General features: G+C 68.8%; 55 protein-coding genes and 3 riboswitches (1 of these 58 only partly in view). Of the genes, 23 read left to right on the top strand and 32 right to left on the bottom strand.

Features of this window, described 5'->3' with window-relative positions; genetic code table 11:
- The first annotated feature begins 133 nt into the window (after positions 1 to 133).
- A complete protein-coding gene (locus ACO2Q5_RS14650) occupies positions 134 to 1,441 on the top strand; it encodes a thiamine pyrophosphate-requiring protein (RefSeq protein WP_423292317.1) in 1,308 nt (435 codons plus the stop codon).
- Positions 1,442 to 1,494: 53 nt separating this feature from the next.
- Here the strand turns inward: ACO2Q5_RS14650 and ACO2Q5_RS14655 are convergent, their stop codons facing one another.
- Positions 1,495 to 3,048, bottom strand: a complete 1,554-nt coding sequence (locus tag ACO2Q5_RS14655; RefSeq protein ID WP_423292319.1) for an FAD-dependent oxidoreductase — start codon at positions 3,046 to 3,048, stop codon at positions 1,495 to 1,497.
- A 427-nt stretch (positions 3,049 to 3,475) separates the two neighbouring features.
- Here ACO2Q5_RS14655 and ACO2Q5_RS14660 point away from each other — a divergent pair, with 427 nt between their 5' ends.
- The 13 genes from ACO2Q5_RS14660 (at position 3,476) to ACO2Q5_RS14720 (ending at position 14,380) form a co-directional block, all read left to right on the top strand.
- Positions 3,476 to 4,456 carry a Bug family tripartite tricarboxylate transporter substrate binding protein gene (locus tag ACO2Q5_RS14660; RefSeq protein WP_423292321.1) on the top strand — a complete coding sequence of 327 codons (981 nt, stop codon included), beginning with the start codon at positions 3,476 to 3,478 and terminating at the stop codon, positions 4,454 to 4,456.
- A gap of 73 nt (positions 4,457 to 4,529) precedes the next feature.
- The gene (locus tag ACO2Q5_RS14665) at positions 4,530 to 4,991 is read left to right on the top strand and encodes a tripartite tricarboxylate transporter TctB family protein (protein ID WP_423292323.1); all 462 of its coding nucleotides are present in this window, start codon (positions 4,530 to 4,532) and stop codon (positions 4,989 to 4,991) included.
- Between the two features lie 9 nt (positions 4,992 to 5,000).
- The gene (locus tag ACO2Q5_RS14670) at positions 5,001 to 6,500 is read left to right on the top strand and encodes a tripartite tricarboxylate transporter permease (RefSeq protein ID WP_423292325.1); all 1,500 of its coding nucleotides are present in this window, start codon (positions 5,001 to 5,003) and stop codon (positions 6,498 to 6,500) included.
- A gap of 323 nt (positions 6,501 to 6,823) precedes the next feature.
- A riboswitch (TPP riboswitch) is annotated at positions 6,824 to 6,928 on the top strand.
- Positions 6,929 to 7,005: 77 nt separating this feature from the next.
- The gene (gene thiD / locus ACO2Q5_RS14675) at positions 7,006 to 7,809 is read left to right on the top strand and encodes a bifunctional hydroxymethylpyrimidine kinase/phosphomethylpyrimidine kinase (RefSeq protein WP_423292327.1); all 804 of its coding nucleotides are present in this window, start codon (positions 7,006 to 7,008) and stop codon (positions 7,807 to 7,809) included.
- Entirely contained in the window at positions 7,806 to 8,786 is a 981-nt protein-coding gene (locus ACO2Q5_RS14680; protein WP_423292329.1) for an FAD-dependent oxidoreductase, read from the top strand. Before thiD ends, ACO2Q5_RS14680 begins: the two co-directional genes overlap by 4 nt.
- The gene (gene thiS / locus ACO2Q5_RS14685; protein ID WP_423292330.1) at positions 8,783 to 8,977 is read left to right on the top strand and encodes a sulfur carrier protein ThiS; all 195 of its coding nucleotides are present in this window, start codon (positions 8,783 to 8,785) and stop codon (positions 8,975 to 8,977) included. The genes ACO2Q5_RS14680 and thiS overlap by 4 nt, the downstream gene beginning before the upstream one ends.
- 3 nt (positions 8,978 to 8,980) lie before the next feature.
- The gene (locus ACO2Q5_RS14690) at positions 8,981 to 9,745 is read left to right on the top strand and encodes a thiazole synthase (protein ID WP_423292332.1); all 765 of its coding nucleotides are present in this window, start codon (positions 8,981 to 8,983) and stop codon (positions 9,743 to 9,745) included.
- The gene (locus ACO2Q5_RS14695; protein ID WP_423292334.1) at positions 9,742 to 10,338 is read left to right on the top strand and encodes a thiamine phosphate synthase; all 597 of its coding nucleotides are present in this window, start codon (positions 9,742 to 9,744) and stop codon (positions 10,336 to 10,338) included. Before ACO2Q5_RS14690 ends, ACO2Q5_RS14695 begins: the two co-directional genes overlap by 4 nt.
- Positions 10,335 to 11,306, top strand: a complete 972-nt coding sequence (locus ACO2Q5_RS14700; protein ID WP_423292336.1) for a ThiF family adenylyltransferase — start codon at positions 10,335 to 10,337, stop codon at positions 11,304 to 11,306. Before ACO2Q5_RS14695 ends, ACO2Q5_RS14700 begins: the two co-directional genes overlap by 4 nt.
- Positions 11,306 to 12,259 carry an ABC transporter substrate-binding protein gene (locus ACO2Q5_RS14705; RefSeq protein WP_423292589.1) on the top strand — a complete coding sequence of 318 codons (954 nt, stop codon included), beginning with the start codon at positions 11,306 to 11,308 and terminating at the stop codon, positions 12,257 to 12,259. Before ACO2Q5_RS14700 ends, ACO2Q5_RS14705 begins: the two co-directional genes overlap by 1 nt.
- On the top strand, positions 12,256 to 12,930 hold the full coding sequence (locus tag ACO2Q5_RS14710; protein ID WP_423292338.1) for a TenA family protein: 675 nt from the start codon (positions 12,256 to 12,258) through the stop codon (positions 12,928 to 12,930). The genes ACO2Q5_RS14705 and ACO2Q5_RS14710 overlap by 4 nt, the downstream gene beginning before the upstream one ends.
- Positions 12,927 to 13,631: an ABC transporter ATP-binding protein gene (locus tag ACO2Q5_RS14715; RefSeq protein WP_423292340.1), complete on the top strand. Its 705-nt coding sequence runs from the start codon at positions 12,927 to 12,929 to the stop codon at positions 13,629 to 13,631. Before ACO2Q5_RS14710 ends, ACO2Q5_RS14715 begins: the two co-directional genes overlap by 4 nt.
- 5 nt (positions 13,632 to 13,636) lie before the next feature.
- Positions 13,637 to 14,380: an ABC transporter permease gene (locus ACO2Q5_RS14720; protein WP_423292591.1), complete on the top strand. Its 744-nt coding sequence runs from the start codon at positions 13,637 to 13,639 to the stop codon at positions 14,378 to 14,380.
- Between the two features lie 24 nt (positions 14,381 to 14,404).
- On the opposite strand, the gene bhcD is transcribed toward ACO2Q5_RS14720, so the two are convergent.
- From bhcD to bhcA, 4 genes are read right to left on the bottom strand one after another with little or no spacing between them, the layout of a single operon-like run.
- Positions 14,405 to 15,364, bottom strand: coding sequence for an iminosuccinate reductase BhcD (gene bhcD, locus ACO2Q5_RS14725; protein WP_423292342.1), 960 nt, complete (start codon positions 15,362 to 15,364; stop codon positions 14,405 to 14,407).
- 49 nt (positions 15,365 to 15,413) lie between these two features.
- Entirely contained in the window at positions 15,414 to 16,577 is a 1,164-nt protein-coding gene (gene bhcC, locus ACO2Q5_RS14730) for a 3-hydroxy-D-aspartate aldolase BhcC (protein WP_423292344.1), read from the bottom strand.
- A gap of 12 nt (positions 16,578 to 16,589) precedes the next feature.
- Positions 16,590 to 17,552 carry a beta-hydroxyaspartate dehydratase BhcB gene (bhcB, locus tag ACO2Q5_RS14735; RefSeq protein ID WP_423292346.1) on the bottom strand — a complete coding sequence of 321 codons (963 nt, stop codon included), beginning with the start codon at positions 17,550 to 17,552 and terminating at the stop codon, positions 16,590 to 16,592.
- A gap of 40 nt (positions 17,553 to 17,592) precedes the next feature.
- Positions 17,593 to 18,777 carry an L-aspartate--glyoxylate aminotransferase BhcA gene (gene bhcA, locus ACO2Q5_RS14740; protein ID WP_423292348.1) on the bottom strand — a complete coding sequence of 395 codons (1,185 nt, stop codon included), beginning with the start codon at positions 18,775 to 18,777 and terminating at the stop codon, positions 17,593 to 17,595.
- A 194-nt stretch (positions 18,778 to 18,971) separates the two neighbouring features.
- On the opposite strand from bhcA, the gene bhcR reads away from it, so the two are divergent.
- On the top strand, positions 18,972 to 19,799 hold the full coding sequence (gene bhcR / locus ACO2Q5_RS14745; protein WP_423292350.1) for an HTH-type transcriptional regulator BhcR: 828 nt from the start codon (positions 18,972 to 18,974) through the stop codon (positions 19,797 to 19,799).
- Here the strand turns inward: bhcR and ACO2Q5_RS14750 are convergent.
- The gene (locus ACO2Q5_RS14750; protein WP_423292352.1) at positions 19,796 to 20,581 is read right to left on the bottom strand and encodes an IclR family transcriptional regulator; all 786 of its coding nucleotides are present in this window, start codon (positions 20,579 to 20,581) and stop codon (positions 19,796 to 19,798) included. The two genes, bhcR and ACO2Q5_RS14750, sit on opposite strands and share 4 nt — an antisense overlap.
- A gap of 93 nt (positions 20,582 to 20,674) precedes the next feature.
- Between ACO2Q5_RS14750 and ACO2Q5_RS14755 the strand changes: the two genes are divergently transcribed.
- Together ACO2Q5_RS14755 and ACO2Q5_RS14760 are read left to right on the top strand one after the other, a co-directional pair.
- Positions 20,675 to 22,822, top strand: a complete 2,148-nt coding sequence (locus tag ACO2Q5_RS14755) for a malate synthase G (RefSeq protein ID WP_423292354.1) — start codon at positions 20,675 to 20,677, stop codon at positions 22,820 to 22,822.
- A 10-nt stretch (positions 22,823 to 22,832) separates the two neighbouring features.
- Positions 22,833 to 23,255 (top strand): GlcG/HbpS family heme-binding protein, encoded by a 423-nt coding sequence (locus ACO2Q5_RS14760; protein WP_423292356.1) that lies wholly within the window; start codon positions 22,833 to 22,835, stop codon positions 23,253 to 23,255.
- A 220-nt stretch (positions 23,256 to 23,475) separates the two neighbouring features.
- Here ACO2Q5_RS14760 and ACO2Q5_RS14765 read toward each other — a convergent pair whose 3' ends face one another.
- Positions 23,476 to 24,042 (bottom strand): histidine phosphatase family protein, encoded by a 567-nt coding sequence (locus tag ACO2Q5_RS14765; RefSeq protein WP_423292358.1) that lies wholly within the window; start codon positions 24,040 to 24,042, stop codon positions 23,476 to 23,478.
- 20 nt (positions 24,043 to 24,062) lie between these two features.
- Positions 24,063 to 24,194: riboswitch (cobalamin riboswitch) on the top strand.
- Positions 24,195 to 24,224: 30 nt separating this feature from the next.
- On the opposite strand from ACO2Q5_RS14765, the gene ACO2Q5_RS14770 reads away from it, so the two are divergent.
- Genes ACO2Q5_RS14770 through ACO2Q5_RS14780 form a run of 3 tightly spaced genes read left to right on the top strand, consistent with a single transcriptional unit; the run spans position 24,225 to position 25,836 of the window.
- Positions 24,225 to 24,431, top strand: a complete 207-nt coding sequence (locus tag ACO2Q5_RS14770) for a CbtB domain-containing protein (RefSeq protein WP_423292360.1) — start codon at positions 24,225 to 24,227, stop codon at positions 24,429 to 24,431.
- A 10-nt stretch (positions 24,432 to 24,441) separates the two neighbouring features.
- Positions 24,442 to 25,194 carry a CbtA family protein gene (locus ACO2Q5_RS14775; RefSeq protein ID WP_423292362.1) on the top strand — a complete coding sequence of 251 codons (753 nt, stop codon included), beginning with the start codon at positions 24,442 to 24,444 and terminating at the stop codon, positions 25,192 to 25,194.
- A gap of 9 nt (positions 25,195 to 25,203) precedes the next feature.
- Positions 25,204 to 25,836, top strand: a complete 633-nt coding sequence (locus ACO2Q5_RS14780) for a hypothetical protein (RefSeq protein WP_423292364.1) — start codon at positions 25,204 to 25,206, stop codon at positions 25,834 to 25,836.
- Here ACO2Q5_RS14780 and cobF read toward each other — a convergent pair.
- The 6 genes from cobF to cbiE are packed head-to-tail and all read right to left on the bottom strand — an operon-like array spanning position 25,833 to position 30,908.
- A complete protein-coding gene (cobF, locus tag ACO2Q5_RS14785; RefSeq protein WP_423292366.1) occupies positions 25,833 to 26,573 on the bottom strand; it encodes a precorrin-6A synthase (deacetylating) in 741 nt (246 codons plus the stop codon). The genes ACO2Q5_RS14780 and cobF overlap by 4 nt on opposite strands.
- Positions 26,566 to 27,300, bottom strand: coding sequence for a uroporphyrinogen-III C-methyltransferase (cobA, locus tag ACO2Q5_RS14790; RefSeq protein ID WP_423292368.1), 735 nt, complete (start codon positions 27,298 to 27,300; stop codon positions 26,566 to 26,568). The genes cobF and cobA overlap by 8 nt, the downstream gene beginning before the upstream one ends.
- Complete coding sequence (locus tag ACO2Q5_RS14795) at positions 27,297 to 28,613, bottom strand: cobyrinate a,c-diamide synthase (protein WP_423292370.1); 1,317 nt, start codon at positions 28,611 to 28,613, stop codon at positions 27,297 to 27,299. The genes cobA and ACO2Q5_RS14795 overlap by 4 nt, the downstream gene beginning before the upstream one ends.
- On the bottom strand, positions 28,610 to 29,392 hold the full coding sequence (gene cobM / locus ACO2Q5_RS14800) for a precorrin-4 C(11)-methyltransferase (RefSeq protein ID WP_423292372.1): 783 nt from the start codon (positions 29,390 to 29,392) through the stop codon (positions 28,610 to 28,612). Before cobM ends, ACO2Q5_RS14795 begins: the two co-directional genes overlap by 4 nt.
- The gene (locus ACO2Q5_RS14805) at positions 29,389 to 29,742 is read right to left on the bottom strand and encodes a cobalamin biosynthesis protein (protein ID WP_423292374.1); all 354 of its coding nucleotides are present in this window, start codon (positions 29,740 to 29,742) and stop codon (positions 29,389 to 29,391) included. Before ACO2Q5_RS14805 ends, cobM begins: the two co-directional genes overlap by 4 nt.
- The gene (gene cbiE / locus ACO2Q5_RS14810) at positions 29,733 to 30,908 is read right to left on the bottom strand and encodes a precorrin-6y C5,15-methyltransferase (decarboxylating) subunit CbiE (protein WP_423292376.1); all 1,176 of its coding nucleotides are present in this window, start codon (positions 30,906 to 30,908) and stop codon (positions 29,733 to 29,735) included. The genes ACO2Q5_RS14805 and cbiE overlap by 10 nt, the downstream gene beginning before the upstream one ends.
- Here cbiE and ACO2Q5_RS14815 point away from each other — a divergent pair.
- Complete coding sequence (locus ACO2Q5_RS14815) at positions 30,907 to 31,653, top strand: cobalt-precorrin-6A reductase (protein WP_423292378.1); 747 nt, start codon at positions 30,907 to 30,909, stop codon at positions 31,651 to 31,653. The genes cbiE and ACO2Q5_RS14815 overlap by 2 nt on opposite strands.
- Here the strand turns inward: ACO2Q5_RS14815 and cobJ are convergent.
- The 7 genes from cobJ to ACO2Q5_RS14850 are packed head-to-tail and all read right to left on the bottom strand — an operon-like array spanning position 31,629 to position 39,517.
- Positions 31,629 to 32,363 carry a precorrin-3B C(17)-methyltransferase gene (gene cobJ / locus ACO2Q5_RS14820; protein WP_423292380.1) on the bottom strand — a complete coding sequence of 245 codons (735 nt, stop codon included), beginning with the start codon at positions 32,361 to 32,363 and terminating at the stop codon, positions 31,629 to 31,631. The genes ACO2Q5_RS14815 and cobJ overlap by 25 nt on opposite strands.
- Positions 32,360 to 33,106 carry a precorrin-2 C(20)-methyltransferase gene (locus ACO2Q5_RS14825; protein WP_423292382.1) on the bottom strand — a complete coding sequence of 249 codons (747 nt, stop codon included), beginning with the start codon at positions 33,104 to 33,106 and terminating at the stop codon, positions 32,360 to 32,362. The genes cobJ and ACO2Q5_RS14825 overlap by 4 nt, the downstream gene beginning before the upstream one ends.
- A gap of 2 nt (positions 33,107 to 33,108) precedes the next feature.
- Positions 33,109 to 33,738, bottom strand: coding sequence for a precorrin-8X methylmutase (locus tag ACO2Q5_RS14830; protein ID WP_423292384.1), 630 nt, complete (start codon positions 33,736 to 33,738; stop codon positions 33,109 to 33,111).
- A complete protein-coding gene (cobG, locus tag ACO2Q5_RS14835; RefSeq protein ID WP_423292386.1) occupies positions 33,739 to 34,872 on the bottom strand; it encodes a precorrin-3B synthase in 1,134 nt (377 codons plus the stop codon).
- Positions 34,869 to 38,105, bottom strand: coding sequence for a cobaltochelatase subunit CobN (gene cobN / locus ACO2Q5_RS14840; RefSeq protein WP_423292388.1), 3,237 nt, complete (start codon positions 38,103 to 38,105; stop codon positions 34,869 to 34,871). The genes cobG and cobN overlap by 4 nt, the downstream gene beginning before the upstream one ends.
- Positions 38,106 to 38,114: 9 nt before the next feature.
- Positions 38,115 to 39,158 (bottom strand): cobalamin biosynthesis protein CobW, encoded by a 1,044-nt coding sequence (gene cobW, locus ACO2Q5_RS14845; RefSeq protein ID WP_423292390.1) that lies wholly within the window; start codon positions 39,156 to 39,158, stop codon positions 38,115 to 38,117.
- Positions 39,155 to 39,517, bottom strand: coding sequence for a DUF1636 family protein (locus tag ACO2Q5_RS14850; RefSeq protein WP_423292392.1), 363 nt, complete (start codon positions 39,515 to 39,517; stop codon positions 39,155 to 39,157). Before ACO2Q5_RS14850 ends, cobW begins: the two co-directional genes overlap by 4 nt.
- Positions 39,518 to 39,623: 106 nt before the next feature.
- Positions 39,624 to 39,831: riboswitch (cobalamin riboswitch) on the bottom strand.
- Between the two features lie 36 nt (positions 39,832 to 39,867).
- On the opposite strand from ACO2Q5_RS14850, the gene cobO reads away from it, so the two are divergent.
- Positions 39,868 to 40,500 (top strand): cob(I)yrinic acid a,c-diamide adenosyltransferase, encoded by a 633-nt coding sequence (cobO, locus tag ACO2Q5_RS14855; protein ID WP_423292394.1) that lies wholly within the window; start codon positions 39,868 to 39,870, stop codon positions 40,498 to 40,500.
- Between the two features lie 277 nt (positions 40,501 to 40,777).
- Positions 40,778 to 42,223, top strand: a complete 1,446-nt coding sequence (locus tag ACO2Q5_RS14860) for a cobyric acid synthase (RefSeq protein ID WP_423292396.1) — start codon at positions 40,778 to 40,780, stop codon at positions 42,221 to 42,223.
- Here ACO2Q5_RS14860 and cobD read toward each other — a convergent pair.
- From cobD to ACO2Q5_RS14920, 12 genes are all read right to left on the bottom strand, one after another.
- Entirely contained in the window at positions 42,220 to 43,194 is a 975-nt protein-coding gene (cobD, locus tag ACO2Q5_RS14865; RefSeq protein ID WP_423292398.1) for a threonine-phosphate decarboxylase CobD, read from the bottom strand. The two genes, ACO2Q5_RS14860 and cobD, sit on opposite strands and share 4 nt — an antisense overlap.
- A gap of 2 nt (positions 43,195 to 43,196) precedes the next feature.
- Positions 43,197 to 44,000 carry a propanediol utilization protein gene (locus tag ACO2Q5_RS14870; RefSeq protein ID WP_423292400.1) on the bottom strand — a complete coding sequence of 268 codons (804 nt, stop codon included), beginning with the start codon at positions 43,998 to 44,000 and terminating at the stop codon, positions 43,197 to 43,199.
- A 95-nt stretch (positions 44,001 to 44,095) separates the two neighbouring features.
- A complete protein-coding gene (locus ACO2Q5_RS14875; protein WP_423292402.1) occupies positions 44,096 to 45,013 on the bottom strand; it encodes a 2-hydroxyacid dehydrogenase in 918 nt (305 codons plus the stop codon).
- Positions 45,010 to 45,351 carry a RidA family protein gene (locus ACO2Q5_RS14880; RefSeq protein ID WP_423292404.1) on the bottom strand — a complete coding sequence of 114 codons (342 nt, stop codon included), beginning with the start codon at positions 45,349 to 45,351 and terminating at the stop codon, positions 45,010 to 45,012. Before ACO2Q5_RS14880 ends, ACO2Q5_RS14875 begins: the two co-directional genes overlap by 4 nt.
- Positions 45,351 to 47,705 (bottom strand): molybdopterin-dependent oxidoreductase, encoded by a 2,355-nt coding sequence (locus tag ACO2Q5_RS14885; protein ID WP_423292406.1) that lies wholly within the window; start codon positions 47,703 to 47,705, stop codon positions 45,351 to 45,353. Before ACO2Q5_RS14885 ends, ACO2Q5_RS14880 begins: the two co-directional genes overlap by 1 nt.
- A 15-nt stretch (positions 47,706 to 47,720) precedes the next feature.
- Positions 47,721 to 48,416 (bottom strand): GntR family transcriptional regulator, encoded by a 696-nt coding sequence (locus ACO2Q5_RS14890; RefSeq protein WP_423292408.1) that lies wholly within the window; start codon positions 48,414 to 48,416, stop codon positions 47,721 to 47,723.
- A complete protein-coding gene (locus ACO2Q5_RS14895) occupies positions 48,413 to 49,810 on the bottom strand; it encodes an NAD(P)/FAD-dependent oxidoreductase (RefSeq protein WP_423292410.1) in 1,398 nt (465 codons plus the stop codon). Before ACO2Q5_RS14895 ends, ACO2Q5_RS14890 begins: the two co-directional genes overlap by 4 nt.
- Positions 49,807 to 50,109, bottom strand: a complete 303-nt coding sequence (locus tag ACO2Q5_RS14900; RefSeq protein ID WP_423292412.1) for a 2Fe-2S iron-sulfur cluster-binding protein — start codon at positions 50,107 to 50,109, stop codon at positions 49,807 to 49,809. Before ACO2Q5_RS14900 ends, ACO2Q5_RS14895 begins: the two co-directional genes overlap by 4 nt.
- Positions 50,093 to 51,196 carry an NAD(P)/FAD-dependent oxidoreductase gene (locus ACO2Q5_RS14905; RefSeq protein WP_423292414.1) on the bottom strand — a complete coding sequence of 368 codons (1,104 nt, stop codon included), beginning with the start codon at positions 51,194 to 51,196 and terminating at the stop codon, positions 50,093 to 50,095. The genes ACO2Q5_RS14900 and ACO2Q5_RS14905 overlap by 17 nt, the downstream gene beginning before the upstream one ends.
- Positions 51,197 to 51,200: 4 nt before the next feature.
- A complete protein-coding gene (locus ACO2Q5_RS14910) occupies positions 51,201 to 51,917 on the bottom strand; it encodes an aspartate/glutamate racemase family protein (RefSeq protein ID WP_423292416.1) in 717 nt (238 codons plus the stop codon).
- 63 nt (positions 51,918 to 51,980) lie between these two features.
- The gene (locus ACO2Q5_RS14915) at positions 51,981 to 53,885 is read right to left on the bottom strand and encodes a TRAP transporter permease (protein WP_423292418.1); all 1,905 of its coding nucleotides are present in this window, start codon (positions 53,883 to 53,885) and stop codon (positions 51,981 to 51,983) included.
- Positions 53,886 to 53,942: 57 nt separating this feature from the next.
- On the bottom strand, positions 53,943 to 54,336 hold the final stretch of the coding sequence (locus ACO2Q5_RS14920; protein ID WP_423292420.1) for a TAXI family TRAP transporter solute-binding subunit. 593 nt of this gene lie beyond the right edge of the window; 394 of the gene's 987 nt are visible here — the last part of the coding sequence; the start codon falls outside the window, past its right edge; the stop codon is at positions 53,943 to 53,945.

The following is a 54,336-nucleotide window of genomic DNA, read 5'->3' on the forward strand; positions in this document are numbered from 1 at the left end:
GATCCAGATCCGCATCGCCATCATGAACAGATACAACGCCCTCGGCACCGCCGAGATCACAGCCGTTCGCTGAACGCAGAGCGGGAAAGGGTCACCTTGGCCTCCATCCGATTAACGCAACAACGCCACCAGCATGAAATCCGTCACCAAATCGGCCGAGCCGATCACCCGCGGCAGCGAGGTGCCGGCGATCATGCGCCGCGCCTTCTCGCGGCTGCGCAACGGCCGCGGCGGGCCGGTTCTGGTCGAGATCCCGAAAGACATCTGGCAGGAGGAAGTGCCCGAGCCGCTGGATTACGTGCCGGCCAAGATTGCCCGGGCCGTGGCCGATCCGGCCTTGATCGACGATGCGGTCGAAATGCTGCTCTCGGCCAAGCGTCCGGTGATCTATGCGGGTCAGGGGGTGCATTACGCCAAGGCCTGGGACGAGCTGGCCGAACTGGTCGAATTGCTGGGCGCGCCGATCTGCACCAGCCTTGAGGGCAAAAGCGCCTTCCCCGAAACGCATGAGCTTTCGCTGGGCTCCGGCGGGGCAGCCATACCGCGGGCCGTCCGGCATTTTCTGGACAAGTCGGATGTCATCTTCGGCATCGGCTGCAGCTTTACCGAAACCTCTTTCGGCGTGGCCATGCCCAAGGGCAAGAAGGTGATCCATGCCACGGTGGACCCGAACCATCTGGCCAAGGACCTGCCGATCGAAATCGGCCTGCAGGGCGATGCGAAGCTGGTCCTTCGCGCGATGATCGACCTGCTGAAGGACCGGATCACCGCGCCGCGCGACCGTTCCGCCGCGGTCAAGGAGATTGCCGAAGTCCATGCCGCATGGCTGGCCGAATGGATGCCGAAGCTGACCTCTGACGAGGCGCCGCTTTCGCCCTACCGCGTGTTGTGGGACCTGCAGCACACGGTCGATATTGCGAATACGGTCATCACTCATGATGCGGGCAGCCCGCGTGACCAGCTGTCCCCGTTCTGGAAATGCGTGACGCCGATGTCCTACATCGGCTGGGGCAAGACCACGCAGCTGGGATATGGCCTTGGCCTTGCCATGGGCGCCAAGCTGGCCTGCCCCGACAAGCTGTGCATCAACGTCTGGGGCGATGCGGCCATCGGTTTCACCGGGATGGATTTTGAAACCTGCGTGCGCGAGCGCATTCCGATCATGTCCATCCTGCTGAACAACTACTGCATGGCGCTGGAGCTGGATGTGATGCCGGTCTCGACCCAGAAATACCGCTCCACCGACATCAGCGGCAATTATGCCGATATGGCCGTGGCCTTCGGCGGCTATGGCGAGCGGGTGACCCGCCCGGAAGACATCGTGCCGGCGATCCGCCGCGGGATCGAGAAGACGCAACAGGGCATCCCGGTGCTGCTGGAGTTCATCACCTCGAAGGAAACGGTGGTCTCACGCTACAAGCTGGAACAGCTGACCATGTAACAGGGTGAATGGCCCCGGTCTCCCGGCCGGGGCCTTTGGCCGTGCTGTCCCGATCACGCCGGCTGCACGGCGGCCGACCGCCCGGCGATCCGGCCGAACAGCAGCGACCGGCCCAGCCCGTGCTGGGGAAAGCCGCCCTGACATTCCCCGGCGCAGTACAGCCCCGGCAGCGGCTGGCCCGCAATGTCCAGAACGCGGGCCTCTTCGTCGATGCGCAGCCCGGCAAGGCTGTCATGGATCATGGGTGTCGCCCAGGCGGCGAAGAACGGGCCGCGGCAAATGCCATGGCGCGGCTGCGGGCGGCCGAAATCCGCATCCCTGCCGGCCGCAACGAAACCGTTGTAGCGCGCCACGGTCGCCGCCAGACGCGCGCCGTCCATCGGCTGTTTCTGATAGGGATTGGCGATGGCGGCGGCCAGGTCTTCCAGCGTCTCTCCACAGGCGAAAAAGGCCGGATCGACATGCGGCGGCGCGGTCACCCAGCCTTCGCGGGCCACGGCATCGGCATCGAAGATCGCCCAGATCGGCCCGCCGCCATCGGGATCGCCGCTGCGGTCGCAATAGGCCATGGCGGCATCGAAGAAGGGCTGCTCCTCATCCTCTTCGTTCCAGAACCGGTCCCCGGCCTGATTGACCAGAATGACATTCTGCCAGTCCGAAACCGTCAGCCCGCTGGCCCCGGCCTGTGCAAAGGCGGGGCTGTCGGGGCGGAACTTCAGCCGCGGATAGCCGTAGCGGCATCCGATATGACTGGTGCGGCTCATCACCAGATAGGTGCCCGCGGTCTGGGCCGCGGTGCCCCAAAGCGCAGCCCCCAGCTTCATCGCGGCAATTTCGCCATCGGCGGTCTGCATCGCGACGGGCGCGCCAACCTGCTGGTATTCCTCGGTCAGCCTTGGATCGAATATCCGCCGGAAGGCAACATTTCCGGTGCTGCCGCCTGTTGCCAGAACAATACCGCAATGCGCGCTGACCCTGAACGGCCCCCGGGGTCCCTGCCCTGTCAGTGTGTCGATCCGCCCGGCCTGCCCGCGGGAAAGCCCGGTCATGCGATGGCCGGTCATGATCCTGACGCCCAACCTGCGCGCGCTGGCCTCCAGCGCCCGCGTCAGGCCCGAGCCGTTGCGGCCGCTGTCGCGAAGGATCACCCCGGCCGGATCCGGCCATTCCTCGCAGCGGAAGACCCGCGGTACGCTTTGCGGCCCGACCGATTTCACATCGACATTCAGCGCAACCGGAGCATCGGGAAAACGCACCCCGTGCCGGATCAGAAAATCGAAGGTCGCGACGCTTTCCCCGGCATAGACCCGCACCAGACGCCGGTCGCAGAACCGGGATTCGGGCGTGTCGTGACGAACCCAGTCCTGAAACACCGCCTCGGGCGAATCCTCGATCCCCAAGGCCTGTTGCAGCGCATGCCCGCCGCCCAGATGGATGTTGCCGCCGCTGACGATGGCCCGCCCCCCGACATCATCGTTCATTTCCAGCAACAGCACCCTGGCCCCTGCCTCGGCCGCCGCAATCGCCGCGGCCAGACCCGCCGGACCAGACCCCACGACCGCCACATCGGCCTCATGCACCTGTGCCGTTGAATCAAACTCGGTCATCCCGGCCTTCCCCCCTGTCATTTTGGCACCGCAACCGTCCCGCCATCATTGCCGATGCAGAGATTCGGGGACCTCGGGTTGCCGCGACGCAGCCTTTCGCCCCGCGGCGGCGAAGTAAAATACACGCTCCGTCTTGATCCATATATCCGGGCTTGCCCTTGTGCCGCACCGACGCCCCGGACCGCGGTTTACCCGGCGAATGGATATGCGGCAGATATAGATGTATCTTCCATTCCTATTTTACAGTCGTTGTATGTTTGGTGCAGCTTGCATCTGGAAGGACGGCACCGGATCGGCAATCGTGACGGCGTCCGCGCTTCGCAGCGATGGCGGCCGCGATGAGGAGAAGCGGCGGCCGGGGGGAACAAGAGGTCAAGACCGGCAGCGCAGCGATCGCATCGCCGGAACGCCCATAGGGAGGGTTCAAATGAAACTTGGATTTCTGAAGGTGGCGGCACTTGCTGCCGCTGTCTTCGTGCCGGGCCTGTCCGCAGCCGAAGACTGGCCCACGCGGCCCGTGACCGTGATCGTGCCTGCAACCGCCGGCGGCTCTGCCGACACTTTGGCGCGCGCGGTGTTTCAATATGTCAGCGAAGATCTGGGCCAGCAGTTCGTAATCGACAACCGCGGCGGGGCCGGCGGCAGCATCGGCGCCAGCGCGGCGGCCAAGGCGCCGAACGACGGCTATACCTTCCTGTTCACACCGATCGGCGTCGCGGTCATCAACAAGCTGGTCTATGACGATCTTGATTTCGACTTCGACACCGCCTTCACCCCGGTGATCCAGATGACCGACACCTCGGTCATCATCGTCAGCAACCCCGGCTTCGAAGCCAAGACGATGGATGACCTCGTGGCGCTGGCACGGGCCGAACCGGGGCAGCTGAACGTCGGTATCCCGGGGATCGGCAGCATGCCGCATATCGTTCTGGCCGAGATCATGCGCCGCACCGGCATCGAGATGAACATAATTCCCTACAAGGGCGGCGGCCCGCTGGCGAACGACCTTGTCGCCGGTCAGATCATGGTGGGTGTCGACGGAACGGCGGGCTACACCGGCCACATCCGCGACGGCAGCCTGCATGGAATTGCCGTCGCCTTCGGCAACCGGGTCGCGGCCCTGCCGGACGTGCCTGCGGTGAACGAATCCGCCGCACCCGAGCTGGCGGATTTCGGCGCCTCCGGCTGGCAGGCGATCTGGGCGCCCGCCGGCACCTCCCCTGAAATCGTGGCCAAGCTGAATGCCTCGATCAACGCCTATCTTGCCAGCGATGCCGGCAAGGAATTCCTGGCCTCGCTTTCGCTCGACCCGGTCGGCGGCGCGCCGGAAGTGCTGGGCGAAGCTGCCCGCTCGGCCACCGAGCTCTGCCGCCCCGTGATCGAATCGGGCGCGGTCAAACTGGACTGACGCCAAGGGCTGACCGGGTGCGGCTGCCCTCGGAAAGGGGGCAGCCAGCCTGTTCCAGGCGATGGAGGAAAGAATGAAAACCGTACGACTTAACAAGGCGGCGATGACGGGCGCGCTGCTGATCGTGGTGGCCGCCAGCTTCGTGTTCGGCGCGCTGCAACTGAAACTCGGCACAGCCCAGAAGATGGGACCCGGCTACTTTCCCCTCGTGCTTGGGTGCGGTCTGGCCATGCTCGGGCTGGGCATACTTGTCTCGGGGCTGCGCAGGCCGCAGATGGGCAACATCGTCATTCCGACACGCGCGATCCTTTGCATCGGAGCGGGCATCCTCTTCTTCGCGATCACGGTCCGCGGTCTGGGCCTTGGGCCTTCGATGCTGGGGGCGGTCTTCATCGTCGCCATGGCGGACCGCCGGAACACAGTGCTTTCGGCCTTTCTGACCGGGCTTTTCATGGCGGTGTTCAGCTGGCTGGTCTTCAAGGTCGGCCTTGGCATCGTCCTTCCGCTCTTCGGCCCCTGGGTCGGCGGCTATTGAGGCAAGGGCATGGAATTCTTTCAACATCTCGAACTTGGCCTCAGCGTCGCGATGACGCTGCAGAACCTGCTTTACTGCTTTATCGGTGTCCTGCTGGGCACCCTGATCGGTGTGCTGCCGGGCATCGGCCCGGTCGCCACGATCGCGCTGCTGCTGCCCATCACCTTTGGCGTGCCGCCGGTCGCGGCCATGACGATGCTGGCCGGGATCTACTATGGCGCGCAATACGGGGGATCGACCACCGCCATCCTGCTCAGCCTGCCGGGTGAATCCTCGGCCGCGGTGACGGTGCTGGACGGCTACCAGATGGCCCAGCAGGGCCGGGCGGGCAAGGCGCTTGCCACGGCGGCCATCGGATCTTTCGTCGCCGGCACCATCGCCACGCTGGTGATCGCCGTCGCCTCGCCCCCGCTGACCCGTCTCGCGATGAGCTTCGGATCGGCCGAGTATTTCTCACTGATGGTGCTTGGTCTGGTCGGATCGGTGGCACTTGCCTCCGGCTCGGTGCTCAAGGCGGTTGCGATGATCGTCCTTGGCATTCTTCTCGGGCTGATCGGGCAGGACGGCTATACCGGCACCTCGCGCATGACGATGGGCTTTCCCCAGCTTGCGGACGGCATTGCCTTTTCCGCGATGGCCATGGGCATCTTTGGTCTGGGTGAGGTGGTGCGCAATCTGCGCAATCCCGAAGACCGCACCGTCACGCGGCAGACCATCGGCAGGCTGATGCTCAGCTGGCAAGAGATCAAGCAGATCACCCTGCCTGTCCTGCGCGGCACGGGGATTGGCACCGTTCTGGGCGTTCTGCCCGGCGGCGGGGCGCTGCTGTCGTCCTTTGTCGCCTATACGGCCGAGAAGAAGCTGGCCAAGGACCCCTCGCGCTTTGGCCGCGGTGCGATTGAAGGTGTGGCCGGCCCCGAAAGCGCGAACAATGCCGGGGCGCAGACCTCGTTCATCCCGATGCTGACGCTGGGCATTCCGTCGAACCCGGTGATGGCCATGATGATCGGCGCGCTGATCATTCAGGGCATCACGCCGGGACCGAATGTGGTGACAGAGCGGCCCGAGCTGTTCTGGGGCCTGATCGCCAGCATGTGGATCGGTAACCTGATGCTGGTCGTGCTGAACCTGCCGATGGTGGGCATCTGGGTCAGGCTGTTGACCGTGCCCTACCGGATCCTGTTTCCGGCCATTGTCGGCTTCTGCTGCATCGGGGTGTTCAGCATTGCCAACAGCCCGTTCGACCTGTTCGTTCTGGTGGTGTCCTGCCTTGCGGGTTTCATCCTGTGGGAACTGGATTGCGAACCTGCCCCCCTGCTGCTGGGTTTCCTGCTGGGACCGATGCTGGAGGACCATTTCCGCCGGGCGATGCTGATGTCGCACGGGGACCTTGGCACCTTTGTCGAACGTCCGATTTCGGCCGGGATCCTGCTTGTTGCGGCGCTGCTGCTGGTCGTCATCGTGATGCCGTCGATCCGGAAATCCCGCGACGAGGTCTTCATCGACTGACCGCAAGGGCAGAGCCCTGGGCCGGCACATCCCCGGCCAAAGGCGCAGTTTCCACAGAATGCACGGGGCCGGTCGCAGGATCGGCCCCGTCTTTCATCCGGCCAGACCCGCATCTGGCAGGTGAAGGCGGCGCGGATCTGTCCCATCGCCGCCTGTGACCCCGACAGAGACCGAACCCGGGCCACCGGATCGGACACAGTCCTCCCGGTTTGCCGCACCACATTCTCTGGGATCATCGTGCCGGACCACTGGCAGATCGGCGCAGGGGCCTGACCGCAATCCTGCGGCTTGTGTCGCCGCTGCACCGTCGCTAGGATCACCGCACTTACTCGTTGGGGTGTCCCGGGCAACCGGGGCTGAGAGGCGAAAGCCAACCCATCGAACCTGATCCGGTTCATACCGGCGGAGGGAACGGGTAGTCTGATCCACGGGAAGACAGGGCCATTGGCCCGCCATGCCCCGTCAGCCCCCGGTCGCCCTTCTCCGGTCGATATATGGGGGCGACATGGCGGTGATTGCGGTCACGATTGCAGGGTCCGACAGCGGCGGCGGCGCGGGCATTCAGGCTGACCTGAAGACATTCTCGGCGCTTGGCGTCTATGGCGCCAGTGTGCTGGCCGCCGTCACTGCGCAGAATACCCGGACGGTCACCGCCGTGGCCGGCCTGCCGCCCGCGCTGGTGCGCGCGCAGATCGAGGCGGTGTTCGACGATCTGGCGGTGGCCGGGGTCAAGATCGGCATGCTGGGCGCCCCAGAGATCATTCGCGTGGTGGCGGAAGGGTTGCGCGGGCGCGGCCTGCCAGTGGTCCTTGACCCGGTGATGGTGGCCAAATCGGGCGACCGTCTGCTGGAAGCCGAATCCGTCGCCGCATTGCGGGAGGAACTTCTGCCCGTTGCCACGGTGCTGACCCCGAACCTGCCCGAGGCGGCAGAGCTTCTGGCCTGCGGCCCGGCCCGGTCGGATGAAGCGCACGAGGCGCAGGCACGGGCCCTGCGGGCCGCGGGTGTGGACTGGGTGCTGATGAAGGGCGGCCATGCGGAAGGTCCGGTCTGCACGGACCTGCTGGTCGGCACCGAAACCCTGCGTCTGACCGCGCCGCGGATTCCGACACGGAACACCCATGGTACGGGCTGCACCCTGTCCGCCGCGATTGCCGCCGGTCTGGCGCAGGGCCTGACCGTGCCCGCGGCGGTCAGCCGGGCGCATGCCTATCTGCAGGGCGCAATCCGTGCCGCGGATGGCCTCTGCGTGGGATCCGGCCATGGGCCCGTGCATCACTTCCACGCCATCTGGGGCACCGGGACATGACAGGCATCGCCATTCTTGGCGCCGGGGTCATGGGGCTGGTCATGGCGGCCGAGCTGACGGCGCGGGGCCACAGCGTCTCCCTGACCGATCCCGCCGTCGCACCCGGCCCGCAGGCCTGTTCGTGGTGGGCGGGCGGCATGCTGGCCCCCTGGTGCGAAGGCGCCAGCGCCGAAGAACCGGTGGAGCGGCTGGGGCAGCAGGCCATCGGCTGGTGGGACCGGCACACCGGATGCGTCATCCGCAACGGCACGCTGGTGGTCGCCCCCGCCCGCGACCGGGGAGAGCTGGAGCTTTTCGCCCGCCGCAGCCGGGGCCATCAGAGGATCGGCGCCGACCGGATCGGCGCGCTGGAACCCGATCTCGCGGGCCGGTTTCAGGCCGGGCTGTTCTATCCCGACGAGGCGCATCTTTCACCCCGGGCGGCCCTTCTGACCCTGCGCCAGCGGCTGGAGGCGCAGGGCGTCCCGATCCGCCCGGACCCGCCCGCAGCGCCCGGCCTTCTGATCGACTGCCGCGGCCTTGCCGCGCGGGACCGCCTGCCCGATCTGCGCGGGGTCCGGGGCGAGATGCTGGTGATCCGCTGCCCCGGCATCATCCTGTCGCGCCCGGTGCGCCTCTTGCATCCGCGCATCCCGCTTTACATCGTGCCGCGCGGCGACGGCATCTTCATGCTGGGCGCGACCATGATCGAAAGCGACCGCAGGGGCGGGGTCACCGCGCGCGCTGCGGTCGAGCTGCTGTCCGCCGCCTATACGCTGCACCCCGGCTTTGCCGAGGCCGAGCTGCTGGAACTGGGGGCCGATGCACGGCCCGCCTTTCCCGACAACCTGCCCCGGCTGCGCCGACAGGAGAGCAGGCTGCATGCCAACGGCCTCTATCGCCACGGTTTTCTGCTGTCCCCCGCCTTGGCCGCCATGGCGGCGGATCATCTGGCCACCGGCACCTGCCCCGAATTCATGGATGAGGTCCAGTCTTGAACATCACGCTGAACGGCACCCCCGTCACCACCGCTGCTGCCACTTTGCAGGATCTGCTGGCCGAGCAGGGTTTCGGTCCGAAAGTGGCCACCGCCCGCAACGGCGATTTCATCGCCGCCGCCGCGCGCCCCGCCACCCCCCTGAACCCCGGCGACCGGATCGAGGTCCTGTCCGCCATGCAGGGGGGCTGAGCCATGCCGGTCTTTTATGGAACAGAGGTCAGCAGCGCGCTGATGCTGGGCACGGCGGGTTATCCCTCCCCCGCCATTCTGGCCGCGGCCTTCCGCGCCTCGGGCGCGGCGGTCGCCACCGTCTCGCTCCGCCGCGAACAGGGCGCCGGACAGGATTTCTGGGCACTGATCCGGGGGCTGGGCGTGACGCTTCTGCCCAATACCGCTGGATGCCATTCCGTGAAAGAGGCGGTGACCACCGCCCATATGGCGCGTGACCTGTTCGGCACCTCCTGGATCAAGCTGGAGGTGATCGGCGATGCCGACACGCTGCACCCCGATGTCTTTGCCCTGACCGAGGCCACGCGGATCCTGACCGGCGACGGTTTTCAGGTCTTCCCCTATTGCACCGAAGACCTGTCGGTCTGCGGCCGGCTGCTGGAGGCCGGGGCGGGCGTGCTGATGCCCTGGGGCGCGCCCATCGGCTCCGGCCTCGGACTGAACAACCGCTGGGGCTTGCGCGCGCTGCGGGCACAGTTCCCCGATGTGCCGCTGGTGGTGGATGCCGGGATCGGCCTGCCGTCCCATGTGGCGCAGGCGATGGAACTGGGCTTCGACGCGGTCCTGCTGAACACCGCCGTGGCGCAGGCCGGTGATCCGGCCCTGATGGCACGCGCCATGGCGCTGGCGGCCGAGGCCGGGGCCGCCGCCTTCCGCGCCGATCCCATGGCCCCGCGCGACATGGCGCATCCCTCGACCCCCGTGCTTGGAAAGGCCTTTCTCGCATGACGCTCCCCCGCTTCTATCCCATCTTCGACAGCGCGGACTGGCTGCAGCGGATGCTGCCGCTTGGCATCCGGCTGGTGCAGCTGCGGGTGAAGGACCGCCCCGCAGCCGAGACCCGGGCCGAGATCCGCCGCGCGCAGGCGCTGTCTGACCGGCAGGGCGCGGTTCTGGTGGTGAATGACCACTGGCAGATCGCCATCGAGGAGGGCTGCCGCTGGCTTCACCTCGGGCAGGAGGATCTGGACACCGCCGACCTGCCCGCGATCCGCCGCGCCGGGCTGCGCCTTGGGCTATCCACCCATGACGACGCGGAACTGGACCGGGCACTGGCGCTGGCCCCGGATTACATCGCCCTCGGGCCGGTCTGGCCGACCATCCTGAAACCGATGAAATGGCATCAGCAAGGGGTGGAACGCCTGACCGAATGGAAGGCGCGGATCGGACCCATCCCGCTGGTCGCCATCGGCGGGCTGCGGCCGGACCGGGCGCCACTGGCCTTTGCCGCGGGGGCGGATGTCGTCTCGGTCGTGACGGATATCACCCTGAACCCCGACCCTGCGGCCCGGGTGGCGGAATGGCTGGGGTGCACGGCATGAACCGTTATGCCCGCCAGATGATCCTGCCCGAGGTGGGCGACGCCGGTCAGGCGCGGCTGGGGCGCGCGCATGTGCTGATCGCGGGGGCCGGCGGTCTGGGCGTGCCGGTCCTGCAATATCTGGCGGGGGCCGGGGTGGGGCACATCACCCTGATCGACCCCGACCGGGTGGAAGAGACGAACCTCCACCGTCAGCCGATCTATGGCGGCCGGACGGGGCAGCCGAAGGCATTGGCCGCACAGGCCTTTGTGCAGGCGCTGAATCCCGCAACCGGGACAGAGGCGGTGGTGGGCCGGCTGGACCCGGCCAATGCCCCCGCACTTGTGGCGGCCGCGGATCTGGTACTGGACTGCGCCGACAGTTTCGCCGTCAGCTATATCCTGTCGGACACCTGCCTCGCGGCGGGCAAGCCGCTGATCTCGGCCTCGGCTCTGGGGATGGAGGGCTATGCCGGAGGCTTCTGCGGCGGCGCCCCGTCGTTGCGGGCGGTGTTTCCGGGCCTGCCCGACACCGCCGCCACCTGCGCCACCGCGGGCGTTCTGGGGCCGGTCGTGGGTATGATCGGCTGCCTGCAGGCGCAGATGGCGCTGGCGGTGCTGCTGGGACTGACCCCCTCGCCTTTGGGGCAGCTGGTCCGGCTCAGTGCACAGGGCCTGCGGTTTTCCGCCTTCCGCTTCGACCGCGCGCCCGAGCCGGCCGACCCCGGCCCCGCGTTCATCGCACCCGGTGCGATCACGCCCGGCGATCTGGTCATCGACCTGCGCGATGCGGCCGAAGCCCCCCGCCCCGTCACCCCTGCCGCGCAGCGCCTCCGCCCGGACGAGGTTCCGGGCCTGCATCCCGCACCGGGCCAGCGCGTCGTTCTGGCCTGCCGGTCGGGCCTGCGCGCCTGGCGCGCGGCCGAGGTGCTGCGCCCCCTGATCCCCAACCCCCTTGCCCTTGTCGCCGATCCCGGAGAAACCCCATGATCCGCCTTCTGACCCTGGCCGCCAGCCTGACACTGGCCCTGCCTGCCCTGGCGCAGGACCGCATGACGCTGCTTCTGGACTGGTATGTGAACCCCGACCATGCGCCCGTCATCCTTGCGCAGGAACTGGGCTTCTTCCGCGAGGCCGGGCTGGAGGTCGAGATCATCGCCCCGGCCGACCCGTCCGAACCGCCCAAGCTGGTGGCCGCGGGCAAGGCGGATCTTGCGGTCAGCTACCAGCCGCAACTGCATCTTCAGGTGCATGAGGGCCTGCCGCTGGTGCGGGTGGGCACGCTGGTCGCCACCCCGCTGAACTGCCTGATGGTCGATGCCGATGGCCCGGTGCAAAGCCTGTCCGACCTGAAGGGCCGCAAGGTCGGCTATTCAGTGTCCGGCATCGAAGAGGCGATGATGGCCGCCATGCTCCGCTCCGCCGGGCTGACCATGGCGGATGTGCAGATGATCAATGTGAACTGGTCGCTGACGCCCGCGCTGATGACCGGGCAGGTCGATGCGGTGATCGGCGCCTTCCGCAATTTCGAGCTGACGCAGATGCGGCTGGCCGGGGGCAACGGCCGCTGCTTCTTTCCCGAAGAGACGGGCCTGCCCGCCTATGACGAGCTGATCTTCGTCGCCAACCGCGACCGGCTGGACCGCGACCGGATCTCCCGCTTCCTGTCCGCGGTAGAGCGCGGCACCGAATATATGCTGAACCATCCCGACGCGGCCTTTGCGGTGTTTTCGGCCACCGCCCCCGATCTGGCCGATGCACTGAACACGCAGGCCTGGGCCGATACCCTGCCGCGCTTTGCCCATAGCCCGGCGGCGCTGGACCATGGCCGTTATGCAAGGTTCGAGACGTTTCTCTACGAGGCCGGGCTGATCGGCGGCACCCTTCCGGTCAGCGCGCTGGCGCTGGACCCGGGGGCGGACCCTGCGGGAACGGCCGAATGATCCCCGATTACGGCAGCGCCTTTGCCGCATGGCGCGCAGATTGCCCCGGTCCATGGGCCGCCTATACCCGCCATGCCTTTGTCGAGGGGGTGCGCGACGGCAGCCTGCCCCAAGCGGCTTTTCTGGCCTATCTGCGGCAGGATTACCTGTTCCTGATGCAGTTCGCCCGGGCCTGGGCGCTGGTCGTGGTCAAGGCTGGGTCGCTGGCGGAAATGCAGGCGGCCGCGGCCACGGTCCATGCATTGTTGCATCAGGAAATGGCTCTCCACCTGCGGATTTGTGCCGCGGCGGGGATATCCGGGACCGATCTTGAGGCCACGGAAGAGGCCGCCGGAACCCTTGCCTATACCCGCTATGTGCTGGACGCCGGGCACAGTGGGGATGTTCTGGACCTGCTGGCAGCGCTGGCGCCCTGCATTCTGGGCTATGGCGAGATCGGGGCACGGCTGGCGGCGACAGCGGGCGACACGCCCTATCGGGACTGGATCGCCACCTATGGCGGGGCAGAGTATCAGGTTCTGTGCCGGCGCACCGGGGCGCTGATCGACGGTGCGGTGGCGGCCCGGCTGGGACCCGCCGCAAAGACCCTGCCGCGCTGGCAGATGCTGTCGCGGCACTTTACCACCGCCACCCGGCTGGAGGCCGGATTCTGGACGGGCGGAGGCTTATGATTTCCGCCCCGCTGACGCTGGAGGGTCGCCTGTTGCTGGACGGGCAGACACTGGTCCCGCCGCTGCGGCTGACACTGGATCCCGGCGCGTGGGTGGTGCTGCTTGGCCCGTCCGGCGCGGGAAAATCCACGCTGCTGCGGCTTCTGGCGGGCCTGCCCTGCGCGGCGGTGCTGGAGGGGCGGATCATCGGCCCCCGGCCCGCCGCGCTGATGGCGCAGGATCCGGGACTGTTGCCCTGGGCCACGGTGGCCGAAAACGTCGCCCTTGGCGCAAGGCTGCGCGGAGAGCGCCCAGATCCGACCCGGGTGCAGGACCTGCTGGCGCGCACCGGCCTCTCCGGTCATGCCGCAAAGCGGCCGGGCCAGTTGTCGGGCGGACAGCGGCAGCGCGTGGCCTTGGCCCGCACCCTGCTGGAGGATCGTCCGCTGGTGCTGCTGGACGAACCTTTCAGCGCGCTGGATGCCCGGTTGCGGGCCGAGATGCAGGATCTGGCCGCGGCTCTGCTGGCCGGGCGGATGGTGCTGATGATCAGCCATGACCCGCATGAGGCGGCACGGCTGGCCGACCGCATCTGTCTTTTGACCCGGGCCGGGCTGGAAGAGGTCGCGCCCCCACCCGGCCCGGCCCCGCGTCCGCTGGATGATCCGCAGGTTCTGGCCTGTCAGGGCCGCCTTCTCGCCCGGCTGAGGGGGGCATCGTGACCGGGTTGCTGCGGCTGACGGCTGGCCTTGGCGCCGCACTCCTCCTGTGGCAGGGGCTGGTCTGGCTGACCGGCCTGCCGCCGTTTCTTCTGCCCGGGCCGCAGGCCGTGGGACTGGCGCTGATCCAGCACCGGGCCGCGCTGGCCGGGGCCGGTCTTGTCACCCTGACCGAGGTTCTGTGCGGCTTTCTGCTGGGCGCCGCCTTCGGTATCCTGCTGGCGCTGGTGATGGCGGCGTTGCCCGTACTGGCCGCGGCGCTGCGCCCCGCGCTCCTCCTGTCGCAGACCATCCCGATCTTTGCCCTTGCCCCGATCCTGACGCTGTGGCTGGGCTATGGTCTGGCGCCGAAGATCGCCGTGACCGCGCTGATCGTCTTTTTCCCGGTCGCCACCGCCTTCGCCGAGGGGCTGGCCCGCACACCCGCGGCCTGCCTTGATCTGGCGCAGGTGATGGGTGCGGGACGGCTGCGCTGCCTGATCCACCTGCGCCTTCCCGCCGCGCTGCCGGAACTGGGCACCGGGCTGCGGCTGGCCGCGATCTATGCGCCGGTCGGCGCGGTGATCGGCGAATGGGTCGGCGGGTCGGACGGGCTGGGCGCCCTGATGATCCATGCCAATGGCCGGATGCGGATTGATCTGGTCTTTGCCTGTCTGGCTCTGGTCACTCTGGGCGCCATGGGGTTTCACGCTGCAATCACCCGGGCAACCGGCGCGGCCTTCGCACGCTTCCGGCAGGGGCCACCCCTGTGAAACGGCCGGGCACGCTCCTGTGCCTCACACTTCGACCACCACTTTTTGTCTGATTGCGTTTTCCAGTGTTTTTGCCGCGATGGCGATGTCCTGAAGGCCGACGCCTGTGCCGTCGAACAGCGTGATCTCATCGGCCGAGCGGCGGCCCGGATGGCGCCCCTCGATCACCTGCCCCAGCGGAGTGATGTCATCCGCCGCCACCAGCCCCTGCGCCACGGCATGCTGGCATTCGCCGATGGTCACCGCCTGCGCCACCTCGTCGGTGAACAGCGTTGCGGCGGCGACCAGATCAGCGCCCACCTCCTGCTTGCCGCTTGTATCGGTGCCCATGCAGGCCAGATGCGTGCCGGGCCGCACCTGCGCCGCGGTCAGAACCGGCGCGAAAGACGACAGGATCGTCACGATAACATCCGATTCCGCCCCCAGCCGGTCTGGCGAGGCCGCCTTGAACGGCAGGCCGAATTCCTCGGCCACGGCGGCCAGTTTTGCCAGCTTAGACGCATCGCGGTTCCAGCCCAGAACCCGGCGGAACCGCCGTTGCTCCAGCGCGGCGCGCAGCTGGAACGGGGCCTGATGGCCCGCGCCGATCATCCCGATCACCTCGGCATCCGCGCGCGCCAGATGGCGGATCGACACAGCCGAAGCCGCCGCCGTGCGCAAAGCCGTCAGCAGGTTACCCCCGATCACCGCCTTGATCTGGCCGGTGTCGGCGTCGAACAGCAGGATGCTGGACTGGTGGTTGGTCAGCCCCCGCGCCGCATTCCCCGGCCAGAAGCCGCCGGACTTCAGCCCAAGCGCCAGAGATTCCCGGTCAAAGCCGGATTTGAACCCGTAAAGCGCATCGGCATGGCCGATGGCCTCACGGATCACCGGGAAATTGCGCGCGGTTCCCCGGGCCATCGAGGCAAAAACGGCCTCGACCGCGCGGAAAGCGTCCTCCCGCGTCATCAGGCCGGCAATCGCAGCTTCGGGAACGATATACATGGTTGTTTTCCCTGACACGAAGGGGGCGGCGGACCGCCCCCGTTGCGGCCTAGTAAGCGCGGCCGCGGGCCGAAACCGGCCAGACCACCTCGACCTTGCCGTCGCGGACACCGACATACCAGTCATGCACGTTGCAGGTCGGGTCGCAGTGGCCGGGCACCAGCCGCAGCTTTTCGTTCACCTTCAGGACCGCCTGCGGATCGTCGATCACGCCATGCTCATCCGAGCATTTGATGTATTTCACATCCGTGCGGCCAAAGACGAAGGGCAGGCCGCTGTCCACCGATTGCGCCTTCAGGCCTGCGTCCACCACCGCCTTGTCGGCCTTTGCATGGCTCATGACGCTGGTCAGAATGAAGAGCGCATTCTTCCATTCGCCCTGATCAATGCGGTTGCCGTCCTTGTCGCGGATGCGGCCGTAATCGGCATCCATGAAGGCATAGCTGCCGCATTGCAGCTCGTTATACACGCCCGAGTTGCTTTCGAAATAATAGGACCCGGTGCCGCCGCCCGACACCAGTTCCGGCTTCAGGCCCACGGCCTCCAGCCCGGAGACGGCATCCTTCACCATGGCAATCGCGGCATCCAGTTTGGCGCGGCGATCCTCATAACCCTCGATATGCTGCATGGCCCCCTGATAGGCCTGCAGCCCCTTGAAGCTCAGCCCCGGTGCCGCGGCGATGGCCTTTGCGATGGCGACAACCGCGGGCGTGGTGGTGACACCGCACCGGCCCGCGCCGCAGTCGATTTCCACGAAACAGTCCAGCGTGGTGCCATGCTTCTGTGCCGCCGCCGAAAGCTCGGCCACATTGGCGATGTCATCGACGCAGACAATCACGCTGGCGCCCAGTTTCGGCAACCGGGCCAGACGGTCGATCTTGGCCGGATCGCGCACCTCATTGGACACCAGAATGTCCCGGATGCCGCCACGCGCGAAGACCTCGGCCTCGGACACTTTCTGGCAGCAGACCCCGATGGCATGGCCAATCTTCATCTGCAGCTTCGCCACATCCACCGATTTGTGCATCTTGCCATGCACCCGCAGCCGCATGCCGTGGTTGCGGGCATAATCGCCCATCTTGCGGATGTTATGTTCCAGCGCGTCCAGATCCAGAATCAGGCAGGGCGTCTGAATATCCGCCTCGTCCATCCCCGGCAGGGCAGGAACGTCGAAGCCCACGTCCAGATCGTTCAGCTTCACTTCCATGTTCATCTTGGGCCCCTTTCAGAAAGGCAGTTTCTTCAGATCGACATTGCCGCCCGTCACGATGACACCGACCCGCTGGCCCGCAAAGACATTGCGGTTCTTCAGCACCGCGGCAAAGGGCACCGCGCTGGAGGGTTCCATCACGATCTTCAGCCGCTTCCAGATCAGATCCATCGCGGCGACGATCTCGGCCTCGGATACGGTCAGGATATCGGTCACATGGTTGCGGACGAAATGCCAGGTCAGGTCTTTCAGCGGCACCTTCAGCCCGTCGGCAATGGTTTCGGGCGCATCATCGGCGATGATATGCCCGGCGCGGAAGCTGCGGGCGGCATCATCGGCCTGTTCCGGCTCAGCCGCATAGATCCGGATCCCCGGCGCGATCTGCGACAGCGTCAGGCAGGTGCCCGAGACCATGCCGCCGCCGCCGATGGGCGCGATCACCGCATCAAGGCCCTGCACCTGATCCACCAGCTCCAGCGCGCAGGTGCCCTGACCGGCGATCACCCGCGGATCATTGTAGGGATGCACGAATTCGGCGCCGGTTTCGGCCACCACCTCGGCAAAGACCGCCTCGCGCGAGGAGGTAGAGGGTTCGCATTCCACCACGCGGCCGCCATAGCCGCGGACGGCATCCTTCTTGGCCTGCGGTGCGGTGCGCGGCATCACCACGGTGCAGGGAATACCCCGGCGTCCGGCCGCATAGGACAGGCAGGTGCCGTGGTTGCCGCTGGAATGGGTGGCCACGCCCTTCGCCGCCTGTTCCTCCGTCAGCCCGAACACCGCATTCGACGCGCCGCGGGCCTTGAAGGCGCCCGCCTTCTGCAGGTTCTCGCATTTGAAGAACAGCGATGCGCCCGAAAGCTCGTCCAACATGCGCGAGGTCAGCACAGGCGTGCGGTGGATATGGCCGGAGATCCGGTCCCGTGCGGCCAGAACATCTGAAAACGTGGGGATGCAGGGCGGAAGTTCGTCCTTCATCGGCTCCTCCTCGGATCGGTATGGATCGGTCGCGCGGCGGTCAGGCCGCCTGTTTCAAAACCGGGGCCGCGGTGGTCCGGTAGACCTGCTGCGCGGCGGCAACCCCGCTGCCCAGACGGACCGGAAGGCCCAGATCGGCCATGCACATTTCCAGCACGGCAAGACCGGACAGGGCGGTCAGGTCGCTCATCACCCCCAGATGCCCGAAGCGGAAGACCTTTCCCGCCAGCTCTCCCAGACCCGTGCCGAAGGCCGTGTCATAGACCTGCGCGGCGCGGGTCACGATGTCGGTCGCATTGAACCCGGCCGGGGTGCGGATGGCGGTGATCGTCTGGGACTGAAGCTCGGGCGACAGGGCGGCAAGCGGCATGCCCCAGGCGGCGGCGGCGGCGCGCACGCCGTCGGCAATGCGGGTATGACGGGCGAAGACATTCTCCAGCCCCTCTGCCAGCAGAAAGTTGCAGGCCTCCTTCAGCCCGCAGATCAGGCCGACCGGAGGCGTGTAGGGATACAGACCGAAGTAATAGCTGCGCCCCATGTCGCGGATGTCGAAAAAGCAGCGGGACAGCCGGGCCGTCTCGGTCGCGGCCATCGCCTTGGGGGAAAAGGCCACGATGGCCAGCCCCGGCGGCAGCATGAAGCCCTTTTGCGACCCGGTCACCGCGATATCCACGCCCCAGTCATCAAAGCGGAAATCCATCGACCCGATCGAGCTGACCCCGTCCACCAGCAAGAGTGCCGGATGGCCCGCCGCATCCAGCGCATGGCGGATGGCCGCAATGTCAGAGACCACGCCGGTTGCGGTTTCGTTATGCGTGGCCAGCACCGCCTTGATCCGGTGATCGCGGTCCGCCGCCAGAACCGCGGCATAGCGGTCGGCCGGCAGGCCATTGCCCCAGGTCACCTCGATCTTCTCGACATCCAGGCCATGACGTTCGCAGAGGTCGATCCACCTGTGGCTGAACATGCCATGCCGGGCCGCCAGAACCCTGTCGCCCGGCGACAGCGTGTTGGTGATCGCGATCTCCCACCCGCCTGTCCCGGTCGAGGGGAACAGGAACACCTCGGCATCAGCCGATCTGATCACCTGCCGCACCCCCGCCAGCGCAGGTTTCAGCACCTCGGCAAACGCGGCCGAGCGGTGGTCCAGCGTCGGCACATCCACAGCCTTGCGCAGGAATTCGGGCATGTTGGTCGGGCCCGGAATGAAGACGGGGTTCTGCATGGATGTTCCTCCTAGATCAGCCTTGCAGGACGCTAGCAGCAGCGCATCCAGAATGAAATTTTCTTGAAAGTGATTTTTATCAGGTGCAAAAATATGAATTTTTCCTACCATATCATGTCTTTACTTTTTTTCACTCTGCGATCTAATTTTCTAATGTTGCGATTTCCGTCTCTGACCGCAGAAGGATGGCCCGCATGACCAAGCTTCCCGCCCGCCGCGGACGGCCGAAGGCGATGTTCCCCGCCGAAGGCCAAAGCACCATTCAGGCACTGGATCGCGCGCTGGAGGTGATCCAGCTGCTGTCCGCGCGCGGGGGCATGACGCTGACCGAAATCTCGGTCGCGCTGGATCAGTCCACGGCCACCATGCACCGCGTCCTTGCCACGCTGGAGGCGCGCGAATTTGTGGAGCTTTCCGCCGAACGGCAGGACTGGCACATCGGTGCGGGCACGTTCCGCGCCGGATCGGCCTTTCTGCGCCGCACCAATGTGGTGGAGCGCGCCCGCCCCGAAATGCACGCGCTGATGGCCGAAACGGGCGAGACCTCGAATCTGGGGGTGGAATGGAAGGGGCAGGTGCTGTTCCTCAGCCAGGTCGAAACGCATGAGATGATCCGCGCCTTCTTTCCGCCCGGCACCGTTTCGGCCCGGCACGCCTCGGGCATCGGCAAGGCCCTGCTCAGCCGCTATCCGCCGGACCGGCTGCAGGCCTATCTGGACACGGCAGAGCTTCAGCAATTCACGCCGCAGACGGTGACCGATCCGCAGGCGTTGCGCGACCAGCTGGCAGAGGCCCGGCGCCGCGGCTATGCGGTCGATGACGAAGAACGCACCCCCGGCATGCGCTGCGTGGCGGCGCCGATCCTGAACATCCATGGCGAGGCGGTGGCCGGAATCTCGGTCTCCGGCCCGACACAGCGGTTGTCGGCCGACCGGATCGAGGGGATTGGCACAAAGGTCCGCGCAGTGGCCGACCGGATCAGCCGGCAGATCGGCGCAGACCCGCCCGCAGCCGGCAGCTAGGGCCGTGCAAAGGCGGGCGGCGGGCGGCCGCCCATCACCTGCGTCAGTTCCAGGGCCAGCGCCCGGACCTTGACCCCGACCGCCGGCATCTCGGCCGATTGCAGCCGCGTGGCCAGTGCCGAAATGGACAGGCCGCCGACCGGCTCTCCGTTCGGGGACCAGACCACGGCGGCGATGCAACGCATGCCGGGGGTGAATTCCTCATTGTCATAGGCATAGCCGCGTTCGCGGATCCGCTCGATCTCGGCGCGGACCTCGTCGAAGCTGCGCAGGCTTTGCCGGGTCAGCTGGCGCAATCCGTGGCGGGCAACCAGCGCCTCGATCGCCTCATCGGGCCAGGTCGAGACGATGGCCTTGCCCATGCCCGAATTCATCACCGGCGCCCGGCCGCCGGGGGCGGAAATCGCGCGGATGATCTCACGGCTTTCCACCTGCGCCACCGTCATCACCTCGCCATCCTCCAGAATGCCAAGGTTCGCGGTTTCCCGCGTGGCATCGCGCAGCCTGCGCAGAAAGGGCATGGCCACCGCGATGAAATTCTGCCAGCGGGTGAAGGCGACGCCCACGGCAAAGGCCTTGCGGCCGACATGCCACCGGGTCTGCGCCGGATCGAACTGGGCAAAGCCGCGCCGCTCCAGCGCGGTCAGCAGCCGGTGCGTCGTTGAAGGCGCGAGGCCCACCTGCCGCGCCAGATCCGACAGCCGGAACCCATCAGCCTGAAGCGCCAGCGCCTCCAGCAGCATCAGCGCACGATCAACCGACTGAACCGAACCCTTCTCCATACCGCATAGGTATTCCGCATCGTGGAAAACTTCCAGCCGGAACTGGATCGGCCCGGCCGCTCTGCATACCGTCGCACACAAAGGAGAACTGCCATGACCGCCCATCTGCCCCGCGCCGGACTTCAGGTCGCCCCTGCCCTTGCCGATTTTGTGGAAAACCGGCTTCTGCCCGGTCTGACGCTGAGCCCTGACGCCTTCTGGACCGGCTTTGCCGCCCTGCTGAACGATCTGGTGCCCGAGAACCGCCGCCTTCTGGCCGTGCGGGACGAGATGCAGGCCAAGATCGACGCCTGGCTGGCCGCGCGCCGCGGTCAGGACTGGGACAATGCCGCCTGGCAGGATTTTCTGCGCGACATCGGCTATCTGCTGCCCGAAGGTCCGGAGTTCACGGTGGAAACCACGCCGTCCGACCCCGAGATCTCCAGCCTGGCCGGGCCGCAGCTGGTGGTGCCGGTGATGAATGCGCGTTTCGCGCTGAATGCCGCGAATGCCCGCTGGGGCAGCCTGTATGATGCGCTTTACGGCACCGATGCCCTGCCCGGCACCCCGGCGGGCAAAGGGTTTGACGCCGCCCGCGGCGCGCAGGCCGTGGCCTGGGCCGCGGATTTTCTGGACAAGGCCGTACCGCTGGCCCGTGGCAGCCATGCCGATGTGACCGGCTATGCCATCAACGACGGCACCCTGACCGCGACCATCGACGGCGCGGCGGTGGCATTGGCAGACCCCGCGGCCTTTGCAGGCACCGCGGGCAGCGGCGCGCAGCATTCGATCCTGCTGCGCCACAACGGTCTGCATATCGAACTCGTGTTCGATCCCTCCCATCCGGTGGGTGCGGCAAGCCGCTCGGGCCTGCGCGATGTGGTGCTGGAATCGGCCCTGACCGCTATTCAGGATTGTGAGGATTCGGTCGCCGCTGTCGATGCCGAAGACAAGGTTCTGGCCTACGGGAACTGGCTGGGCCTGATGAAAGGCGATCTGAGCGAAAGCTTTGAAAAGGGCGGCAAGGTGCTGACCCGCCGTCTGAATGCCGACCGCCGCTTTACCGCCCCCGATGGCAGCATGCTGACCCTGCCGGGCCGCGCGGTGCTGCTGGTGCGCAATGTCGGCCACCTGATGACCACCGATGCCGTCCTGCTGAACGGCGAAGAGGTGCCCGAGGGGCTGATGGATGCCATGATCACCGTCACCGCCGCGCTGCACGACCTGCAAAAGACCGAAGGCCCGCGCAACAGCCGTGCCGGTTCGGTTTATGTGGTGAAGCCCAAGATGCACGGCCCCGAAGAAGCCGCCTTCGCCGACCGCAGCTATGCGCGGGTCGAGGCTTTGCTGGGCCTGCCCTTCGGCACGGTGAAGCTGGGCCTGATGGATGAAGAACGCCGCACCAGCGCCAACCTTCGCGAATGCATCCGTGCGCTGAAGGACCGGATCGTCTTCATCAACACCGGCTTCCTTGACCGCACCGGGGATGAGATCCACACCGTGATGCAGGCTGGCCCCGTGCTGCCCAAGGCGGAAATCAAGGATGCGGTCTGGCTCTCCGCCTATGAGGCGGGCAACGTCGATGCGGGCCTTGCCACCGGAATGCAGGGCAAGGGCCAGATCGGCAAGGGCATGTGGGCCAAGCCCGACGCCATGGCCGAAATGCTGGGCACCAAGATCGGCCACCCGAAGGCAGGCGCCACAACGGCCTGGGTCCCCTCGCCCACGGCGGCAACCCTGCATGCCACGCATTACCATCAGGTGAATGTGGCCGCGCTGCAGGACAGTCTGAAGTCCCGCCCGCGCGCCAGCCTTGACGCGCTGATGACGCCGCCGCTGATGGGCCGCCGCAATCTGTCGGCCGAGCAGATCGCGCGCGAGATCGACCTGAACTGCCAGTCGATCCTGGGCTATGTGGTGCGCTGGGTCGATCAAGGGATCGGCTGCTCCAAGGTGCCCGACATCGACGATGTGGCGCTGATGGAAGACCGGGCAACGCTGCGGATTTCCGCACAGTTCCTGGCGAACTGGCTGATCCATGGCATCATCACCGAAGCTCAGGTGGATGAAAGCCTGCGCCGCATGGCGGCGGCGGTGGACCGGCAGAACGCGGGCGATGCCGCCTATCTGCCGATGGCACCCGGTTTTGACGGCCCCGCCTTCACCGCCGCGCGCGACCTGATCCTGAAGGGCGCGGCACAGCCCTCGGGCTACACCGAACCCCTGCTGCACGCCTGGCGGCGCGTGGCCAAGTCCAACTGAGGAACCTGCGATGAAAACTGTCACCCGTCTTGACCTGACCGATGCCCGCCTGCTGATCGCCGGGGCCGCGGCCCATGCCGAAAGCATCGGCGTGCCGATGTGCATCGCCATCGTCGATGAAAGCGCCCAGCTGATCGCCTTCGAACGGATGGAGGGCGGCAAGGTCACCTCCTCGACCATCGCGCTGGACAAGGCCTTCACCGCCGCCGGGGCGAAGCGGGCCACGCATGAGTATGGTACGGCCAGCCAGCCCGGCGCCCCGGCCTATGGCATCAACTCGGCCATTGGCGGCCGGCTGATGGTGGTGGGCGGCGGGCTGCCGGTGGTCTGGCAGGGACAGGTCGTCGGCGGCATCGGCATTTCCTCGGGCACGCCCGCACAAGATCAGGCCGTGGCGCAGGCCGCGATCGACCACTGGTCCGCAGCCCAATAAACCTGTCGCACCCGCCTTTCACCGGGCGGGGGCGCTGTCATCAGTGGCAGTCCGGGCAAATGCCGGGATGTCCATGACTCTGCCCGTTCCCGGCAAACTGGTCCTTGAGCCATCCCGCCGGGGAACGGCCCGCCATCACCCCCGGCGGCCCCACGATACCTTACAGCGGGGCCTGTCCTTCGCCTCCTCCGGTCGCTTGGCCGGGTCCTGAGGATGCCCCTCACCGCCTGTGGGCCGGCAACGGGCAGGCCAGCGCGCGCAGCGCCCAACGGCGGCCGTCATGGCGCAGTTCGGTCAGCGTGGCCGGACCGACGTCCAGCGCCCAGAAGGCCGCGGCGGGCGCATCCAGCACCCGCAGGACCAGCGCCCGGATCACGCTGGCATGGGTCAGGGCCAGCACATGCGACCCGCCTGCGGCGATCCGCTCCAGCCAGTCCGCCACCCGAAGCGCCAGCGCCGCCCGGCTTTCGCCGCCATGGCCCTGATAATCCGGATCGGCGATCCAGCGGGCCAGCGCCTCCGGCTCGGCCGCGGCCACCTCGGCCAGCGGTTTGCCGGACCAGCGGCCATGATCCATCTCGGCCAGCGCCGGATCCCGCTCCGCCAGCAGTGACAGGGCGGCCGCAGTCTCCTGACAGGCCCGGGCCGGGCTGGCCAGCACCCGGCGCCCGCGCCATGGCAACGGACCCGGGCCGGAACCCGGCAGCAGCGGATCATCCCCGGGAAAGGCCGCCTGCCGGGTGGCCGCCGTCGGGCCATGCGCGACCAGCGTCAGAACAAGGGTCATCCGTTTCTCCCGCAGCTGCATTGACTTGATCCCGCTCTGGTCTTAGGCCTTGACGACCAGATGCAACGAAGAAGCCGGTGAGATTCCGGCACGGTCGCGCCGCTGTGATCGCCTTGGGCGAGAGTCAGACCTTCCTGCATCGGATAACCCTGAACGGGACGCGCAATCCCAAGGAGACAGATATGACCTATGCCACCACGCATATGTTTGCGGTCAAGCCCATTCCCCTGCCCGATGTGATGCCCTGGGCGATTTTCGGCACGCTGATCTTCGCGATCTTCATTTATTTCGTCGGCGCCGAACAGGGCGCGACGGCGGTGGTGCAGGGTGAGACGATCCATGAATTCGTCCATGACGCCCGTCACCTCCTCGGCTTCCCCTGCCACTGACGGGGCCGACATGACCGGATCTCTTTTGCTTCGCGGCCTGATCGCCGGCGTTGTCGCCGGGTTTATCGCCTTTCTCTTCGCCTTCACCTTCGGGGAGCCGCAGGTCGATCTGGCCATCGCCTTTGAAGAGCGTATGGCCGCCGCTGAACCCGCGCCAGCCGTGGCCGCAGAGGACGAAGCGCCCGTGGTCACCCGCGCGACACAGGCCGGGATCGGCCTTGCGACCGGGCTTCTGGCCATCGGCGCGGCGCTTGGCGGGCTGTTCGCCCTGGTCTTCGCCCTGGTCTACGGGCGGATCGGCACCCTCGGCGCCCGCGCCACGGCAGGGCTGCTGGCCCTGGCGGCCTTTGTCGCCATCGGGCTTGTCCCGCAGCTGAAATACCCCGCCAATCCGCCCGCCGTCGGCTTTGATGAAACCATCGGGGCGCGCACTGTCCTGTTCTTCGCCATGCTGGCATTCTCGGTCCTGATCATGGCTGTGTCGGTCCTGACCGCCCGCCGCCTTTGGGCACAGCGCGGCGGCTGGACGGCGGGAACGCTTGGCGGGGCGGTGTTTCTGGGGCTGACCGCGCTGGCCTTCACCGCGCTGCCCACCGTCAACGAAATGCCCGAAGGCTTTGACCCGCTGGTGATCTGGCATTTCCGCATCGCCACCATGGGCATCCACCTGATCTTGTGGCTTGTCATCGGCCTTGGCTTCGGCTGGCTGGCCGAGCGTCTGCTGGAGGGAGGACGCCCCGCCCCCCGGCTTGCCCCGGTCTGAAACGGGCCGATGATGCGGCACAATCCGCTGTGCCGGGCGGCAGGGACGATCCTTGCCGCCTTGGCCTTTTGGCTCGGCCTTGCGGGGCTGGTCTCTGCCCATGGCTCTGGCCGTGGACAAGGGCCGGTTGCGGGCGTGCCGATCGCCGAGATCACCCATGGCCAGATGCCGGTGATCGCCGACCATGCCGGCGCAATCCTCGCGCTGGCAGGCCGCTTTCCTGCGCCGGATGCCGAGTTTGGCCGGGTGCTGAACTATGCAAAGATCCAGCGGGCATGGTGCCTGTGGGGAAGGGTGCCCGGTGCCGTGACGGATGAGGCCAGCCCGTTCAACGCCTGCAGCCACGCCTGGCTGGCGGCAACGCAGGATCTTCTTGTGCGGATGGAGGCCGCCTCGGCAGGCCGCAGCCCGGCCGTGGCCGCGCTGGCCCGCCGGGTGGAGGGGGAGATGCTCCTCGCCTCCACCTCTCTGTCGCTTTGCGCCTTCAGCGCCACGCCCTATGACACCGCGGTGCTGGTGCGCCCGGTCTGGGCCGATGTGCTGCGCCATCCGGTCAGCCTTGGCAGTCTGGGCGGGGCGGCCGCGCTTCTGGCCGCGGCAGGGGTGCTGGCGCTGCGCTGGCTGTTCTCCCGCGCTGCCTAGGCGCGGCGCAACAGATAGATGTCCATGATCCAGCCATGGCGTGCACGGGCCGCGGCGCGGGCATTCAGAATACGCGGCCCGGCCTCGGCCAGCGGGCCGTGGTCAAGGATCTGCGCCTCCATCCCCAGATAGGCGCCCCACCAGATCGACAGGCCCGCGGGCGGCAGGGAGCGGAAGCTGCAGGTGCCGTCCAGCATCACCACGCAGGTGTCGCAGCCCGGGGGGAACCCATCATCCCGCAGGCGGCGGCCCGTGGTCACCATAAAGGGCGCGCCGATGGCGTTCAGGGGCATGGCATGGGCCGCCGCCAGCGCCTGCACCGCCGTAATGCCGGGGATCACCCGGACCCGCGGCGGTCCCGGCAGCCGGGCGGCAATCCGCAGCGAGGAATCATAGAGCGACGGATCGCCCCAGACCAGCAGCGCCACATGATCCGCCCCCGGCACATCGGCCGTCCGTGCCCATGCAAGGGCGATGGCATCGTGCCAGCCCTCCACCCCGGCGCGGTAATCCGGATGCGCCGCATCACGCTGCGGCAGGTCGAATTCCACGACCTGCGCCGCAGGATTGACCAGCACCCGGGCCAGAATCTCGCGCCGCAGATCGGCCAGATCGACCTTGTCCGCCCCCTTGCGCGGCAGAAGGATCAGATCGGCCGCGTTGATCGCCCGCGCGGCCTCGGCCGTCAGGTGATCGGGGTTGCCGGTGCCGATGCCGATCAACGACAGCTCACGCATCACCCTCTCCCTCCGCCAGCGGCCCGTAAAGGATCAGCGCCGGAGGGCCGCCCGCCGCGACCCCCGCCAGCCGCCCGGCCAGCGTGGCCACGGTCCCGCGCCACAGTGTCTGCGCAGGCGTTCCCACCCCCTCGGCCAAGAGGGCGGGCGTGTCGGGCGGCAGGCCCGCCGCGGTCAGCCGGGCGGCCAGTTCCGGAAAGGTCCGCCGCCCCATGAACACCACCGTCGTGGCTGCGGGATCGGCCAGCGCGGCCATGTTCAGCCCCTCGGGCAGGTCGCCCGTCACATCAGCCCCGGTCACGAACTGCACCCGCCGCGCCGTCAGCCGCCGGGTCAGTGGCAGGCCCGCCACCGCCACCGCGGCGCAGGGAGAGGGCACACCGGGCACGATCTCGAACCCGATGCCCGCTGCGCGCAGGGCCGCGATCTCTTCCTCCAGCCGCCCGAACAGGCCCGCATCGCCGGATTTCAGCCGCACCACCCGCGCGCCGGTGCGGGCATAATCCACCAGCAACCGGCTGACATGATCCTGCCGGGGCGAGGCGCGGCCTGCCCGTTTGCCCACGCCCACCAGATCGGCGCCGGGGCGCGCATGGGCCAGGATCGGGCCGGAGGACAGGTCATCGAACAGCACCGCATCGGCACGGCCCAGCCGATCCACCGCCTTCAGCGTCAGAAGCTCCGGGTCGCCGGGACCGGAGGAGACGAAAGAGACGAATCCGGTCATGCGGCATCCTCGGCGATCAGGTGAAAGAAGGTGCCGGTCACGGTGCCGCGCCGCGATCCGGTCTCGGCCACGGGCGCGCCATCGGCATCGGACACCGCGGCCAGCGGGGCATCGGGCTGCGACAGGATGGTGGAATAATGGAACTCATGCCCGCGCAGCCGAGTGCCCGGGGCAAAACCCGGCACCGGCGCCACCAGCTGCGCCAGCCGGTAGCCCAGATGCAGGCGCCGCGTCTGATAGCTGGTGACAAGGCCCAGAAGGCCCGCCATCGGATGCGCCACCCCCGCAGCATCGGTCAGCGCCTGCCCCAGCACCATGTAGCCGCCGCATTCGCCATGGACCGGGCGCGTTGCGGCATGGGCGCGCAGCCCTGCCATGAACCGCCCTGCCGCGGCGATCCGCCCGGCGTGCAGTTCGGGATAGCCGCCGGGCAACCAGACCAGATCGGCCGCGGGCGGCGGCTCATCGGCAAGGGGAGAGAAAGGCAGAACCTCGGCCCCCGCGGCGCGCCACCCGGCCAGAAGATGGGGATAGGTGAAGGAAAACGCCGCATCCTGCGCCAGCGCAATGCGTTGTGCGGGCGGACGGGGCAGCGGCTGCGGTGCGGCGGTGCCGGGGGCACAGGCCGCGGCCAGCGCCCGCAGTGCGGCCAGATCGACATGGGCGCGCAGAAAGGCGGCATAGCCGGCAATCGCGGCCTCAAGATCGGAATGTTCGGTGGCCTGAACAAGGCCAAGGTGGCGTTCCGGCAGCTTCAGGTCGCCCCGCCGGGGCAGAGCGCCCAGCACCCGCAGGCCCGCCTGCGCCATCCCCAGCCGGATCAGCCGCTCGTGCCGCGGGCTGGCCACCCGGTTCAGGATCACCCCGGCAAAGGGCAGCCCGGTGTCATAGCGCGCAAAGCCAAGCGCGGTGGCCGCGGCGGATTGCGCCTGTCCGCCCACATCCAGCACAAGGATCACCGGCCAGCCCATGGCCCGCGCCAGTTCCGCACTGCTGCCATGGCCGCCGACACCTGCGGTGGCCACGCCATCGAACAGGCCCATCGACCCTTCGGCCAGCACCAGATCCGCGCCTTCCGCCTGCCGGGCCAGCGCGGCGATCATCCCCGGCGCCATCGCCCAGCTGTCCAGATTGAACGAGGCCCGCCCCGCCGCCGCCCGGTGAAAGGCCGGGTCGATGTAATCCGGTCCGCTTTTGAACGGCTGCACCGCCAGCCCATCCTCGGCCAGCGCGCGCAGAAGACCCAGCATCACCGTGGTCTTGCCGGTGCCAGAGGCCGGGGCGCTGATCATCAGCCCGGGGGGAAGCGTCATGCCCCGGTCCCCGGAAAGCGCGGATCGGTGCCTACGGGGCGATAGCGCCGGTCGTAATCGCCCGCGTAAAGGCGGCTTTCGGCGAAATCCCCGGCCCCGAGGGTGCGGCCCACAAGGATCAGCGCGCTGCGCTCTCCATGGCCGATGGCGGGGTCCAGCGTGGCCAGCGTGGCGCGGACCACCCGCTCATCCGGCCATGTGGCGCGGAAGACCACGGCCACGGGGCAATCCGGGCCGTAATGCGGGGTCAGCGTGGCGAGCACCTGATCCAGCACGTGGACCGACAGGTGGATGGCCAGCGTGGCGCCGGTACGGGCAAAGTTCTCCAGCATCTCCCCCTCGGGCATGGCGCTGGCCCGGCCCGAAGTGCGGGTCAGCACCACCGATTGCGCCACGCCGGGCAGTGTCAGCTCTGCCCCCAGAACGGCGGCGGCAGCGGCGAAGGACGGCACGCCCGGCGTCACATCATAGGGAATCTCCAGTGCGCGCAGGCGGCGCAACTGTTCCCCCATGGCGGACCAGACCGACAGATCGCCGGAATGCAGCCGCGCCACATCCTGCCCCGCGGCATGGGCAGCGGCGATCTCGGCCATGATCCCGTCCAGATCCATCGGCGCGGTGTTCACGATCCGGCAGCCGGGCGGGCAATGGGCCAGCACGCCTTCGGGCACCAGCGACCCGGCATACAGGCAGACGGGCGAGGCGGCGATCAGGTCGCGCCCGCGGAGCGTGATCAGGTCCGGCGCACCGGGGCCTGCGCCGATGAAATGAACGGTCATCCGTTGGATCCTTCGCTTGGCCCCGGCCCCTCGGCCAGCGCCCATGTGACAGCGCCAAGGGTGTGGCGCGGAAGAAGCAGGCGGCCCCGGCTGGCCAGCAGGGCGGCCGCCTCGGCCACCGATCCGCAGCCGAAGCGGAGCAGAATGCGCGCGGATTGCGTCGGCGTCGTCACGCCCGCCAGCAGCGAGGAAGGAAGCCACCTGACCGGCAGGGGCAGATCCGCCAGCGCAGGATGGCCCGCCCGCATGGCCAGAATGGCCAGCAGATCGGCCGGGCCCGCCGCGGCCAGCGCCGCCTCAACCATGCAGCTGCAGGCCGCGGCAGAAAGGCCGAGCCCGATCACGCGCATGGGCCGCGGCTCCATTGCACCACCGGGCGCAAGGGCCGCCAGCCCTGCATGCGGCCCAAGGGTTCGGCCCGGGCAAGGTCGATCCGCAAAAGCTCACCCCCCTCGGTGGCATGAAGGCGGATCAGCAGGGCCTCGGTCTCCAGCGTGACGGCATTGACCACCAGCCGCGCCTGCCGCGGCAGCAGCGCATGCAGCGCCGCATCGAAGCCGCCGCCGACAAACACTGCGGCGGGCGGCGGCAGGCCCGGCAGCACCGTGGCCGAGGCACCGTGATGCACGCTGATCCGATGCGACAGGCCGAAGCGGTCGGCATTGGCGCGGATATTCGCGGCACGGTCGGCCCGGTGTTCCACCGCCTGCGCCCGCCCCCCCGCCAGCGCCCATTCGACCGAGACGGAGCCCGATCCCGCGCCCAGATCCCACAGCATCTCACCCGGCCGCGGGGCCAGGGCGGCAAGGGTCAGCGCGCGGATCGGGGATTTGGTGATCTGGCCGTCATGGGCAAAGCTAGCGTCGGGCAGGCCGGGGCTGCGCGGCAGGCCGGGGCGGCCAAGTGGCTCCAGCGCGACGGCCACGGGCACGTTTGCGCCGGACAGGTCCGGTGTGGCGGCGGTGCCCTCACGGATGCGCTCCCGCGGGCCGCCAAGCGCTTCCAGCAGCACGAGGCGGCTGTCGCCCCAGCCTTCCGCCACCAACCAGTCCGCCAGCGCTGCCGCGGCAGGCCCGTCGCGCAGGGTGCAGATCAGCCGCGCGCCCGGAGCCAGATGGGGCACAAGCTGCGCGAAAGGGGCGGCATGCAGGCCAAGGCAGGCGCAATCCTCCAGCCGCCAGCCCAGCCGGGCCGCCGCCAGCGAAAACACCCCGGCCACCGGAAAGGCCCGCCATTCGCCCGGGTTCAGTGCCGCGGCCAGCGCGCCGCCCGCCCCGAACCAGAACGGATCGCCTGAGGCCAGGACCGCCACCGCCTGCCCGCGCCGGGCCAGAACGGGGGCAAGGTCGAAGGGCACCGGCCAGGGGCAGCCGCGGTCCCCGGCGGCGACCAGCGCCAGATGCCGGGGGCCGCCAAAGATCACCTGTGCCGCGGCCAAGGCAGCACGGCTTGCCTCCGACAGGCCCGCCGGGCCATCTTCGCCCAGACCGATGATCGACAGCCAGGGTTCAGCCATGACACGCATCCTTCTGCTGGGCGGAACGCATGAGGCGGGCCGGATGGCCGCCGCGCTGGCCGCGGCCGGGCTGGATGCGGTCTATTCCTATGCCGGGCGTACCACGGCGCCGGTCGCCGCGCCGCTGCCCACCCGGACCGGCGGCTTTGGCGGGGCGGAGGGTCTGGCGCAATGGCTGCGCGATCAGCGCATCACCCATGTGATCGACGCGACCCACCCCTTTGCCGCGCAGATCAGCGCCAATGCCGCACAGGCCTGCGCCGCGGCGGGCGTGGCGCTGATGGCGCTGCAACGCCCGGAATGGACCGCAGGCGCGGGGGACCGCTGGACCCATGTGCCGGATATGGAGGCTGCCGCCGCCGCCCTGCCCGCGCAGCCCGCCCGGGTGTTTCTGGCCATCGGGCGGCAGGGCCTGAGCCCGTTTCTGGACCGGCCCGGCCACCGCTATCTGCTGCGGCTGGTCGATCCGCCCGCGGCCCCGCCCCTGCCCGGCGCGACCGTGGTGGTCGACCGCGGCCCCTTCACCGAAGCGGGGGACCTGGCGCTGATGCAGGAGCATGGCATCCAGATCGTGGTGGCCAAGAATGCGGGCGGCGACGGCGCCCGGGCCAAGCTGGCCGCCGCCCGGCAACTGGGTCTGCCCGTCGTGATGGTCGCGCGTCCCGCTGTGCCCGAACGGCCAGAGGCCCCGAGGGTGGAGGCGGTGATGGGCTGGCTGCGTCATGGCGCGGACCGTGGGGTATAGACCCAGGGCCCGACGCGGCGGGTCTGGCTGTTGCCCAAGAGAACCACGGTCCGCATATCCGCCATCCCGGGCGTGGCCGCGGCCAAAGTCACCGTGCGGATCTCCTGCGCCGGGGTGGAGACGGCGCGGGCAAAGGTGATCAGCCGGTCCGGCCCGCAGACCTCGCGCAGCAGATCCAGCGCGCGGGCAAAGCCTTCGGGCCGCGCGCGGGAGCGGGGGTTGTAGAAGGCCATGGCCAGATCGGCGGCCGCCGCCAGCCGCAGCCGGGTTTCGATCAGCGCCCAGGGCTTCAGATTGTCCGAAAGATTGAGGCAGCAGAAATCATGCCCCAAGGGCGCACCCGCCGCCGCCGCCGCGGCCAGCATGGCGGTGATGCCCGGCAGGATGCGGATCTCCAGCCCGTACAGATCGGGCCGGGCCTCCAGCGCTTCGAACAGGGCGGAGGCCATGGCGAACACTCCGGGATCGCCGGAAGAGACGATGACCACCCGCCCGCCCGCCGCCGCCAGGGCCAGCGCATGCTGCGCGCGGTCCAGTTCCTCGCGGTTGTCGGAGGGGTGGAGCGTCAGGCCGGCACGGGGCGCCACACGGGCCACATAGGGAATATAGCCCAGCACATCGGTCGCCTGCGCCAGCGCCGCCGTCACCTCGGGCGTGATCATTGCCTCCGCCCCGGGGCCAAGGCCCGCCACCACCAGCCAGCCGCTCATTCCGGGGCCTCCGCAGCGGAACGTTCTGGCCGGCGGCCCTGACCATGGACGATGACGATGGCGAAATAGGGACAATCCGCCCCGTCCACCTCGGCCAGCCGGGCGATGCGCTGGCCGGGCATGGTGCCGCGTTCCACCAGCCATGCCGCCTCCAGCCGCCCGGCCCGGCTGAGCGCGCGGCGGACCTTGGGCAGGTTGCGCCCGGTCTTCATGATCACCAGCGCATCGGCGGCCCGCGCATGGCGGACAAGGTCCTGCTCCGGCAGCGTGCCCATCAGCACGGTCAGCACATCGTCGCCCCATGTGATCGGCTGGCCGGTGGCATTCCAGCAGCCCGCCATGCCCGGAATGCCGGGGATCACCTCGACCACGGCGCGGCCCTGCAACCGGCTGTGCAGATGCATGAAAGAGCCGTAGAGGAACGGGTCCCCCTCACACAGGACGACGATCTCATGATCCGCGGCCAGGGCGGCCAGACGGTCGGCCCAGCCGTCGTAGAACCCCGCCAGCAGGCGGATGTAGTCCGGGTTGTCGAAGGGCAGTTCGGTGGTGACGGGATATTCCATCGCCAGCTCCACCACGCCCGGGCGCAGCATGCCGTCCACCATGCGGCGGGCCTGTCCCGCGCGCCCGGCCTTGCGGAAATAGGCCACGTGGCTGGCGCCCCGGATCGCCCGGTCGGCGCGCAGGCTGATCAGGTCGGGGTCGCCGGGGCCAAGGCCCGCACAGAGAATCCGGCCCATGATCATTCCTTCCGGCTGGCCAAAGCGTTGACGGCGGCCACCGTGATGGCCGATCCGCCAAGCCGCCCGCGCACGATCAGCGCCGGACAGGGCGGGGCCGCCATCAGCGCCGCCTTGGATTCCGCCGCGCCGATGAAACCGACCGGACAGCCGATGATCGCCGCGGGCCGCGGGCAGGCCGGGTCTTCCAGCATGTTCAGCAGGTGGAAAAGCGCGGTCGGCGCATTGCCGATGGCCACCACCGCGCCGGCCAGATGCGGGCGCCACAACTCGACCGCGGCGGCGCTGCGGGTGTTCTCCATCCGCGCGGCCAGCGCGGGCACCTGCGGATCGTGCAGGGTGCAGATCACCGCATTCCCCGCCGGAAGGCGCGGGCGGGTGATCCCCTCGCTGACCATGCGGGCATCGCAAAGGATGGGCGCCCCCGCCTCCAGCCCGGCCCGCGCCGCCACAGCCATGCCGGGGGTGAAGGCCACATGCGCCTCTAGCCCCACCATCCCGGCGGCATGGATCATGCGGACGGCGACGATCTCTTCCTCGGGGGTGAAGCGGGCCAGATCGGCCTCGTCCCGGATGGTGGCAAAGGACTGGCGGTAGATTTCGGCGCCATCGGTGATGTAGCGGTGCGGCATTCAGGGGCTTCCGGTCAGAAGGTCGGGCAAAGCGGCGGCGGGATAGACCGGCCCGGGGTCAGAGGCGCGGCCGTCCCGGATCAGGGCAAAGCCCGTCCCGGTGGCCGTCAGGGTCAGCGGGGCAGCCGCGGGATGGGCACAGCCCTTGGCGCAGCCCGAGACATGCAGCAGCCCGCCCGGCGGCACAGAGGGCGCCAGCGCCCGGGCCAGCGCGCGTGTCGGGGCCAGCGCCTGCGGACAGCCGGGCGCGCCGGTGCAGGCGATGACCCGCAGCAGGGGATCGGCGGGATCGGTCAGCGTGCCGGGGATTGCGGGCAGCGCGGTGGCCCCGTCCAGCAGGACCATCCGCCACGGCGTCAGCCGCAGGTCATGGCCCGTTGCCGCGAGGGCCGAGAGCGTCTCCGCCTGCATCTGCCCGAAGGCCAGCGCGACCAGCGCCCCCTCGGGCCGCAGACCGGGCGGCGGCGGCGGACAGGCTGCGGCGGGCGGTTCGTCACCGGACAGATGGGCGGGCGGCACGGCCCCGCGGGCGATCAGCGCCGCCATCCGGCCCCGCCCGTCCTGCATGCCGCCTGCCGCGATGAACCAGTGGGCAAGCTCCACGGCCAGCGCGGGCGCCTCCTTCGCATGAACCGCCCGGCCCGTTGCCCTGCCATCGGCGCGCAGGATCAGCCCGCCCGTGGCCCCGCGCTCCACCCGGATGTCGCCGGGCACGCCGTCCAGCCAGCGCTCCGCGCCGGTGTCCAGCGCAAAGCCGAACTTGGCCGGAAGCGCGGGGGCGGCGGTCAGCGCATCCGCCAGTGCGGCAGCCAGCGCATCGGCAGAGGCGAAGGGGGCGACGGTGATGTTGCGCCGGCTCTCTCCGGCCAGATCGCGGTCGATCAGGCCAAGGGCGGACAGGTCGGCAATCAGCGTGGCATGGCGCTCCGGCCGCACGCCGCGCAGTTGCAGATTCCCGCGGGCGGAGAGGTCGATCAGCCCGTTGCCACAGGCCGCCGCGGCCGCGGCAATCCCCGCCGCCTGCGCGGGGGACAGCCGCCCGGCATGGGGCCGCACCCGCACCACCAGCCCGTCGCCCGACGGCATGGGCCGCAGCGCGCCGGGGCACCAGCCCTGAATGACCGGCCCGCTCACAACCGCTCTCCGTCATGCCGGGCGTTGCGCGCGCTGTGCCACAGGCCCGCCGCGCGCAGGGCCGCGAACCGCCCCCGCAGGGCCGCCAGAGCGGCGGGATTTTCGCGGGACATGAAGGCTGCAACCTCCTCCCGGCCCAGAGTGGCCGCGTGATAGAGGTCGAACAGATGCGGCGGCACCGCCTGCGCCAGATGGACAAAGGCGGCCATGTTGTCCAGCGTGGCCGCGATCTCGGCCGCGCCGCGGAACCCGTGGCGCATCATGCCCGCGGCCCAGTCCGGGTTGGCGGCCCGGGCGCGGACCACGCGCGCAATCTCTTCGGTCAGGGCGCGGGCGCGCGGCGCTTCGGGCCGTGTCGCGTCAAGGTGATAGAGTGCTGCCCCCTCCAGCCCCAGATGCGAACGGGCCGCGGCAAAGCCGCCTTCATGCGCGGCATAATCGGGGGCCATCAGCAGATCCGTCTCGGGCAGGTCCTGCACATGGACAAAGGCATCGGCCCCGCGCAGCCGATCCTCCAGCGCGGCGCGGGCGGGGGCGATGTCTCCCTGCGCGTCGACGGCCCAGGCGGATTGCGCCAGCCAGGCCTCACCCGCGGCGGCGCGGCCCTGTCCGGTGTAATCCTCCGCCACGCCCGCCATCCCCAGCCCATATTGTCCGGGCTTCGGACCAAAGACGCGGGGCACCCGCAGGGCATAGGGATTGTCCGCCGCCCCCTCGTCCCGCAGGGCCAGTGCGCCTGCACCCAGTTCGAACATCTGCGCCAGCCCGGGAAACACGTCGCGGAACAGGCCGGAGACGCGCAGTGTCACGTCGATGCGGGGGCGGCCCAGCAGGGCCAGCGGCACAACCTCCACCCCCGTCACCCGGCCCGAGGCCGCATCCCAGACCGGCACCAGCCCCGCCAGATGCAGCGCCATGGCGAATTCCTCGCCCGCCGTCCGCATCGAGGCCGATCCCCAGAGATCCACCACCAGCCCGCGCGGCCAGTCGCCGTGGTCCTGCAAATGGCGGCGCAGCAGCTCTTCGGCCAGTTTCACCCCCTGCGCATGGGCGCCCGGTGTCGGCACAGCGCGGGGGTCCACCGCATAGAGGTTGCGCCCGGTCGGCACCACATCCGCCCGCCCGCGGTGCGGAGAGCCGGACGGCCCCGGCGACACGAACCGGCCATCCAGTGCGGCCAGCAGCCCCGCCATCTCTCCGGCCCCGTCGCCATAGACATGCAGCCCGTCACCGAAACGGCTGTCCTTCAGGTCACAAACGAAACGGTCGATCCGGGTGATCGCTTCGGCCGGTGTCGCCTCCCGCGGGAGGGCGAGATCGTCTTCGATCCCCAAAGCCGCGGCCAAGCTCCGGATGTCGGCGATCAGACGGCGGCGGCGGGAGGGGTCCAGCCCGTCCGCGGTGGAATATTCGTCCAGCAGCCGCTCCAGCCCCTCCAGCGCGACGGGCAGGCGCGAAGGGGCCAGCGGCGGCGGCAGATGGCCCAGCGTGACCGCACCGATCCGCCGCTTGGCCTGCGCGGCCTCGCCCGGGTCATTGACGATGAACGGATAGACGAAGGGCAAGGCACCGGCCAGCACACCGGGCCAGCAGGTCGCCGACAAAGCCACCGCCTTGCCCGGCAGCCATTCCAGCGTGCCATGCGCACCCATATGGATCGCCGCATGCAGGCCCTGTGCCTGAAGCCACAGGTAGAAGGCCACGTAACCATGGCGCGGGACGCGGGACAGGTCGTGATAATCTTCCCCACGAACGGGGCGATCGCCCCGCTCCGGCTGCAGCGCCACCAGAACCGCGCCGCGCCGGGTGGCGGCGAAGTGAAAGGCGCCGTCGCGGCAGGCCGGGTCCGCCTCGGGCGCGCCCCATGCGGCGGCCAGATCGTCGCGCAGCGCCGCGGGCAGGCGGTCCAGCGCAGCGCGGTAGTCCGCCAGCGGCCAGCGCAGGGTTTCGGACAAAAGCGCGGGGATCAGTGGCGCGGCCGGCGCGGTGGCATAGCCCGCCCCTTGCAGCGCCGCCAGCACCGCCCGGGCCGAGGCCGGGGCGTCCAGCCCCACGGCATGGGCGATCTGATCCGCCCGGCCGGGATAGGTGGAAAGCACCAGCGCCAGCTGCCGCGCCGCGGGCGGGGTCTGCGCCAGACGGTGCCAGCCCTGCGCCCGGTCCAGCGCAGCGGCGATCCGGTCCTCCTCCGGCCGGTGGGAGAACCGCGAGAATTCCAGATCCGGATCGCGCGGGCCGGGGGATTTGAAGCTGGCCACGCCGGCGAAAATCCGGCCGTCCACCTCAGGCAGGACGACATGCATCGCCAGATCGGCGGGCGACAGCCCGCGCTCTGACCCGGCCCAGTCCCGCCGCCGGGCCGTGGACAGCGCCAGCTGGAACACCGGACAACCCGGCCCGTCCAACGGCGAGCCTCCGTCCTCACCCCGGGCGGAAAAGGCGGTCAGGCTGAAGATCAGCTCCGGGCGCAACCCCGCCAGTGCGCCGCTCAACCAGTCCGCCGCGCCCGGCGCCTTCAGCGAGGGCACGAACAGCCCCTGCGCGGCAAATCCGCGGTCACGCAATCCGCGGATCACCGCATCCGACGGGGCGGTATCGGCCGCGGTCAGATAGCTGCGGTAGAAGACCACACCGGCGGGGCGGTCGCCCGGCACAGGCCCCGCCGTCACGCCAAGCGCGGGGTCATACCAGCCGAACTCCGGCACCGTCTTGGCGCCGCGGACCGGTCCGGCAAACAGGCCCGCCGCCAGCGACAGTTGCGCCAGCGCCGCCTGTGCGGCCACGGCGCCCCCGGCATCGCACAAAGCCTGCAACCGCCGCAGGGTCGAGACGGGCAGGGTCGAAGCCGCGTCCAGCGCCGTATCCTCGCGCCCGTCGGCGGGCAGCACGGCCAGCGCAATGCCACGGCGGCGGGCCAGATCCTGCAAGGTGGCCAGCCCGTAGGACCAGTAGCCCGCCCCGCCGATCAGCCGCACCAGAATGCCGCGCGCGCCTGCCGCCGTCGCCTCGGCCCATGTGTCCACCGAAACCGGATGCCGCAGCGCCACCAGATTGGCCAGCCGCAAGCCGGGCAGCGGCTGGCCCGCCGTCCGCGCCCGGTGCCAGCCCGCCGCGAAGGCACCAAGGTCGCTGTCGGAAAACGACAGGACCAGCAGATCGGCGGGCGATTGCCGCAGATCGGTGGGCACTGCGGTTTCCTCCAGCCCGTGGCTTTCGCGGAAGACAACATGCATCGCGGCGCCTCAGACCCCGGATTGCGCCAGAGCCGCGCGGATGGCCACCGGGTCGATGTGGTCATGCTCGGCGATCACCACCAGCCGCGAGTGCCGGGGCGCATCGCCCCAGGGCCGGTCGAACTGATGGCGCACCCGTTCGCCCACGGCCTGCACCAGCAGGCGCATCGGCCGCCCCGTCACGGCGACATGGCCCTTCACCCGCAGGATGTGCTGTTCGCGCGCCAGACGGCGGATGCCTTCGGCCAGCGCCTCGGGATCGGCAATTTCGGGCAAGTCGATCACCGTGCTGTCGAAGTCATCATGCTCATGGTCATCGGCGCCGTCATGGTGGCTGGGGCGGGCGGCAAGGTCGTCTTCGGCGGCGGCATGCAGCCCAAGGATCACCGCCGGGTCGATCACGCCCTCGCTCATGGCGAGGATCGGCAGGCGGCGGGGCGCTTCGGCCTCCACCACGGCACGTGCGGCGGCAAGCCCCGCCTCGCCCGCCAGATCGGCCTTGGACAGCAGAACGATGTCGGCGCAGGCGATCTGATCCTCAAACACCTCGGACAGCGGGGTTTCATGATCGACGCCCGGGTCGGCCAGGGCCTGCGCCTGCACCGCGGCCGGATCGGGGGCAAAGCGGCCTGCCGCCACCGCCTCGGCATCGGCCAGGGTGATCACGCCATCGACGGTGATCTTCGACCGGATCGCGGGCCAGTCGAACGCTTTCAGCAGCGGCTTCGGCAGCGCAAGGCCCGAGGTTTCGATCAGGATGTGATCGGGTCGCGTGGGCAGCGCCAAAAGCGCCTCGACCGTGGGGATGAAGTCGTCGGCGACGGTGCAGCAGATGCAGCCGTTCGCCAGCTCGACGATATTCTCCGCCGGGCAGTTTTCATCGGCACAGGCGGCTAGGATGTCGCCATCCACCCCAAGCGTGCCGAATTCATTGACCAGAACCGCCAGCCGCCGCCCCTGCGGGTTCTGCATCAGATGGCGGATCAGCGTCGTCTTGCCGGAACCGAGAAAGCCGGTGATGACGGAAACGGGAATCTTGGCAAGGTCGGTCATTCAGGCTCTCCGATCGGGGGAAGACGGGCAAGCGACTGCTTGCGGAAAATCGCGGGCCGCTCGCGCCACGGCACCAGCCCGTCGGGCGCGGCGGCATAGGCCGCGGCCCCGGTCAGGATGTCGGGGGCGTCGGCCTCGGTCAGGCGGCCATAGACATAGGACCAGCGCCCCGGGGCGCAGAGCGCGACGGCGCAGCCCTGCCCGCAGGCGGACAGGCATTCCACCCGCTGAAGGGCCACGCCATCGGGGGCACCGCCCGCCTCCAGCGCGGCGGCAAGGCGCGCGCCCGGCACGGGACGGCCGTCTTCCACGGCCTCTCCCGCCCGGCAGGTCGCACAGACCAGCAGTCTTACCGTCATACCGCCTGCCCTCCGCAGGGGGGCGAAAAGGGGGAATACGGCCGGGACAACGACGGGCGCGCAGAGACGCCGCAGCAGTCTCCGGTCGCGGAACACCCCGTCCGCCCGAAAAGATCCAAAGCTGGCAGGTCTCCCGGCTTGCGGAGCGGGCTTTGGGCCCGGCCCGTCCGCCTTCCCGGCCGCGAGGCCAGTGGCATTGGAAGGGCACAACTCCGGTCACGGTCGCGGGGGCGGCTGCGCCTTGGCCCTTTGGGGGCCTACTCGCATTCCCTCTTCGCCTGTCATAGACAGGAACCAGCTTGGCCCCCAGAAAGGCCAAGGCCCGCCGAAAGTCAAGGAGCGCCGCCGACATGGCCGAAGACAGCCGCGACACCAGCACCGTTGCCGACATCCGCCATGCCGCGAAAATGGCGAAGATCAAGGCCGCCCGCGACCGGATGATGGAAGGAAAGACCGGCGAAAAGGGGCTGATCCTTGTCCATACCGGGCCGGGCAAGGGCAAGTCGTCGTCCGGCTTCGGCATGATCCTGCGCTGCATCGCCCATGGCATGCCCTGCGCCGTGGTGCAGTTCATCAAGGGCAGCTGGGACACCGGCGAGCGGCAGCTTCTGACCACGCATTTCGGGGATCTGTGCCAGTTCCACGCCATGGGAGAGGGCTTCACCTGGGAAACCCAGGACCGCGCCCGCGATGTGGCGGCGGCCCGGGCGGGCTGGGCGAAGGCGAAAGCGCTGATCCGCGACCCGGCGATCCGCTTCGTCCTTCTGGACGAGATCAACATCGCATTGCGCTATGACTATCTGGATGTGGCCGAGGTCGCGGCCTTCCTGCGCGATGAAAAGCCGCCGATGACCCATGTCTGCCTGACCGGCCGCAACGCGAAGCCCGAGCTGATCGGGATGGCCGATCTGGTGACCGAGATGGCGGTGGTGAAGCATCCGTTCCGCGACGGGATCAAGGCGCAGCCGGGGGTGGAATTCTGATGCCGGGGGTGCCTGCGGCCAAGGCCGGGGGCTTCACCCCCGGACCCCCAGGATATTTGTGCCAAGATAAAGGCAAAGGTTTCTTAACCTTTTGGCGCCATGGTCGGGACACGGTACAGGGAGGGATCCCGATGACCGTCCAAGGTAAAGGCGCCGCGCCTCCCCCGTGCAAACGGCCCGAGGTGCGGCTGCCGACCTGTGACGCTGCCTTTATCTTGGCGATAAATATCCCCGCCGGAGGCTCCCGCAGTGTCAACCCGCGCCAAGGGGGCCGATGATGCGGGCGCTGATGATTCAGGGCACCGGGTCGAATGTGGGCAAGTCGATGCTGGTGGCGGGGCTGTGCCGGGCGGCGCGGTTGCGCGGGCTGCGGGTGCTGCCGTTCAAGCCGCAGAACATGTCGAACAATGCCGCGGTGACGGCGGACGGGGGCGAGATCGGGCGGGCGCAGGCGCTGCAGGCGCTGGCCTGCGGGGTGGCGCCGCTGACCGACATGAACCCGGTCCTCCTGAAGCCGGAGACGGACACCGGCGCGCAGGTGGTGGTGCAGGGGCGGCGGCTGACCACCACGCGGGCAGCGGATTATCCGGCGCTGAAGCCGCGGCTTATGGGGGCGGTGCTGGAAAGCTTTGCCCGGCTGAAGGCGCAGGCGGATCTGGTGATCGTCGAAGGGGCGGGCAGCCCCGCCGAGGTGAACCTGCGCCGCGCCGATATTGCCAATATGGGCTTTGCCCGGGCCGCGGATGTGCCGGTCGTGCTGGCGGGGGACATCGACCGGGGCGGGGTGATCGCGCAGATCATCGGCACGCAGGCCATTCTGGACCCCGAAGATGCCGCCATGGTGCAGGGCTTTCTGATCAACAAGTTCCGCGGCGATCCGCGGCTGTTTGACGATGGCTATGCGCTGATCGCGGCGCGCACCGGCTGGCGCGGGTTCGGGGTGCTGCCGTGGTTCCACGGGGCCGGGCGACTTCCGGCCGAAGATGCACTGGATCTGACCGGCAACGGGCGGGGCGGCGGGGTGAAGATCGCCTGCCTTGCTTTGTCGCGGATCGCGAATTTCGACGACCTTGATCCGTTGAAGCAGGAGCCGGGCGTCACGGTCGAGATGGTGCTGCCGGGCCGTGCCATTCCGGGCGATGCGCGGCTGGTGATCCTGCCGGGGTCGAAATCCACCCGCGGCGATCTGGCCTTTCTGCGCGCGCAGGGCTGGGACATCGACCTGGCCGCCCACCGGCGGCGGGGCGGCCATATCCTTGGCATCTGCGGTGGCTATCAGATGCTGGGCCGGACGGTGGCCGATCCGGAGGGGATCGAGGGCGCGGCGGGCGTGACCCCGGGCCTTGGCTTTCTGGAGGTCGAGACGGTGATGACGGCGGACAAGCGGCTGACCCGCTCTGCCGCCACCCATTGCGCCAGCGGTCTGCCGGTCGAGGGATATGAGATCCACATCGGCCGGACCGGGGGCGCGGATTGCACCCGGCCCTTCGCCCTGCTGGACGGGCGGCCCGAGGGCGCGACCAGCCCGGATGGCCGGGTGACCGGCAGCTATCTGCACGGGCTTTTCACCGACGACGCGTTCCGCGCAGCCTGGCTGGCGCAGCTTGGCGCGGCCTCTTCGGGGCTGGCCTATGCAGCGGGGATAGAGGCTGTGCTGGACGCCCTTGCTGCGCATCTGGAGGCGCATCTGGACGTGCCGGGCCTTCTGGCGCTGGCCCGTTAGGGCGCGGCAAAGCCGGGGGTGAAGGCGGGGGCGACCTGCGCCCATTCGGCCTCGCTCCCCGGAAGGCCAAGCCGGATCAGCGTCGGGGACCACGGGAAGATGCGGCTCCAGACCCGGTGGCGGGCGAGGTCGGTCTGTGCCTCCCCGGCCGAGGGCGTATCATAGAGCCGGAACAGCGCCGTGCCGCCGACAAGCGACCAGCCGCGGCCCTGCGCCAGCCTGTCCATCCGCGCGGCATCCTCTGCCAGTCGCGCGCGGGTGGCCGCGGCCCAGCCGGTATCTGCCAGCGCCAGCGTTCCGGCATGGATCGCCGGGCCGGAGACCGCCCAGGGCCCGGCCATCGCCGCCATCAGGGCGATATCCGCCGCGGGGCCAAGCGCGAAGCCAAGCCGCAGCCCGGCCAGCCCGTAGAACTTGCCGAAGGAGCGCAGGACGATCAGCCCATCCGTCCCCGCATGGGCCGCGACCGAAGCGGCGGGATCGGCATCGGCGAAGCTTTCATCCACGACCAGCCGCCCCACCTGCCCGGCCAGCGCGCGCAGCGCGGCGGAGGTCAGCAGGCGGCCGTCGGGGTTGTTGGGGTTGACCAGCACCGCCAGATCGGCACCCGGCAGGGCCTCGGGGCGGGTGACCTCCTCGACCTGCCAGCCCGCCTGACGCAAAGCGGCAGCATGTTCGTTGTAGGTCGGCCCCAGCACACGGGCGCGCCCCGGCACAGACAGGCGCGGCACCAGCTGGATCGCCGCCTGCGCGCCGGCCAGCGCGACAATCGGGGCCGCGGTGCCATAGGCCGTCCGTGCCGCCGCCAGCAGCGCCGCCATGGCCGGGGCTTTGGGCAGTGCGGTCAGCACATCCCCGGGCAGGGGCGGCACCGGCCAGGGCACCCGGTTGATCCCGGTGGAAAGATCGACCCAGGGTCCGCCGCCATAGCGCGCCTGCGCCGCATCCAGATTGCCGCCGTGATCGCGCATCGTCATCCCCCGCCCGTGAAGCGGGTGATCCCCGAAAACCCGGCCTGCCGCAAGGCCGCAACCGCTGCGCCGGGCACCTGACCCGGCGCGAAGATCAGGCCCCGGGCCGATCCGGTATGGGCGATCAGCCAGCCCGCCGCGCCAAACTGCCGCGCCAGCGCGGCTGTGGGGTCCGCGGCGGGACCGCGCAGGGCCAGACAGCGCGCGGCCGAGGCCGAGGCCAGCCGCCCCAGAGCCGCCAGATCGGGCGGACCCGCCTGCCACTCCGCCACCAGATCAGTAATGTCGGGAAAGCGGTCATCCGCCGGATCGGTGCGCTGGCCCGCGCCGAGGAAGCCACCCAGCACCTCGAACCGGGGCAGCGCGGGCATCCTTGCCAGCACCCGGCCGTGACGCGAGGCCCAGAGAAGCCGCCCGGCACCGACGAACATCAACGGGTCCGAAGCCCCCTCGCTGGCCAGACAGGCCTGCGCGATCCGCTCCGGCCCGGTGATGCCCGCAGCCCGCGCGATGGCCACCCGCACCGCGGTGGAGGCCCCTGCCCCGGCAGCCACGGGCATGTCCAGATGCAGGACATGGCCGCCGGATGGAGGCAGGCCAAGCGCGGCCAGCAGGCGGAGCAGCTCTGCCGGGGTCAGGACCCGCCCGTCGGGCTGAAACAGCCGCAGCGGACCGGGCGCGCGCCAGAGAGTGCAGCGCAGGGTGTCACAGGGCAGCGTGACAAGGGCGACGGTACCCCGCGAGCCGAACCGGCCCTGCAGGATCTCACCGAAATGTCCCTGAACCACCACCTTGCCGGATGCCACAGGCCGTCCCCCTTGCCGCGACCTCTTTGGCTGTCCCGCTGCCCGCGCGCAATGGTCCGGCCCGCTCGGTCTTCCGTCAGAAGGGTAAACCGGTATCAGCCGGGGGTGACCGGGGTCAGCAGCGGCTCTCCCGCCAGAACGCGGCGGTAATTGCCGATCACCACCTCTGCCGCCGTCAGGGGATCGGGCGAGGTGGCGATATGCGGCGTCAGCCGCAGGTTGGGCACGGTCCAGACCGGATCATCACGCGCGGGCGGCTCGGGTGACAGCACATCCAGCGTGGCCCCCGCCAAATGGCCGGAGACCAGCGCCCGGGCCAGCGCCGCCATGTCCAGCTGCGCGCCGCGGCCCGCGTTGATGAAGAAACTGCCCGGAGGCATCGCCGCGAAGAAGCGGTCGTCGAACAGGCCCACCGTTTCGGGTGAAAGGGGCAGCAGCGCCACCACGATCTGCGACGCGGCCAGAAATCCGGCCATCCCTTCGGCCCCGGCATGGACCGTCACCCCCTCCACCGGGCGACCGCTGCGCGACCAGCCGTGAACGGCAAAGCCCAGACCTGTCAGGGCCCGGGCCACAGGTGTGCCAAGGGCACCCAGCCCCATCACCCCCACTGTCCGCTGCGCCGCCGGAACCCGCGGCACCTCCTCCCAGATCCGCGCGGCCTGCTGGCGGGCGTAAAGGTCGAAGTCGCGGTGATGGTGCAGCACGGCATGCAGCACATATTCCACCATTCCCGCCACCTGCCCCGGCTCGCTCAGCCGTGCCACGGGCAGGCCGGGCGGAAAGGGATAATCCTTCACCTGATCGGCACCCGCGCTGATCAGATGCACCAGCCGCAGCCGGTCATACCCTGCCAGCCCGCCGGGCGGCGGGCGCAGGACCAGCATCATGTCCACCAGCGCCGGGTCGCCCACATCGGGCCAGACCCGGAAGTCCAGCGCAGGCTCCACCCGGCGCAGCGCCGCCTCCCACCGGGCAGGATCGGCGCTGTCGCTCTGGAACAGCAGCCTCACAGCACGGCGGTCGGGATGATCTCGACCAGAATGCCGGGATCGGCCATTTCCACCACGCCGCAGGACCGGGTCGGCGCCCGGTCGCGGTCGATCCACGCATCCCAGACCGCATTCATCGCGGCGTAATCCTCCATCGACTTCAGCCAGATCTGGGCGGAGACCAGTTTCGACCGGTCGCTGCCCGCATCGGTCAGGATCGCGTCGATCCGCGCCAGCGCCTGCCGGGTCTGTTCGGCCGCATCGGCGGTGAAATCATCGGCGACCTGCCCGCCCATGAAGATCGTGCCATTGGCGATGATCGCGCGGGAACGGCGGCCGTTGTTGTCGATATGCTTCATCACTTGTCCTTCAGCGTCTTGAAACCGGAACGGGAAATAAACTCGGGCGGATCGAAGGCCCGCACCGCAGGGAGCGGGTCATTGAACGGCGCCACCTCGACCAGACAGGATTGCGCCGAAGGCCCCTGCGACAGGCGCGATGTGCCGCGGTCCCCCGTCAGCACATTGGGGTTGCCATGGCGGTCCAGGGGCTGTGCCGCGTCACCCTCTTCGGGATCGTACCAGGCGCCGGTCGGCAACTGCACCACGCCGGGCATCACGTCATCCGACAACGCGACCGCCGCAAGGCAGGCGCCGCGCGCGTTGAACACCCGCACCACATGGCCATCGGTAATGCCCCGGGCGGCGGCATCGGCGGGGTTCATCCGCATCACCTCGCGCCCGTGGCGCTTGGCCGCGGCGGACTGCCCCGCCAGATCATACTGGCTGTGCAGCCGCGTCCGCGGCTGGTTCGAGATCAGGTGTAAGGGATAATCCCCCGCCGCACCCAGCCATTCCTTGGGCGGCAGCCACGCCGGATGGCCGGGGCAGTCGTCATAGCCGAAGCCCGCCACCCGTTCCGAGAATATCTCGATCCGGCCCGAAGGGGTGGGCAGCGGCTGGCCGGCAGGATCGGCGCGGAACGCGGCCATCAGATCGGGCTGATCCTGCAGCGCGGGCGCGTCCAGCAGCACCATGCCCTGTTCCCAGAACGTGTCGAACTCGGGCAGGTCCAGACCCTGACCGGCGGCGCGCTGTCGCCCCTGACCATACATCAGCCGCAACCAGTCTTCGGCGCTGCGCCCTTCGGTGAACCGCTCGCCCGCCTCCAGCCGCGCGGCCAGCCCGGCAAAGATGTCGTAATCGTCGCGGGCCGCTCCGGCCGGATCGGCCACCCGGTGCGAGGCGGCGACGAAACGGTCCCGCGAAGAGGCGGCGATATCGTCCCGCTCCAGCACCGTCGTCACCGGGAACACAATATCCGCATGTCGCGCCAGCGGGTTCCACCAGCTTTCATGCACGATCACCGCCTCGGGCCGCTGCCAGGCGCGGCGCAGGCGGTTCAGGTCCTGATGATGGTGGAACGGATTGCCGCCCGCCCAATAGACCATGCGCAGATCGGGATAGACCCGGTCCATGCCATTGAACGGATAGCCCTCACCCGGATGCAGCAGCGCATCGGCGATCCGCGCAACGGGGATGTAATCCGCCACCGGATTGTCCAGCTGCGGCAGCGAGGGGAAGCTGAAGGACGGCACCGGATTGCCGATCCCGTTGACCGAGGCATAGCCGAAACCGAAGCCCCCGCCCGGCAGGCCGATCTGCCCCAGCATCGCCGCCAGCGCGACGGCGGCCCAATAGGGCTGTTCGCCATGGTCGGCCCGTTGCAGGGACCATGCCACCATCACGAAGCTGCGGTTGCGGGCCAGAAGCCGCGCCAGATCGCGGATCTGGGCCGCCGCCATGCCGGTGATCCCGGCGGCCCATTCCGGGGTCTTGGCCACCCCGTCCGACGCGCCGGTCAGATAGGCGGCGAAGGTATCGAACCCTGCGGTATGGCTGGCCAGAAAGCCGCGGTCGGCCAGACCTTCCCCGTGCAGCACATGGCACAAAGCCAGCATCAGCGCGGTGTCGGTGCCCGGCCGCAGCGGCAGCCAGTCCACCCCCTGCCCCGCCGTATCGTCCCGCAGCGGCGAGACGGAGATCAGCCTTGCCCCGCGGCTGCGCATCGCCTCAAGGTTCTCGCTCAGGATATGCCGCGCGATCCCGCCCGAGCTGACCTGCGCATTCTTCCACGGCACGCCGCCGAACATCAGCAGCACCTGCGTATGGGCGGCGATGACCGGCCATGTGGTGTGCTCTGACACCAGCCCGCGCTTGTCGCCCAGAATATGCGGCACGACCGTATCGGCGGCGGCATAGCTGTAGTTCTGGATCGACCGCACATAGCCGCCGACCGCATTCAGAAAGCGGTGGATCTGGCTTTGCGCATGGTGGAACCGCCCCGCGCTGGCCCAGCCGTAGGACCCGCCATAGATCGACCCGTTGCCATGATCGCGGCGGATGCGGGCAATCTCGGCCGCGGCCAGATCCAGCGCCTCATCCCATGGCAGTTCCACGAAAGGCTCATGCCCGCGGCCGGGGCCGTCCGTCGCCACCTGCCCCGCCTCGCGCGCACGCAGGAACGAGGCGCGCACCGCCGGCCGCAGGATCCGCGCGGGCGCGGTCAGCGCCTCGACCATCCCGTCCGACAGGGGTGAGGGGTCGGGGTCCGCCGCCACCGGGTCAAGTCCGGTGACGCGGCCCGCTTCCATCCGGGCACGGTAGGTGCCCCAATGGGTGGCGACGGTGGGATGTTCGGGCAGGCGCAGCATGATGTCGTGTCCCCCTCAGCGGCGCGACCAGTCGTCGATCAGACGCCAGGCCACCTGAAAATGCGCCTTCTGCAATTCGGCCATCCGGGCGGTGTCGCGCGCGCGCAGCGTATCGACCAGCACCTGATGTTCCCCCGCGCGGCCCTGCCAGATTTCCTGCGCCATGATCGCCAGATAGCGCACCCGGTAGAGCCGCAGGCTCAGATTGGCGTGAATCTCGATCAGGGTCTTGTTGCGGGACGCGGCAATGATCGCCATGTGGAACGCCTGATTGGCGCGGAAGTATTTCAGCCGGTCGCCCTCGGCCACCGCCGCCTCCATCAAGGCCAGATGCCGTTCCACCCGCAGGATATCGCCTTCATTCGCCATCCGGCAGGCCGCTGCCCCGCCAAGCGCCTCCAGCTCGGTATAGATGGACAGCATATCGGCAATATCATCGGTGCTGTTCTTCACCACCACCGCGCCGCGGTTGGGGATCAGCTCCACCAGCCGCTCCACCGACAGGATTTTCAGCGCATCCCGCATCGGCGTGCGCGAGACGTTCAGCTGCTCGGCCAGAATACGCTCGCGGATCGGCTCTCCGGGCTTCAGGATGTCATGGATGATCTGGTGCCGGATATGCCCCGCAATCTGGTTCGGCAGCGGATCATCGCCCTCCTGCACCGGGGCCGGGCTGGAAGCAAGCATCGCCTCGGCGAAGTTCAGGGTCATCGGGTGCCTCTCACATTCAGATCGGTGCCAGTACAAAGCCGGGACGGCAGGCCTGCAATCTCGCCAAGGGTAACGGGTTTCACCGGCATGCGAAGCCGGTAATATCCAACATCTGCGGGGCTTTGTCCGGTCAGATCCGCAAAGACCTGCGCAATGGTGGCGCCGCACATCCGGCCCTGACAGGGGCCCATGCCCGCACGGCTGAAAGCCTTGAACTGGTTGGGGCCGGGGCAGCCCTCGGCCACCGCCTGCGCCAGCGCGCCGCGGGTCACCTCTTCGCAGCGGCACAGGATCGTCGCGTCATCGCGCGGCGCCAGCCAAGCCTGCGCCGGGCGGTAAAGCCGGTCAAGGAACGGTCGCGCCGCCGTCTCGCGCGCCAGCGCCCGGGGCAGGGCCGCATCAACGGGCAGGCTGCGGCCCAGATCGCGGACCACCGCCCGCGCGGCGATCCGCCCCGACAGCGCCGCAGCCTTCGCCCCTGCGATGCCGCCGCCATCCCCCGCCACCCAGAGCCAGGGCAGGCTGGTGCGGCCTTGGGCATCGCGCGTCACAACCCATGTCTCCTGCGCGGCATCCCAGTGATGCGCTGCGCGGGCGGCCATGGTCATGTTCGGGTTGGGGATCACCCCGTGGTGCAGGAAGGCATGGGCGCAGTCCAGCGCATGGTCCCGCCCGGCCGCCTGCCAGCGGACACGCTGAAGCGCCCCCTCCCCTTCGAACGCCAGCCCGGTCACGCCGCGGTGGAACGGCACGCCCGAGAGGCGCAGTTTCGCCAGAAGCCTGGCGCCCTTCCACAGCAGCCCCGGCTGGCGCAAGGCGCCCGGCAGATGCCGCAGCGCGGGCCAAAGCGCACCCTTGGGCGTTGTGTCCAGCACGGCGGCCACCTTGGCTCCCGCGGCCAGATACTGGCAGGCCACCAGATACAATAGCGGCCCGGTCCCGGCGAAAACCGCGCCATCGGCCACGGTGCCCGTGGTCTTCAGCAGGATCTGCGCCGCACCCGCCGTCATCACCCCGGGCAGGGTCCAGCCGGGCACGGCAAAGGGCCGCTCCATCGCACCGGTCGCCACAAGCACGCGCCGCGCGGCCAGATCACCGCCGCCCTGCGGTGCGGTCCAGGACAGCCCGTCCGGGCCGATCCGCCAGACCGTGGCCTGCGGATGATAGACGGCACCCGAGGCGAGGAACTCCTCCGCCAGCGGGCGGCCGGCGGCGTAATCCGGCCCCAGCACGGCGGCACTGCGGGCGCTGCGCGGCTGCGTCACATTGCGGTAGATCTGCCCGCCGGGCGCGGGCTGTTCGTCGAAGACCGCGACCGACAGACCAAGCGCCCGCGCCTCGATGGCAGCAGCAAGACCCGCGGGACCGGCGCCGATGATGGCAAGATCGGTCATGCCGCATCCTCCGTTCCGGCCGCGCCGGTCTGGCGGGCGATGGTCATGCCAGGACGCACCAGTTCAAGGCAGGTCTGGCGGTTGGGCACGCCGTCGATCACGGCAAGGCAATCGAAACAGACGCCCATCATGCAATAAGGCAACCGCGGCGCACCGCTGACCGGGGTCAGCCGGGCGGGCGCAACCCCGGCCTGCAACAAGGCGGCGGCCAGATTGGCGCCGGCGGGCAGCTCCACCGGGCACCCCTCGACCGTCACGGTGACCAGCGGCAGGGCAGAAGGCTCAAGCGGCCTGAACATCGAAACGCTCCGGCTGGAAGGATTGAAACACATCGGGGTCCAGCGCCCCCGCCTGCAGATGCGGGATCAGCCCGCCCGCATGCCACGGCGCCAGCGTCACCCCGGAATGCACACAGACCACAAAGGCGCCGTCGCGGCCCTGATAGACCGGCACCCCGTCCGGCGTCATGATCCTGAGCGCACCCCAGGCCCGCACCACCCGCACGTCGCGCAACAGCGGGAAGGCGGTTACCGCCTTGCGCGCAGTGTCGCGCAGCACGGGCAGAGTGGTGCCGTCATCCTCGCCCACCTCTTCCGAGCTTTCGCCGAAGATGCAGCCGCCCTCCACCGTCTGGCGGATGAAGTTGGTGCCCATGGTCAGGAAGGGACGGACCTTCTCGGTCACCATGATCTGGCCGCGCACCGGCCGCACCGGACCGGCAAGGCCCAGCATCGGCGCCAGCCGGGCATTGCCCAGACCCGCGGCCAAAACGATGCGCCCGCAGGTGAACCGGCCCTGCGCCGTGTCCACCGCATAGCCCGCGCCGTCGCGCGACAGGCCGGTCACCCCGTGGCGCGGCATGTAGCGCCCGCCGCGGGCCACCATCGCCTTGATCAGCGCACGCAGCAGGTAAAGCGGGTTCGCCGTGCCGTCATCGGGGCAATAGGTGCCGCCGGCAACCCCCGGCCCGATGGCGGGCAGAACCTCGGCCAGCGTGGCGCGGTCCAGCACCTGAAACGGGCTGTGGATCCGCGCCTTCACGTTCGAGGCCGCCAGCGCCGCCGCGCGTTTGGCCAGTTCTTCAGGCGAAAAGCAGATATAGGCCGCGCCGGGACGGCGGAAATGCAGGTCGATGCCGGTCTCCGCCTCCAGCCCCTCGGCAAAGGCGCCCCAGTCATGGGCGGCCTGCCGGGTCAGATCGGCATAGTCGGGGGCGGTCACGCCCTTGCCCTGCACCCAGACATTGCCGAAATTGCCCCGCGCGGCGCGCAGCGCAATGTCCCCTTCGTCCAGAAGGGTGACATCCTCGCCCGCGCGGGCAAGGCCATAGGCGATGGCGGCACCGACGATGCCGCCCCCCGCCACGATATATCCGGCCGTTCCCATCCGCTCAGAACATCGGATAGGCGCGCGGGCGCAAGCTGGCCTGGAACGTATTCACCATGGTCACCGTGTCATAGACGGCAAGGCCCGTCGCCTCGGCGATCCAGTGCGAGAACGGCGCAAGATTGGTGCATTCCAGAACGATGGCGCCGATCTGCGGATGTGCCGCCACAAAACGGCGGGCAGTCTCCACCACCTCGGACTTCAGCGTCTCATAGGTGACGGAGGTATCGCCCTCCTTGATCCAGCGGACAAAGTTGGAATCCTGCGGAATGCCCGCCACCGGCGTGTCCTGCGCGATGCCCACGGCGTCCAGATAGGGGCCGTTCAGCACATCGCCGTTGTAGGTCATGATGCCCACCCGTTTGCCCGTGGGCAGCAGGCGTTCGACCATCGGCACCTGCAGAAGGCTGGAGGTCGCCACCGGAACCGAGCAGTGATCCGCCAGCTCGCGCTGATAGATCGACAGGAAGCCGCAGGTCGTGGTGATACCGTCCACCCCCGCGGCGATCAGCTCATCCGCGGCGCGCTTGAACGGCTCCAAAAGGCTCGCGTTGTGCAGGTCGGTCATCTTGGACGGCACGGCATCGTGGACGATCTTGTATTGAACCGGAAAGTTCCAGGTCATCGCATTGCCGATATCGCCGATGTAGCGCTGGAAGGTGGTGTTCACCATCAGGATACCGATCGACACGCCGTAATAGGTCTTTTTCCGGGGCTGCATGGGCAGGGTCCTTCTTGAAAGCGGAAAGCCGCGGCGCCTGTCGCGCCGCGGTCTGGTCAGGTGTCAGGGCGTTCCGGCCTGTCGCGGTTCGATCCGGGCGGGCGCCGTCTCGATCTTCGGCAAGAGCAGAAGGCCCGCGAAGATCGCATATCCGACCAGCCCCCGGATCAGCTCGGGCTGGGTGTGCCACAGGGCGCAGAGGGCCCCCGCCGCGAACAGCAGCACCCGCAGCCACAGCGGCAATGGCCGCGAACTGAAGCCCACGTAAGAGATGCAGATGAGGATGATCCCGGACGATACCGCCATCGTCGCCGTCACGATCTCATACAAGGTGCCATCCAGCGTCAGCGCCGGTTCGTAGATATAGGCGATGCCGGTGACGAACCCGCCCGCCGCCATCCGGAAGGCCCAGGTCGCGGTGACCAGCGGATTGGCCTTGGCAATCGCCGCCGCCGCATAAGAAGCCGCAGCCACCGGCGGCGTCGCATCCGCCATCACGGCGAAATACAGCACGAAAAGGTGGATCGCGATCAGCGAGGCGGTGCCGTGTTCCGCAATGAGCGGCGCGCCGATGGCGGCCGTGATGATATAGGCAGGCGTCGTCGGCACCCCCATGCCCAGAAACAGGCAGCTGAGCGCGACCAGCAGCACCAGGAGCAGCAGCGAATCCCCCGCCAGCATCTTGATGATGCCGGTAAAGGCCAGCAGCAGCCCGGTGTTCGTCAGCCCCGCCGTGATGATCCCGGCCGCCGCCACCGCCACCGCGATCACACAGATCGTGGCACCGGCATCGACAAAAGCCTCCAGCACCTTGCGCCAGCCCATGCGGGTATGGACCCGCAGCCACGAGCAGACGAAGACCGCGACCGTTGCCCAGAAGGCCGAATAATAGGGCGAGTACCGCTCGCTCATCAGCCACATCAGAACGACCAGCGGGATCAGGAAGTGGATGTCCTTCAAGACATCCTTGAAGGTGGCGATCTCATCCTTGGGCAGGGACTGGATGCCCAGCTTCTTGGCCATGAAATGGACCGAGACGAAGACGCCCAGATAGTAAAGCACCGCACCGATGGCCGCGGCAGAGACGATGGAGACGTAAGGCACCGAGATCATCTCGGCCATGACGAAGGCGGCGGCGCCCATGATCGGCGGCATGATCAGCCCCCCGACCGAGGCGGCAGCCTCGATCCCGCCGGCCATGGGCGCGGGAAAACCCATCCGCTTCATCTCGGGGATGGTGACGGCGCCGGTCACGACCACATTCGCCACCGATGATCCGCTGGTCATGCCGAACAGACCGGATTCCACCACCACCACCTTGGCCGGACCGCCGGTGTAGCGCCCGGCGACGAAGGTGCCCACGTTCATGAACAGATTGCCCATGCCGCTGGCCTGCAGGAAGGCGCCGAAGACCAGAAAGGTCGCCACGATCGTGGCCGAGATGCCGGTCAGCTGGCCGTAAAGGCCCGAGCCGTTCATCAGGTAAAGGATATCGACCACCTGCGTATAAGGCAGGTCGCGGTAATACCAGACGCCCGGCAGCAGGTTGCAGACGAACATATAAAGGATGACGACGCAGACCAGCCCCGACAGCACCGCCGACAGCGCGCGGCGCACCGCCTCCAGCACCAGAAGCGTCATCACCGTGCCCAGAACCACCTCGGTCACGGTCAGCGGGTCTATATAGGCGCTGCGGTTGTAGACGCGATCAGGGTCCAGCCAGATATAAAGGCTGGGCAGGATCGCCGACACCGCCAGCACCCAGTCCAGCGCGGTGGCGCGGTGCGTGGGCGATTTCGGCGTTGCGGGATAGAGGATAAAGACCGGAGGAACAGCCAGCAGCAGGTGCAGCGAGGCCAGTTCCAGAGGCGGCGGATAGCCCCCGATGGTAAAGTAGAAATGCAGTGCGGCCATACCGGCCAACCAGAACCACATGCCGTATTTTACCGGCCCGTAAAGCTGTCTCATGGGGCTGTCCCTTGCGCCGGGTCCGGGGCGCGGCCGAAACCGCACCCCGGATCTGGGTTACTTCATGAAGCCGAGTTCCTTGTAGGCTTTCTCGGCACCCGGGTGCAGCGGAACCGGCTGGTTCTGCCATGCGATGGCGGGATCGTATTTCGTCAGCACCTTGTAGATGTTGCCGAAACGGTCACGGTTTTCGATCAGCGTCTTGGTCATGCGATAGACCACATCTTCGGACACGCTTTCATGGACCAGGATCAGCGCCTCCAGCGTGGTGACCGGAATGTCGCCACCTTCGGGCTGCAGCTTTTCATAGCTGCCGGCCGGGATCACGCCCTTGCCATAGCCATAGGTCGCGGACAGGTAATCCATCAGCGGCGCATCCATCGCGATCAGCTTGGCCGGACGGCGGCCGTTCTCGATCTCCAGCGCGATGCCGGTGGGCACAGAGCCCGCG

Origin of the sequence: Neotabrizicola sp. VNH66 (assembly GCF_049445895.1) — a bacterium.
Classification (GTDB): Bacteria; Pseudomonadota; Alphaproteobacteria; order Rhodobacterales; family Rhodobacteraceae; genus Pseudogemmobacter.

What these genes read in the sequence shown, in the direction of transcription:
- cobF (WP_423292366.1), bottom strand. Translation starts at nt 26,573, where the DNA reads ATGCGTGAGCTGTCGTTGATCGGCATCGGCACCGGCAACCCCGATCAC.
- cbiE (WP_423292376.1), bottom strand. Translation starts at nt 30,908, where the DNA reads ATGGCTGAACCCTGGCTGTCGATCATCGGTCTGGGCGAAGATGGCCCG.
- ACO2Q5_RS14825 (WP_423292382.1), bottom strand. Translation starts at nt 33,106, where the DNA reads ATGGGCCGGATTCTCTGTGCGGGCCTTGGCCCCGGCGACCCCGACCTG.
- ACO2Q5_RS14760 (WP_423292356.1), top strand. Translation starts at nt 22,833, where the DNA reads ATGAAAACTGTCACCCGTCTTGACCTGACCGATGCCCGCCTGCTGATC.
- ACO2Q5_RS14750 (WP_423292352.1), bottom strand. Translation starts at nt 20,581, where the DNA reads ATGGAGAAGGGTTCGGTTCAGTCGGTTGATCGTGCGCTGATGCTGCTG.
- ACO2Q5_RS14650 (WP_423292317.1), top strand. Translation starts at nt 134, where the DNA reads ATGAAATCCGTCACCAAATCGGCCGAGCCGATCACCCGCGGCAGCGAG.
- ACO2Q5_RS14880 (WP_423292404.1), bottom strand. Translation starts at nt 45,351, where the DNA reads ATGAAGCATATCGACAACAACGGCCGCCGTTCCCGCGCGATCATCGCC.
- bhcA (WP_423292348.1), bottom strand. Translation starts at nt 18,777, where the DNA reads ATGCAGAACCCCGTCTTCATTCCGGGCCCGACCAACATGCCCGAATTC.
- ACO2Q5_RS14710 (WP_423292338.1), top strand. Translation starts at nt 12,256, where the DNA reads ATGATCCCCGATTACGGCAGCGCCTTTGCCGCATGGCGCGCAGATTGC.
- bhcB (WP_423292346.1), bottom strand. Translation starts at nt 17,552, where the DNA reads ATGAAGGACGAACTTCCGCCCTGCATCCCCACGTTTTCAGATGTTCTG.
- cobM (WP_423292372.1), bottom strand. Translation starts at nt 29,392, where the DNA reads ATGACCGTTCATTTCATCGGCGCAGGCCCCGGTGCGCCGGACCTGATC.
- ACO2Q5_RS14680 (WP_423292329.1), top strand. Translation starts at nt 7,806, where the DNA reads ATGACAGGCATCGCCATTCTTGGCGCCGGGGTCATGGGGCTGGTCATG.
- ACO2Q5_RS14905 (WP_423292414.1), bottom strand. Translation starts at nt 51,196, where the DNA reads ATGGGAACGGCCGGATATATCGTGGCGGGGGGCGGCATCGTCGGTGCC.
- thiD (WP_423292327.1), top strand. Translation starts at nt 7,006, where the DNA reads ATGGCGGTGATTGCGGTCACGATTGCAGGGTCCGACAGCGGCGGCGGC.
- cobA (WP_423292368.1), bottom strand. Translation starts at nt 27,300, where the DNA reads ATGACCGGATTCGTCTCTTTCGTCTCCTCCGGTCCCGGCGACCCGGAG.
- ACO2Q5_RS14830 (WP_423292384.1), bottom strand. Translation starts at nt 33,738, where the DNA reads ATGCCGCACCGCTACATCACCGATGGCGCCGAAATCTACCGCCAGTCC.
- ACO2Q5_RS14755 (WP_423292354.1), top strand. Translation starts at nt 20,675, where the DNA reads ATGACCGCCCATCTGCCCCGCGCCGGACTTCAGGTCGCCCCTGCCCTT.
- ACO2Q5_RS14885 (WP_423292406.1), bottom strand. Translation starts at nt 47,705, where the DNA reads ATGCTGCGCCTGCCCGAACATCCCACCGTCGCCACCCATTGGGGCACC.
- ACO2Q5_RS14660 (WP_423292321.1), top strand. Translation starts at nt 3,476, where the DNA reads ATGAAACTTGGATTTCTGAAGGTGGCGGCACTTGCTGCCGCTGTCTTC.
- ACO2Q5_RS14805 (WP_423292374.1), bottom strand. Translation starts at nt 29,742, where the DNA reads ATGCGCGTGATCGGGCTCGGCCTTTCTGCCGCGGCCTGCAGCTGCATG.
- ACO2Q5_RS14670 (WP_423292325.1), top strand. Translation starts at nt 5,001, where the DNA reads ATGGAATTCTTTCAACATCTCGAACTTGGCCTCAGCGTCGCGATGACG.
- ACO2Q5_RS14695 (WP_423292334.1), top strand. Translation starts at nt 9,742, where the DNA reads ATGACGCTCCCCCGCTTCTATCCCATCTTCGACAGCGCGGACTGGCTG.
- ACO2Q5_RS14860 (WP_423292396.1), top strand. Translation starts at nt 40,778, where the DNA reads ATGCGGGCGCTGATGATTCAGGGCACCGGGTCGAATGTGGGCAAGTCG.
- ACO2Q5_RS14665 (WP_423292323.1), top strand. Translation starts at nt 4,530, where the DNA reads ATGAAAACCGTACGACTTAACAAGGCGGCGATGACGGGCGCGCTGCTG.
- cobO (WP_423292394.1), top strand. Translation starts at nt 39,868, where the DNA reads ATGGCCGAAGACAGCCGCGACACCAGCACCGTTGCCGACATCCGCCAT.
- cobN (WP_423292388.1), bottom strand. Translation starts at nt 38,105, where the DNA reads ATGCATGTTGTCTTCCGCGAAAGCCACGGGCTGGAGGAAACCGCAGTG.
- ACO2Q5_RS14655 (WP_423292319.1), bottom strand. Translation starts at nt 3,048, where the DNA reads ATGACCGAGTTTGATTCAACGGCACAGGTGCATGAGGCCGATGTGGCG.
- bhcR (WP_423292350.1), top strand. Translation starts at nt 18,972, where the DNA reads ATGACCAAGCTTCCCGCCCGCCGCGGACGGCCGAAGGCGATGTTCCCC.
- bhcD (WP_423292342.1), bottom strand. Translation starts at nt 15,364, where the DNA reads ATGTATATCGTTCCCGAAGCTGCGATTGCCGGCCTGATGACGCGGGAG.
- ACO2Q5_RS14770 (WP_423292360.1), top strand. Translation starts at nt 24,225, where the DNA reads ATGACCTATGCCACCACGCATATGTTTGCGGTCAAGCCCATTCCCCTG.
- ACO2Q5_RS14765 (WP_423292358.1), bottom strand. Translation starts at nt 24,042, where the DNA reads ATGACCCTTGTTCTGACGCTGGTCGCGCATGGCCCGACGGCGGCCACC.
- cobJ (WP_423292380.1), bottom strand. Translation starts at nt 32,363, where the DNA reads ATGAGCGGCTGGCTGGTGGTGGCGGGCCTTGGCCCCGGGGCGGAGGCA.
- ACO2Q5_RS14890 (WP_423292408.1), bottom strand. Translation starts at nt 48,416, where the DNA reads ATGACCCTGAACTTCGCCGAGGCGATGCTTGCTTCCAGCCCGGCCCCG.
- ACO2Q5_RS14795 (WP_423292370.1), bottom strand. Translation starts at nt 28,613, where the DNA reads ATGACGCTTCCCCCCGGGCTGATGATCAGCGCCCCGGCCTCTGGCACC.
- ACO2Q5_RS14850 (WP_423292392.1), bottom strand. Translation starts at nt 39,517, where the DNA reads ATGACGGTAAGACTGCTGGTCTGTGCGACCTGCCGGGCGGGAGAGGCC.
- ACO2Q5_RS14775 (WP_423292362.1), top strand. Translation starts at nt 24,442, where the DNA reads ATGACCGGATCTCTTTTGCTTCGCGGCCTGATCGCCGGCGTTGTCGCC.
- cobD (WP_423292398.1), bottom strand. Translation starts at nt 43,194, where the DNA reads ATGCGCGATCACGGCGGCAATCTGGATGCGGCGCAGGCGCGCTATGGC.
- ACO2Q5_RS14700 (WP_423292336.1), top strand. Translation starts at nt 10,335, where the DNA reads ATGAACCGTTATGCCCGCCAGATGATCCTGCCCGAGGTGGGCGACGCC.
- ACO2Q5_RS14780 (WP_423292364.1), top strand. Translation starts at nt 25,204, where the DNA reads ATGATGCGGCACAATCCGCTGTGCCGGGCGGCAGGGACGATCCTTGCC.
- ACO2Q5_RS14915 (WP_423292418.1), bottom strand. Translation starts at nt 53,885, where the DNA reads ATGAGACAGCTTTACGGGCCGGTAAAATACGGCATGTGGTTCTGGTTG.
- ACO2Q5_RS14900 (WP_423292412.1), bottom strand. Translation starts at nt 50,109, where the DNA reads ATGTTCAGGCCGCTTGAGCCTTCTGCCCTGCCGCTGGTCACCGTGACG.
- ACO2Q5_RS14895 (WP_423292410.1), bottom strand. Translation starts at nt 49,810, where the DNA reads ATGACCGATCTTGCCATCATCGGCGCCGGTCCCGCGGGTCTTGCTGCT.
- ACO2Q5_RS14690 (WP_423292332.1), top strand. Translation starts at nt 8,981, where the DNA reads ATGCCGGTCTTTTATGGAACAGAGGTCAGCAGCGCGCTGATGCTGGGC.
- ACO2Q5_RS14815 (WP_423292378.1), top strand. Translation starts at nt 30,907, where the DNA reads ATGACACGCATCCTTCTGCTGGGCGGAACGCATGAGGCGGGCCGGATG.
- ACO2Q5_RS14910 (WP_423292416.1), bottom strand. Translation starts at nt 51,917, where the DNA reads ATGCAGCCCCGGAAAAAGACCTATTACGGCGTGTCGATCGGTATCCTG.
- bhcC (WP_423292344.1), bottom strand. Translation starts at nt 16,577, where the DNA reads ATGAACATGGAAGTGAAGCTGAACGATCTGGACGTGGGCTTCGACGTT.
- cobW (WP_423292390.1), bottom strand. Translation starts at nt 39,158, where the DNA reads ATGACCGACCTTGCCAAGATTCCCGTTTCCGTCATCACCGGCTTTCTC.
- ACO2Q5_RS14715 (WP_423292340.1), top strand. Translation starts at nt 12,927, where the DNA reads ATGATTTCCGCCCCGCTGACGCTGGAGGGTCGCCTGTTGCTGGACGGG.